The organism is Antribacter gilvus (assembly GCF_003946865.1).
Taxonomy (GTDB): domain Bacteria; phylum Actinomycetota; class Actinomycetes; order Actinomycetales; family Cellulomonadaceae; genus Antribacter; species Antribacter gilvus.
This window is the reverse complement of sequence record NZ_QXTH01000014.1, coordinates 1-57,671: the sequence shown is the minus strand read 5'-3', so window position 1 is coordinate 57,671 and position 57,671 is coordinate 1. Positions and strand designations below refer to the sequence as shown.

Genomic DNA, 57,671 nt, shown 5'->3' with positions numbered 1-57,671 from the left:
GGTGGGCAGCGGCGTCACGGCGGCCGCCTCGACTGCCGCCTCGACCGCCGCGACCACGAGCACTGTCGCGGGTGTCGCGGCGGGTGCCACGGGCGCGCTCACGTCGACCGGCATGGCAGCCGGCGCCATCACCGCTGCGACCGTCGGTGTCGCCGCGGTGCTTCAGGTCCTCGCCCCCATGGCACAGGCCGAACGGTTCAACCTGGGGCTGTCGGCGGGCAGCGTCCTGGTGGCCGACGCGCCGGCCTCCGACGCGCTCGACGAGGTCCCGGACGTCCTGGACCCCACGTCGGCCACGAACTTGCTGGTCCCCATGCCGGCACCCGAACCGGCGAAGCTCGGTGTGGCGCTCTCCGACCCCACCACGGTGCTCCAGCCGCGTGTCGGGCAGGACATCGTCCTCACCCTGTCCAACTCGGGTGGCAGGGATGCGGCTGAGACAGTCGTCCGCCTGACCCTTCCCGACGGCCTGACGGCCCGGTTCGCCCAGGCGCCGTTCGGCGCGGGCGTCGGCTCGTCCGCCGGGTCGAGCACCGACGCCGCGGCGCCCACCACAGAGCCGGCGACCACCACCGAGGCGGCTGCCACCACCGGGACCGCTGCCACCACCACCGCTGCCACCACCGACGTCCGCGAGGAGGGCACGACGGAAGCCGCGTCGGGAGTCGGCGCCGGCGACACGGCGGGCGACATCGCGGGCGACGCTGCCGTCATGGGTCCGCCGATCACGGCGAACAGGTTCGCCTGCGGGCCGGCCGACGGCGGCTCCTCGAACACGGTCCTCTGCGAGCTCGGTACCGTCGCGGCCGGCACGACCCAGCGGGTCGTCGTGGGAGTGCAGGCGCAGTCGGGCGGCGTCTACCCGATCTCCGCGGAGGTGTGGGCCGCCGGTGTGAAGAGCGCGGGCGTGGAGCTCGCGGCAGCCGAGGTGGCCCCCTACGGCGCCGAGCTCTCCGCGCACGTGGACGGCACCGACATCGCGAACCCGGGATCCACCGTGGTGGGGGTCGAGGTCGCCAACACCGGTGACCTGACGGCGCCCGCCGGCTGGTCCGTGGACGTCACCCTGCCTGCGGGCGTGACGCCGGCCGCGTCCCAGTCCGCCCTCTCGTGCGCGAGCCATGGGTCGGCGTCCAACGCCTGGCACTGCTCGCCGCTGCCGCCCGGGGACGGGACGGCCGGAGATCTGATGCAGGGCGAGCGTCGCCGGCTGCCGCTGGCGGTCGTCGCCGACGGGACGGCACCCGGGACGACGTCGGGCGCCGTGGCGGTCACGCCTGTGCTGCCCGGTTCGGCCAAGGTGCTCCAGGCCTCCGGACCGGTGAGCGTTGCGCAGTCCTGGGCCGGGGCGGTCCAGGGAGCGGGGTCCCTCGACGCGCAGTGCCTGGCGACAGGCGGGACCGCCGTCGCGCAGTCCGCGGTGACGGGCACGTACACGAACCGCACCGCCCAGACGGTGTCCGTGACGCTCGAGGCCGCCGGCACCGCCGTGGCCTCGGCGCACGCCGTGAGGCCCGGTGAGCAGGTGCTCCTCCAGGTTCCGGACGGTCTGCGGGTGCCCGCCGGACCGGGTGCCTACGTCCTCTCAGCGGTCGTGGACGGACGCACCTACACCACGCGCGTGCCCGCCGGGACGCACCCCGCCCGTGACTGCTACGCGCCTTCCTGGGACGTTGCCGTCGCGGCACGAACCGTGAACGTGAACGGTGCGGTCGGCGTCCGGGGCGACGTCACCAACCACACGGACGAGCCGGTCCAGGTCGTGATGGTCGTCCCGGCGGGCGGTACGACGCTCGAGTCGGGCCAGGTGACGATCGAGCCGGGCGCCACGGTGCCGCTCCAGGTGGCCACCGGCACCATGGACCTGGCGGCGGCTCAGGCGGCCTTCCGGCTCTCCCGCTGGACCACGGACTCCGACGGTGACCTGCCGACGCACCTGCTGACGGCGCCCGAGCCGCCCGTGGCCGACTACCCCGCGGCGGTGCTCGCGCCCGCTGCGGGAGCAGCTCAGCGCGTCGGGGAGTGCACGTACGACCCGGAGCGCGACTACTCCACCAGGACCTTCGCGGCGCCCGTCGACAACACGGGCTCCACCCTCCCTGTGGTGTTCTCAGCGGCGGGCGCCACGCTGTTCGTCCCGGCGGGCGAGAAGGCCACGCTCACGTTCACGGTGCCGTGGGGCACCGGCCAGGTCGACCTCACGGCGGACGGCAGGACGCTGGCCACGGAGGACGTGACGTTCCGGTCGTGCGCACGGATCGTGTGGCCCGAGTCGTCGGTGACGGTCACGCCGCTGGTGGAGTGCACGGACGGGACGGGTCGCATCGTGGCCGACGTCCACAACGCTGGGGCCCGCGCGTGGAACGGCCGGATGTACCGCACGTCCCGCTGGACGACCGGCACCACCGTCGAGATCCCCCCGGGCGGCACCGCGCGCCTCACCCTCGGTGACGACGTCGTCCCCGGCGGCAGGGTGACCGTGCGGCTGAACCGCGAGCTGGAGGGCCGGATCCACGCCGTGGAGCGCCGCCTCACCGTCGACGCAGTGGTGTGCCCGCCGCCCGCGCCGCCGACCCCGTCGCCGGAGCCCAGCCCCACGCACGCGCAGGTTCAGCCGCCGACGCAGGCTCCGCCGTCGACCCCGGGTACGAGCCAGGGCGGCCCGGCCCAGCCTGCGGCGACGACTGCTACGACCAACCAGGGCGACGCCGGCAGCCGCGACGCGGCACAGGCGGACCGGTCCGGGCGGGCGTCCGCCGAGTGCGCTGCGGTGACGGCGCCGTGGGCAGCCGTGGGCCGGTCAGGCCTGCGGACCGCCGGGCAGGACCTGTGGGCCTGGGCCGTAGCGGCCTGCGGGCCCAAGCAGTAGCCGACGCTAGACCAGGCCGTAGAGGCGGTCGCCCGCGTCGCCCAGGCCGGGAACGATGTACTTCTTCTCGTTGAGCCGCTCGTCGACGGCCGCGACGACGACCTCCACGTCGACCCGGTCACCGACGGCCTGCTCCAGGAGCTCGAGGCCCTCGGGCGCGGCGAGCAGGCATACGGCGGTGACCTCGCGGGCGCCCCGCTCGAAGACGTAGTCGATGGCCGCCACCAGGGTGCCGCCCGTCGCGAGCATGGGGTCGAGGAGGAACACGTGCCGGCCCGTGAGGTCGTCGGGCAGCCGGTTCGCGTACGTGACGGCCTGGAAGGTCTCCTCGTCGCGCTGCAGCCCGAGGAAGCCCACCTCGGCGGTGGGGAGCAGGCGGGTCATGCCGTCGAGCATGCCGAGGCCGGCCCGCAGGATCGGCACCACGAGCGGCGGCGGCGACGAGAGCCGGACCCCCGTCGTGGTGGTGACCGGAGTCCGCACCTCGTGCGGCTCGACGGCGATCTCACGCGTGGCCTCGTAGGCGAGCAGGGTGACCAGCTCGTCGACGAGGAGGCGGAACGTCGGTGAGGGGGTGGTCTCGTCGCGGAGGACGGTGAGCTTGTGAGCCACCAGTGGGTGGTCGACGACGTTCAGGCGCATGGCCTCCACGCTACCGGCTCCCGCACGCGGAGGGCCGTCCCGGGGCCGCGTCGCTATGGTGATCTGCGTGACCGCACCCTCCAGCAGCGCCGCCCGTTTTCCCGGGGACACCGTCGCGGAGCGCGCCGCGACGTGGGCCGGGGCGATGGGCCTGGCCCTCGACGAGGCCCGGCGCGCGGTCGGCACCGGCGACGTCCCGGTGGGTGCGGTGGTGCTCGACCGTGCGGGCCGCGTCGTCGGGGTCGGGCGGAACGAGCGGGAGGCCACGGGCGACCCCACGGCGCACGCCGAGGTGCTGGCGCTGCGGGCGGCGGCGCGTCACACGGGGGAGTGGCGGCTCGAGGGCTGCACCCTGGTGGTCACGCTGGAACCCTGTGCCATGTGCGCCGGCGCGCTGCTCCTGTCCCGGGTGACCCGCCTGGTGCTCGGCGCGTGGGACCCCAAGGCGGGGGCCACGGGCTCCGTGTGGGACCTGGTGCGCGACCGCCGCGCGCTCCACGAGGTCGAGGTGGTGGGCGGGGTCCGGGAGGCGGAGTGCGGGGCCCTGCTCCGGGAGTTCTTCGAAGCGCGCCGGGCGTGACCCGAATCTGGTGTGCAGCTGAACCGTTTTTTGCTAGCGTCTCGTCACCGCCCCGGAAAGGACGACGACGTGCCTGCACCCACTCTTGCCGACTACGCCAGCCACAGCCCCTACTCCGACCCCGGCCGGCATGCGGATCTCGTCGCGGAGCTGGGTGCCGATCCGGCGTCGCTGCGGACCGCGGCGTGCGACGCCGTCGTCCACTACCGCTCCGGGGCCACCTTCACCGCCGACCAGGTCGCGGACATCGACCGGCGGTGGCTCGCGTCGATCCTCGACGCGGCCGTGGAGCGGACCGGCGCCCTCGCGGGCTCGCGCACCGCGGAGCAGGTCGTCGCCGGGTGCTGCCGTGACCACACGCTGCTCACCGTCGGCACGCTCCGGGAGCACAAGGTGCCCGCCCGCTCGCGCGTGGGCTTCGCGGGCTACTTCGACCCGGGCTTCCATGCCGACCACGTGATCGTGGAGTACTGGGACGGTGAGCGCTGGCGCCGCTTCGACCCGGAGCTCGGCCCGGACGACCCGTGGGGCTTCGACCCCGCGGACATCCCCGCCGGTCACGGCTCGCCGTTCGTGACGGCCGCCGAGGCGTGGCTGGCGGTCCGGTCCGGCGCGGCTGACCCGGCGACGTTCGGCGTGACGAAGGACGTGCCGGAGCTCTGCGGGCGGGACGTGGTCCGCGACTACGTGCTGCGCGAGGTGGCGCACCGGCACCGCGACGAGCTGCTGCTCTGGGACATGTGGGGCCCGATGCTGGGCCTGGCCGGCGTGCCGGCCACCCTGAGCGGCGCGGTCCTGGAGGAGGCTGAGCGGTCCGGGGCCGACCTGAGCAGCTTCCCCGGCGTGGAGATCACCTCGGCGGAGTACGACGCGATCGCCGACGAGCTCGCGCACCTCCTCGTCGCGGCGGACGCAGGCGACGACGTGGCGGCCCAGGAGCTGGGCGAGCTCTACTTCGCCGACGCTCGCCTCCGCCCGGGGGACCGCGTCCTGACGCTGTCGCCGTCCGGCCGCTCCGGTCTCACCGACCTGGCGACGCGGACGACGGACTGGCGGAGCAGCCCGTCGGTCTTCGGCTAGGACGCCCGCCGGGTGCTGCCTCACAGCCGCTCGGCGAGCTCGGCCAGGACGTCGCTGGTGCCGGCGTCGACCTTGACCGTCGCGTGGACGTCGCCGCGGGTGAGCCCGCGGTTGACGATCACCACGGGCTTGCCGTCGGCGGCTGCCCGGCGCACGAACCGCAGGCCGCTCATCACCGTGAGCGACGACCCGGCCACGAGCAGGGCGTCGGCGCCGTCCACCAGGGCGAACGCCCGCTCCACGCGCTCGCGGGGCACGTTCTCGCCGAAGTACACGATCTCAGGCTTGAGCACGCCGCCGCAGAACTCGCAGGGGGCGGGCCGGAAGTGCGAGGTGGCCTCGATGACGGCGTCGGCGTCGGGTGCGATCTCGATGTCGGCGACGTCGCCGACCGACTCGAGGAAGCCCGGGTTCAGGGCGTCGAGGCGGGTCGCCAGGTGGGTGCGGGAGACCACCCGCCCGCACTGCAGGCAGACGACGCGGTCGTAGCGCCCGTGCAGGTCGATGACGTTGCGCGACCCGGCGTCCTCGTGCAGCAGGTCCACGTTCTGGGTGATGATCCCGGTGAGGAGGCCGCGCTCCTCGAGCCGGACGAGGGCACGGTGGCCCGCGTTGGGCTCGGTGCGGTGCATGTGCTGCCAGCCCACGTGGTTGCGCGCCCAGTAGTGGCGGCGGAAGGCCTCGTCCTGGACGAACTGCTGGTACGTCATGGGGTTGCGGGGAGGCGAGCCGGGCCCCCGGTAGTCCGGGATGCCGGAGTCGGTGGAGATCCCCGCGCCGGTCAGCGCCGTGATCCGGCACCCCGCCAGCACCCGTAGGGCGTCGTCCACGGTGGTGAGGGCGACATCGACCGGCTCGGGTCGCCAGGTGGACGGACGCGAGATCGGTTGCACGCGTCGAGCGTACGACGAACCCCTTGACGAGCCGATGTACAACGATGGAAACTAGTCCACGGCGTTCGTGTGAGCGCTAACAATGCCTCAACGAGGAGGTTCCATGAAGGCAACCCGTGCATTCCCCTGGCGTCGCGGAGCCCAGGCAGCGCTGACGCTGCTGGTCGCCGCAGCCGTCACGTTCGCCCAGCTCGCCGTGCCTGTGGCAACGCCACAGGCCTCGGCGGCGACCATCGACACCAACGCCTGGTACGTGCTGGTCAACCGGAACAGCGGCAAGGCCCTGGAGGTCGCCGACCTGTCCACGGCCAACAACGCGGGCATCCAGCAGTGGGCCCGCAACGACCACGCCGTCCAGCAGTGGCAGTTCGTCAGCTCGGGCAGCGGCTACTACCGGCTGAAGTCGCGGCACAGCGGCAAGGTCATCGACGTCGCGAGCAGGTCCACCGCCGACGGCGCCAACGTGGTCCAGTACACGGACAACAACGCCACGAACCAGCAGTTCAGCGTGCAGGACCCGGCGTCCGGCTACATCCAGCTCATCAACCGCAACAGCGGGAAGTCGCTGGAGGTGTGGGAGTGGTCCACCGCCGACGGCGGCCGCGTCTCCCAGTACACCGACACCAACGCGAACAACCAGCAGTGGCAGATGGTCAGGGTGGGCGACGTCAGCACGCCCACCACGTACCCCAACCCTGGGCCGGTCACGGGCGACACCATCGTGCACGACCCCGAGGTGGTGAAGCGGCCGGACGGCTCCTACCTGCTGGCCAACACAGGCGAGGGCGTCAACCTCCGGACGTCGACGGACCGCACCGCGTGGAGGGCTGCCGGCATGGCGTTCCCCAACGGCATGCCCTGGGTGCACACCTACACCAACAACAGCAACCACGTCTGGGCCCCGGACGTCCACTACGTCAACGGGCGCTATTACATGTACTACTCGGCCTCGGTCTTCGAGTCGAACCGGTCGGCGATCTTCCTCGCGACCAGCACCACCGGTGCTGCCGGAAGCTGGACCAACCAGGGCCTGGTCATCTCGTCGAGCGCGTCGAACGACTGGAACGCCATCGATCCCAACCTGGTGATCGACCAGCAGGGACGCTGGTTCCTGAGCTTCGGCTCCTTCTGGTCGGGCATCAAGATGATCGCCCTCAGCTCGTCGACGGGCCTGCGCTCCGGCACGGCGTTCTACAGCCTCGCCAGTCGCGGCGGCGACGCCGTCGAGGCGCCGACGATCCACTACCGCAACGGCTACTACTACCTCTACGTCTCGTTCGACGCCTGCTGCAGGGGCGCCGCGAGCACGTACCGCATCATGGTGGGCCGCTCCACCTCCGTGACTGGTCCCTACGTGGACCGCAACGGCACCGCCATGATGTCGGGCGGCGGCACGCAGATCCTCGCCGGCCACGGCTCGATCCACGGCCCGGGTCACCAGGCGGTCATCACCGACACCGACTCCGACGTGCTCTTCTACCACTACTACGACAACGCGGGTGACCCCCGCCTCGGCGTCAACCTGCTCGGCTACGACTCGTCGGGCTGGCCGTACGTGTACTAGCAGGTCACGCACCAGATCTGCGTCCGACGACGGGGCCGGACCTTCCGTAGGGAAGGTTCGGCCCCGTCGTGTGCCCCGCTGGGTGAATTCCGCCCTAGCGGTTGGCTGTCTGTCGTGGTCAGGCAAACACTCCAAAGAAGTGAGTGACCTTCATCACAACAACGGCGTCTCGAACAGGCCACTCCTGCCTCACTCCCAGTACGAGGTCATCCCCAGCACGACACAGGAGTCGTCATGTCTCGAAGGATCGGATCGCTCGTCGGAGCGGCCACGGCAGCGTCACTCGTCGCGACAGCCTTCGTCGCCACCCCCGCGGTGGCCGACGAGGACGACGTCTTCGCCGAGCAGGTGGCGGCCTGGGCCGTCGGGATCGGGGCGTCGGAGGTGCTGACGCAGCCCCTGCCCGTGGTGGGCGTCGCCCCTGGCGCCCTGCTGGCCGGAGCCGACCCCACCCTGGGCGGCGACCTGACGCGGGACGGCAACCGGTTCACGCTCGCCGTGACCGAGGCCGTGCCGACGTACCTGACGCTCGCGCCCGGTTTCCCGCTGTCGTCCCAGCCGGGGTCGATCACGACCGACGTGACGGTGAGCGTCGCGTTCACGGTCGCTACCGCCGACGTCGACGGCAGCCCGTACCGCCATGTCGTCGCCTCCGGGCCCGACGCGCCCGCGATCACCGCGAGCGTGGCGCTCGACGGGCTCCCCGGGCCGCTCGCGGCGTCCGTCGGCCTCCTGGGGGTGGACCTCACCGAGGCCGCGCCCGTGACCCTGACCGCCCAGTACGCGGGCAGCCTCGGCGACCCCGACGGCGACGGGCGCCTCGCGTTCGACGACCCCGGCGGCCTGCCCACCGACGGCGAGCTGTCGGCCGCCGGGTCGGCGACCGGCCTCGCCTCCGTCGGGCTCGCCTCGGCGGCCGCGGGTGGCACCCTGGCCGTGACGTCGTCGGGCAGCGTGCTCGCGGAGCCCGTCTCCGCCCAGGTCGCGTTCTCCTGGACCGACCTCACGGACCCGGCGACGCTGACCGTGACCCCCACGGGGTTCGGCGCCGTCCAGGACTTCCTCACCATGTCCGTGCGCGACACGGCGGAGGGCCTGGTGCTGGTGAAGTCGGCGCTCGCGGCCTTCCAGCGGGCGCAGCTCCCGGGCAGCGGGAACCTCGACCTGCCGTTCATGCGCGGCACCCTCGCCGACGCCCTCGCGCTCAACGAGCGGATCGTGGCGTTCCTCGAGGACAACCTCGACCCTGTCGAGGCCGGCGTGGTCGACCCCAACGACGGTCAGCCGGAGTGGACGAGCGTGCAGGAGCTGTTCACCCTGCTCGAGGCCGCCGAGGGCATCGACGTCCAGGTCGGCGCGTACGACGCCGGGACCAAGCGCCTCCCGTACACCGTGTCGCTGGCCCGGTCTGCCACGGGGGAGGACCTGGCCGATGCGCCCGCGCCGGCCCCCGACACGGGCCTCGAGAACGACGCGAAGCCGGGTCTGGTCGAGCTGGGCGACGTGCTGACGGACGGCACCGGCCGGTCCGTCGGCGACGTGGTGGGCGCCCAGGCGACGGCCACGGTCAGCCCCGACTACTCCGCACAGATCGAGCTCGCCCTGGACCTCTCCGCCCCGGTGGAGCACGACCCGCCGCTCGCGGTGGAAGGGCCTGACGGGACGGTCACGCACTACGACATCACCCCGATCGGCGTGGACCGCACCCTGGTGCGGGGCGTCACGGCGACGGCGGACTTCCCGGTCTCGACGGCGGTCGCCGCCGCCGGCTCGGTGGGCTTCGTCGGCGTGGACGTGGGCGGCCAGATCGAGGTGGGGCGGCAGGACGACGCCCAGCCGATGCTGTCCCTGACGGCCGGGAGCGCCACGTACCGGTCCGTCAGCGACGTGTTCGAGGAGCTCCGGGCCGACGCCGACGCGCTGCTCGACGTCGACCTGAACATCGCGGCCTCCGTGGCGAACGGCACCATCGCCGTCACCGGCATGCCGGGCTTCCTCCCGAGCGAGGCGACCTGGTCGGTGCCGCCCTGCGCCATCGAGGTCGTCCCGGCGGGCTGTTCTCCGCAGCTCGGCGGGCTGGCCGACCTTCTCGCGCTCGACGTCGACGTGAACGAGCCGCGGGCCCTGCTGGGCCGGCTCGCCGACGTGCTGGCGCTGCTCGACGCCGGCCTCCGGTCGCCGTCGATCATGGGCGATGCGGCTCACGCGAGCCTCCCGCTCACGGGGACGAGCGTGGCCGAGATCCTCGCGGGCGACGGCGGCGGTCTGGCCACGTCCACGAAGCTCACCCAGGCGGTGGACGCGCTGGTGACCAACCCGCCCACCACGCTCCAGGAGACGGTGGACGCGCTGGAGGCGGCGCTCGAGACGGACCTCCCGGTCCGGCTCACCGAGATCGAGGGCGAGCCGTCGGTCGTCCTCGACGTCGACTTCGAGCGTGCCTACGACCGGAGCAAGACCCTCGCGTTCGACCTGGACGGCATCCCGCTCGTGGGCGCCTCCTCGAACGGGCAGGTGAACGTGCACGCCGCTGTCGACGTGGAGACCGGCGTCGCGGTGCCGCTCGGCTCGGCAGCCTGGACCACCGGCGCCGACGCGATCCGGCTCGTCGACCCGGACATCACGGCCTCGGCGCAGGCGACCCTGGAGGGCTCGCTCGCCGTCTCGCTCGCCGGCCTGACCGCGCAGCTCGGCACCGGGACGGACCCGGTCACCGGCGCCGTCGGGCTCACGGCAGCGTTCTCGCAGACCGGCGCCGTCGCCCTGGGCGACCTGCTCGGCGGCGACCTCGCCGTCGCGGGCACCGACGCGTGCACGGGAGGCGCGGTGCTCTGCGCCGACCTGCCGGTGTACGTGCTGGGTCAGCCGCTGTCGAACACCAGCAACTCGCTCGTGCTGAGCCTCCCCTCCCCGGGGACGCTCACCGGCGACTGGTCCGGGCTGGACGTGACGCTCCCCGACACGGACGCGCTCGCCCAGCTGCTCTACTCGACACCGTTCGACATGAACAACCTGCCCTCCGGCATCCTCACCTACCTGACGATGGTCGAGCAGGGGCTGCAGGCCGCGAGCCTCGGCGGCAAGGTGCCGTTGCTCGGCGACCAGCTCGTCGAGGCGGCGAACGTCGTCGCCGAGGCGAAGGCAGCGCTCCAGGGTCTCGGTGACCTGTCCGGCCAGGCCTACGCCGACGCGAAGGCGGCGATCGAGGGGGCGCTCGGCGCCACCCTGAGCGAGCAGTGCGGCGTGCTCCAGGCGACGACGGGGGTGACCGCGCAGGCGGTGGTCGACGCGCCGTCGGGCGACCCGCTGGTGAACTACCGGTACGTGGTCGTGGCCCGCGCGGGCACGACGCCGACGCAGTACTCCGCCGAGAGCAACGCCGTGGACAACGAGGCCACGCTCAGCGCCGACAACCGCAACGAGGTCACCTGGGTCGCGGACGGCCGCGCGAGCGGCTACCTCGTGCTCCGGTCGGTCGACGGTGGGGCGTGGGAGCAGGTGGCCGACGTCGCCGCCGGTACCACCACCTTCTCCGACGACGGCACGGCCACCCCCGTGGCAGCGCCCGCAGACCCGGGCGCCCCGGTGCAGGTCACCGGCTGTGGCGCGACGAACCCGCTCGCCATCGAGGCGATCGTCGTGGACTGGGACTTCGACCCGAACGGTCCGGGCGGCGAGCCCGAGCTGTGCCAGGTCGTGCCGCTCGACCTGGGGATCCCGGGCCTCGCGCTCCGGGCCTCCACGGTGCAGGGCGCGCAGGACCCGGCCGCGTGCGCCGACTCCCCGGGCGGCGGCCTGCGGGCCTCGCTGGACTACGGGTTCGGTATCGAGATCGCCCTCGACAAGACGGCGGGCGTCGTGGTCCTGACGGGCAACGAGGGCGCCACCGAGGACGACCCCGGCCGCCCGGAGGCCTTCGTCGGGGCAGCGGTCTCGCTCGACCCCGTGGCCGGCGGCGACGACCTCACGGCCGAGCTGGCCATCCTCCAGGTCGGCGTCGAGAAGAACGACCCGGCCAAGGAGGAGCTCTCCGGCTCCTTCTCGGTGGACCTCGTGGGCGAGCAGATCGACGTCGCCGGCGCACCCGTCGAGGGTGTCCGGCTCGACAAGCTCGTCTCCGCTCCCGGCGACGTCGTCCACGTCGGCGCCGAGTTCGAGGTGGACATCGACTGGAACCTCGTCGCGGCGCCGCTGGTGAACGGGCAGACCCTGCCGGGCATCGCCACGGACTTCGAGCTGACCTGGTCCGCGGACGCCGGGGCCGGGGCGTCGCCGACGTTCGGCGACCCCAACCCCGACGTCTCCACGTCCCCGTCCATCGCGTTCCGCAACATCAGCCTGGACCTCGGTAGCTTCCTCGAGGAGCAGATCAAGCCTGCGGTCGACGAGGTGAACCGGGTCCTCGACCCGCTGCGTCCCATCATCGAGACGCTGTCGGCGCCGATCCCCGTGCTCACCGACCTGTCGACCATGGCGGGCGGTGACCCGGTGACGCTGCTGAGCATCGCCAAGGCGTACAACACGCTCACGGGCGGCACCGACACGCAGATGATCGACACGGTGGTGGGCGTGGTCCAGACCGTGGCGAAGGTGGACCAGGCGATCCAGGCCGTGGCCTCCGGGGACGGGATACCCCTGCCCATCGGCGACCTGGAGGTGGACGGCGCGGTGGCGAAGACCACGGCGGCCACCCCCGACCAGGTCGAGACCCTCAAGAGCGGCTTCACCGCGGCGGCGGTCCCTGGTGGGTCCACGGCCGCGACCGTCCAAGGCCTGCTCGGCCCCGACAGCGTCAGCGAGACCACGCCGAAGGGCCGGTTCGGCTTCACGTTCACGCTCCTCGAGCAGCCGGAGCAGCTGGCCAACCTGCTGCTCAACGGAGACGTGGAGATCGTCCGGTTCGACACCGGCACGCTCGAGCTCGGCTTCTCGTTCGAGCAGTCGTTCGGCCCGGTGTACGCGCCGCCGCCGATCTTCATCACCCTCTCCGGCGCGGCCGGGGTCAAGGCCCGCCTCATCCTCGGGTTCGACACCTTCGGGTTCCGGCAGGCCATCGAGGCCGCACGCGCGGGCGGCGGCGCGAGCTCCGCGCTGCACATCTTCGAGGGCCTCTACCTCGCCACCACCGACCTCGAGGGCAGGTCCATCCCGGTCCTCGAGTTCTACGGGGAGATAGCGGCAGGCCTGTCGCTCAACATCGTCATCATCCGGGTCGACGTCAGAGGCGGCTTCGGGCTCACCGTCGCCTTCTACTGGAACGACCCGAACGACGACGGCAAGTTCCGCTTCAGCGAGTTCGGCGACCAGGCCAAGATCAGCCCGATCTGCCTCTTCCGGACCGAGGGCAAGCTCTACCTGTTCCTCGAGCTGGGCGTCACCATCGGCATCAGCATCTTCTCCGTGTCGTTCGACGTGACGATCGCCAAGGTCACCATCCTCGACTTCAGCGCGGAGCCGGACTGCGAGCCCGAGCCGCCGAAGCTCGGCGAGGTCACGGGCGACGTCCTCGTCGTCTACCTCGGCAAGGCGGGCGGGCTGCGCGGCGGGTCCTGGGCGCCGTCGGGCGACAAGCCCGAGGTGTTCAAGGTCTACGAGCGGCACGACCACCACGCCGGCACCGAGGGCGACCGCCCCGTCACCGGCTACGCCGTCGAGGGCCTCGGCATCGTCCGGGAGTTCGAGGGCCCCGTCTCCACCGTGGTGGTCGACGGCGGCGACACGGGCACGCCCTTCCACCTCACCTTCTTCGGTGACTCCGACCGCGACGACCCCGACCTGCGGGCCGGCTTCCGGACCCCCGTGGTCGTCGTCGGCTCCTCCGGGCCCGACGAGATCAAGACGGACGAAGGCCCCGCCTACGTCGACGCCCGCGAGGGCGACGACGTCGTGACGACCTCCAACGCTCCCGGCAACCCGGCCCGCGTGGCCGGCGGCCCCGGCAAGGACCGCGTCACCACCGGCCAGGGCGACTCCGTCGCGGCCGGCGACTCGACCCTGCCGGTCGAGAGCACCACCCCCGTGGGTGGGCAGAACGTCGCCACCGCGCTCGGCTCCCCGTCCGCGGGGACCACGACCGGTGACGACGAGGACGCCGTCGCCGTCGGCACCGGCACCAACACCGCGTTCGGCAACGGCGGCAGGGACCGCCTCGGCGTCGTCGGCGAGCAGGGCAACCAGCGCACGCCGCGGCCGAACATCCTGGTCGGCGGCGACGGGCCCGACCTTCTCACCGGCGGCCCCGGCCACGACGTGCTCTACCCGGGCACGGCCCCGGGCGGCGGGCTCCTCGAGCTCGGCGGAGCGACCTACACGCCCGGCGGCGGCCTCACGGAGCCGCAGCGCGCGGCGCTCGCGGACGCCTCGGGCACGCCCGACGACGTGGGCGTCGACGGCTTCAACACCGTCGACACCGGTTCCGGGTCGGACGTGGTGATCGGCTCCGACAAGGTCGACCTGGTGCAGTCGTCGTCGCTCGGTTCCCAGGAGACGTCGTCGTACCTGTTCGGCGGCTCCGGCGAGGACGTCCTCGCGGGCGGCTTCGGCGGCGACGAGGTGTTCGGCGGACCTGACGACGACTACGTGCTCGCCGAGCCCACGGACGTGGGCGCGCCGAGCAACCCCGGCGACGGCTACGGTCCGGTGCGCAGCCTCGCCCGGCACACCCTGCCGGCGGGCGAGTCCGCGGCGCACGACCTGCTGGTCGGCGGCGCGGGCAACGACCACCTGCTCGGCGGCGACGGGGGAGCGGACGCCTGGGGCGACGCCTACCGGCCCGCGGAGCTGTGCGTCGCGGGCGACCCGGTCGCCAGCGACGGCGACACCCCCGGCGCCGACGCCGTCCCGATCGCCCCGGACACGGGTGCGGACGACGGCCAGGACACCATCACCGGTGGCCGGGGCGTGGACGTGGTCCGGGCGGGTGGCGGCAACGACCGCGCCACCCTCGCGGAGGCGGACGACCGCGGCTGCGGCCAGGGCGGGAACGACGTGGTGGGCGGCGGCGACGGCGCGGACGACCTCTGGGGCGGCAGCGACGTCGACACGCTCTACGGCGACGCGGGCACCGACGAGGTCTACGGCAACGCGGGGGCGGACGTCGTCTACGCGGGCGACCACGTCGACGTGGCCGAGGGCAACGACGGCGCGGACTCGCTGTTCGGCGGGGCCGAGGCGGACCTGCTCGTCGGCGGCACGCGTGCGGAGGGCCGGCCCGACACGGGCGACGCCCTCTACGGCGACGCCGGCACCGACACCCTGATCGGCGACAACGGCGCGGCCGACGCCGGGGCCCCGCTCGGGTACCGGCCGTTCGACCTGGCCGGACCTGCCACGGCGGGCGGCGACGACCAGCTCTACGGCGCCGCGGGCGCCGACCTCGGGTTCGGCGGCATCGGTTCGGACCTCCTCGTGGGGGCCGACGGTGCCGACCACCTCGAGGGCGGGCCCAACCCGCTCGGCACGCCCGACGTGGTGCTGGGCCAGAACGGCGACGACGAGCTGGTGGGCGGGTCCTTCCTCTCCGCCCCCGACGCGGACGACGTGGTCGAGGGTGGCGAGGGCGCCGACGTCCAGCTGGGCGACAACGGTTCCGTGGTCCCGACGGCCGTCGACCCGGCCGGGACGCCGGTCCTGGTGGGCCGCGAGACCGCGGCGCACACCGTGGTCGAGCTGGACACCGAGGCGGAGCCTCCGGCCGGGACCTCCGGCCCGGACGTGCTCCGCGGCGGCCCGGCTGACGACGCCCTGCTCGCGCAGGGCGGCGACGACCCCGAGGTCGCGGGCGGTGACGGCGACGACCTCGCCGTCGGCGGCCGGGGCTCCGACACCGTGACCGGCGACGCCGGGCGCGACGACCTGGTCGGCGGCTCCGTGACCCCGCTCGGGACCACGGTCCCCGGCGGGCCGGGCACCGACGGGCAGCCCGACCAGGGCGACGTCGTGCGCGGCGGCACCGAGGGCGACATCGCGCTCGGCGACAACGCGGTGGTCACGGTGGCGGCGGGCACTCCGCCGTCGGTCACCCCGCTGCTGGCCGGGCGCGAGCGCGCGAGCCAGGCGCCGCGGGTGCTGCGCCTCCTCGACCTCGGCGGCGACGCCGGACCGGTCGAGGGACCGGGGGCCGACGCCGGTGGCGACCTCCTCCAGGGCGAGGCGGACGAGGACGTGCTCCTCGGCCAGGCGGGCGCCGACCGCGTCCAGGGCGGCGACGCCGACGACGCGGCCGAGGGCGGGCCGGGCACCGACTGGATCGAGGGTGGCCCGGGCGACGACGACCTCGTCGGCGGCTCGACCACCCCGGCCGCGGCCCCGGCGTCGAGCGAGCCCGGCACGGGCAGCACGGCGTCGACCGGTCAGCCGGACGCGGGCGACTACGTCTTCGGCGGCACGGGCGACGACGCGTCGCTCGGCGACGACGGCGTGATCCTCCGCGGTCAGGGCGCCGGCACCTCGGTGCTGGAGCGCAGCTCGACGGACGGCACGCTCGTGCGGCAGCGCGACGTGGTCCTGTACGACCTCGGCGCACCGCTCGGCGGCGGCGACTACCTCCTGGGCGGCGACGGCGTCGACGTCCAGTGGGGCCAGGACGGGCGGGACGCGATCACCGGCGGGCCGCACGACGACTACGCGGAGGGCGACGGCGCCGGCGACGTGATCTACGGCGACCTTCCGGTGCTCACGCTCACCGAGGCGGGGGAGCCGGCGTCGGGCGTGGTGGAGGTGCCGCTGCCGGTCGCGACCTGGCCGGGCGCCGCAGCGCTCGAGCCGGAGACCGGCCCGCACGGGCAGGACGACCTGATCGGCGGCGCGTCGCTGGCCGGGTTCCGCGACGCGGGCGACCGCATCGCGGGCGACGGCGAGTCCGACGTGGCGCTCGGCGACGACGGCACGCTCCTCCGCGACCCGGTCGAGGCGGGCGGGCTCTGGTCCGACCGCGTCGAGCCGGACCGCTACCCGGTGGACGTGGCCGACCCGGCGTACCCGGCCCGGCTGTTCGCGGTCCGGCTGCACGACCCGGCGAAGGTCCCGGCCGGGCAGGACGGCACCACCCGGTTCTGCGCCGAGGTGCCCGACCGCACGACCTGCGAGCCCGCGGGCGCGTGGGGCGGTGACACGGTCGACGGCGGCGACGGCGACGACCGGCTCTGGGGTCAGGACGGCAACGACACCATGGCCGGCGGAGCCGGCAACGACGACCTGACCGGCGAGCTCGGCGACGACACCCTGTCGGGCGAGGGCGGCCAGGACACCATCCTGGGCGACCGCGGCGGCGTCGTCGGCCAGTGGATCGACACCGCGGCGGAGGGCACGTTCACCACCTCGGTGAGCGGCACCCCGCAGGAGTCGTACACGGGCCTGCGGCCCGGGACGCTGGACCGGCGGGTGGACCTGCTGTCCGACGTCGAGGACCGGGCCTGGGTCGACACCGACGCCCAGCCCATGCCGTACCCGGGCCTCCGGGTGGGCGGGAACGACCGCATCCGCGGCGGCGACGACCACGACGTGGTCTTCGGCGGCGCGGGGGCCGACCTCGCCAACGGTGACAGCGGCGGCGACTTCCTGTTCGGCGGCAACGGCTCCGACGTGGTCTGGGGCGGGCGCGGCCTGGCCGACGGGTCGCCGGCCCGCGGGGCGCAGGACGAGCACCTCGACCTGGTGTTCGGCGGCTCGTCGGTGGCCGGGACGGGCACGGACTCCGTGCTCGGCGCCGACATCCTCGACTGGAACCCGCGGGGCTCGGCCGACACGCCGGGAACCACCTGCGCGGTCTCGGGGGCACCCGCCGAGGTGCCAGGGACGGTCGTGGACCCGTGCGTCTGGTTCGCCATGACGGACACGGACGACGCCGACCCGGGCAACGACCAGCACCACCACGGCACCGACTGGATCTACGGCGGCTGGGACCGTGACGTGATGCAGGGCAACGAGACGGCCAACGGTCCGAGCGACCAGGACGACCGCCTCATCGACTGGAACGGCGCCTTCAACCTCTACTCGCACTGCAACGCGGCGTACGGAGGCTGGAACGACATCCGGCAGCACAGCCCGTCGATGAAGTCCTTCCTGCGGGCGGTCGCCTACGCGGCCGGCGCGGGCCGGGACGCGGACGACGTCACCACCCCGGGCAGCTCGGCGTTCGTCGAGGTGGCTGTGGTGGAGCCGTCGGACAACAACGGGCACGGGACCGGTAAGGCGTTCCCGACCACGCCGGGCCACTTCGACGACCCGGCGGCGTGCGCGGTGCCGTAGCTCGTCACCTGTTGTCGTAGTGCCAGAGTCCTTCCGGAGGAAATTCGGAAGGACTCTGGCGTTATTGGTGCGACCCCGCTACGGTCGTCCCAACTCGGACAAAGACGTCCGGTCGACATCGAGGTCCGGCACAGGCCGTTCGCAAGGAGCCCCCTATGCGCCATCAGCGTCCCAGCACCACGAGACCCGCTCCCGGAAGGCTGCGGGTCGCGGCCGCCGCCGGCGTCGCGGCGGCACTGACCCTCGGCCCGGCCGCGCTCAGCGCGGCCGCCGCCTCGCCGCAGAAGGCACCCGAGCCGCCGTCGGGCACCGTCACCCAGGGTGCCGACGGCGTGAACGGCTTCAAGGCCGTGGGGTACTTCCCCGGCTGGGCGCCCCAGTCGAACGGCTACCAGATGGCCGACCTGGTCCGCACCGGCGCGGTCGAGGACCTGACGCACCTCAACTACGCGTTCGGCAACGTCACGACCGACCTCGTCTGCGACATCTCCGACGCCGTCGGGCCCGAGGGCATCGAGGGCGACCCCGAGGCCGACTACCTCCACCTGGTCTCGGCCGAGGACTCCGTGGACGGCGTCGCCGACACGGCCGGGCAGGCGCTCGCGGGCAACTTCAACCAGCTGCGCAAGCTGAAGGAGGTCGCGCCCGACCTGCAGGTGCTCATCTCCCTCGGCGGCTGGACCTGGTCGGACAACTTCTCCGACGCCGTGTCGACGCCGGAGAACCGCGCCCGCCTCGTCGAGTCCTGCGTGGACCTGTACATCCGCGGCAACCTGCCCGTGTACGGCGCGCAGGGCGGCGAGGGCGCTGCCGCCGGGATCTTCGACGGCATCGACATCGACTGGGAGTGGCCGGGCGCCGACGGCGAGCACCCCTCGCCGCGGCCCGCCGAGGACAAGGAGAACTTCCTCGCGTTCATGGAGCTGCTGCGCGCCGAGCTCGACGCGGCCGAGGCCGAGACCGGCGAGGACTACCTGATCACGGGCTTCGCGCCCGCAGGCTGGTCGCCCCGCACCAACGGCGGCTGGGTGGACCCCCGCCTGTCCGCGGTGGTCGACTTCCTCAACGTGCAGGGCTACGACTACCACGGCACCTGGGTGTCGAACCGGACGGGCCACCAGGGCAACCTGCACAAGTACGAGTGGCCGGACACGCCCGGCACCTGGGCCAACTGGGGCCTCGCCGCCGACGACCTGCTCGGTGCGTACCGCGCCGCCGGCTACCGCGGCGAGCAGATCAACCTCGGCATCGCCGCGTACGGCCAGGGCTGGAGCGGCGTGACCGACCCGACGCCGGGTGCGGCCGCGGGCGCCGCCATCGGGACGCGCAACTACAACCTGCTGCGCTCTGTGGGGGAGGAGTTCTACGACGAGGCCGCCATGGCCGGCTACCGCTACGACGGCAACGAGTGGTGGAGCCTCGACACGCCTCGCTCCGTGACGGACAAGGCCGAGTTCGTGGCCGTCAACGGCTTCGGTGGTGCGTTCTTCTGGGACCTGTCGGGTGACTACGAGAACGAGCTCGGGAACGCGCTGACCGACACGTTCCGGGCCGCGACGCCGGGGCCGCTCGTTGCCGACGGCGGGGCGAACCCCTGGTACGCGACCGGGGTCTACACCCGGGGTGACGTCGTGGCGTTCGACGGCGTGGAGTACAAGGCCAAGTGGTGGACGCGGAACCAGCAGCCGGGTGCTGCTGGCGGGCCGTGGGCTCCGACCGGGACCGTGACGCCCGCGCCCGCGGCTGGGGAGTGCGGGCCGGCGTGGTCCGCGTCGACGGTGTACCGGAAGGGCGCCGTGGTCTCGCGGGCCGGGGTCAGCTACACGGCCATGTGGTACTCGGTCGGGTCGCGGCCCGGCGACGACGTGAAGGGCGCGTGGGACGCGGGAGCGCCCTGCGTGTGAGGTACGTGTGACGCTGCCCGACGCCGGCTTCGGCGTCGGGCAGCGTCGTCTTGCGGTACCGGTGCTGTCTTGTGGTACCGGTGCTACGGGCGGAGCTGGACCGTGAGCCCGGCCGGCTCGCTCGTCTCGCGGCCGTGGGCGTTCGTAGCGGTCGCGCGGACCAGGAGGCCGTCGTCGGTCGGGTTGACGTGGCCGAGGCTCAGGGTCGACGTGGCGCCGTCGACGGCGACCTTGCCGGTGGCGGACTGCCAGGTGGCGCCGCCGTCGGCGGAGGTCTCCCAGAGCACGAGCGGACGCGGCGTGCCCTCGGCCGTGGCCGAGAACGTGGCGACCCGGCCCGGGCGGACGGTGAGGTCCTGCGGGCCGGCGGAGATCGCGGCAGCGCCGACCGTCTGGTCGACGACGGGCCAGCCGTCCTCCCAGCCGAGGCGGTGGAGGCCGAGCGTCGGGAAGAAGGGGATCTCCTCGTTGAGGGCGTCGTAGTAGTGGAAGGCGAGGACGTCGTCGTGCACGGACTGGCCGCCCGGGCCGACCATCGCGCCGTGAGCCTCGAGGATCACGGTGCCGCCGCCGCCGAACATGTCGCGGCCGTCCATGTCGAGGAACGGGCCGGTGACGCTGCGCGAGCGGCCGACGGCCACCTGGTAGGTGCTGTCAGCGCCGCGGCAGCAGAAGTTGAACGAGACGAACATGTAGTACCAGCCGTCGCGCTCGTAGACGTACGGCGCCTCGACGGGGTTGCCCCACATGAAGCGGTCCACGACGTGCTTGGCGTTCTCAAGGGCGTTCGGGGCGAGCTTGCCGCTGGGCCACTCGAGCTCGACCATGAAGATGCCGTACCAGAACGAGCCGATCGCCATGTAGGGCGTGCCGTCGGCGTCCTCGACGATGCCCGCGTCGATCGCGTTGAACGTCTTGTTGTTCTCGATCGAGTTGGGCGACGTGATGACCGGGCCCTGGTCGACCCACTCGTAGTCGGGGTCCTCGGGGTCGAGCGTCGTGTTGGTGGCGAGGGCCGTCACCGAGTTGTTGGTGCCGAAGCGGCTCGCCGAGTAGTAGAGGTAGTACGTGCCGTCGTTCTCGAAGATCTCCGGCGCCCACAGGCTGCCGGGGAGCTCACCGTCGGCGAAGTGCTCGTCGATCCAGGCGGGGATCTGGTCCCAGACCGTGCCCTCGTACTCCCAGGTGGTGCCTTCGTCCTCGGACGCCCAGATCTGGACCGTGCCGCCGTTCTCGCGGTTGACGAGGCCTGTGGAGTAGACGTACCAGGTGCCGTCCTCGTCGTCGACGATGAGGGCCGGGTCGTGGACCGGCGAGGTCTCGCCGGTGATGCTGATGCCGCCGGGGGCGGGGGTGTTGGTGGCGCTCGGCGCCGTCGTGGCGCCGGATGCCGTGGCGCCGGTGGCTGCCGTCGCGCTGACCGCGGGCACCGCCGCGGCGACCAGCAGGACGCCGGTCAGCGCGGCTGCCGCGATCCGGGCGGGGGGACGGGAACGGCTCATGGGTGTTTCCTCTCGATCCACGGCGCGTGGCGCCGGTGTCGTCGTCGACCTGTGTCCCGATCTGTACAACGTTGTAAACCGTGGACGTGCTGACATTAGCCAGCCGGATCCCGGGCGGTCAAGGGGACGATTCGGCGTTGGGGGCCAGGACCAGGTATCCTTCTACGGCCCGGTCAAGCCGGGCGAGGTAGCGTGTCCGAGTGGCCTAAGGAGCACGCCTCGAAAGCGTGTGTGGGTGAAAGTCCACCGTGAGTTCGAATCTCACCGCTACCGCCTGTGCTAGGCGAGCAAGAGCCCTGACCAGCGGAAACGCTGGGCGGGGCTCTTCTCTTGCCCCGAGGTTCGCGTTCACGCCGGTGTCGTCGTCGTCCTGCCGAGCAGCAGGTCGAGCACGGTCCGCAGGTCGGGGCGAGGCTGATCCGGTTGACGTAGTGGCGCCACTGCGGTGCCCTCGTCGGTGTAGCCGAGTAGATCCTTGGCGTCTGCCGCCAAGGTCTCGGCGAAACGAGCGAGGCGACCGTGCGTCGCAGGTCGTGGGCTGCGAGGACATGGCCCGTTCTGTCCCTGGCACGCCGAGCTGTTCCCGCCGACGGCTGGGCGTCCGCTGATCGACAGGAACGCCAGCCGATCCGGACCGCCGTCGAGCCCGAGCTCCGATGCTTCAAAGCGCGGCTACATCACCTCGTATACGCGGACATCTCGGCGCGGATGCCTACCCTGGAGGAGGTTGCCCGGCTGAAGATGGCCCGGCGCGTGCCGGTGATCGAACGCGGCTACGCCGTCCCCGCGAAATGGCGAGCAGTACTGCGAAGTCGATGGACGGCCAGGCCGGCAGGTCGTCCTGTCGTGGGCTGGGCACGCAGATGACGCTGCCCGCATCTGGCATGAGTACCCCGCCCGGCTTGCGATGCCGGTCCAGCTCTTTGTGGATCCCCGGTTCGGTGGTGTCGCGACAGGTCGCGCACTAAATGACCGCCGCAGTCGACTATGCCCGACCCCTTGGCTGTGATCTCCTCTTGATGTCACGGAGACGGACCGAACTGCGATTCTCCTTCACGAACCGATGGACGCGAGAACGATTGCCACCGTTGCCCACCATTACAGCGGCGACCGCCTAGAGTCTGCTTGCGTCTATGCAATCATGGCTGCCTCGGGAGGTGTCTGAGTGATCAAGAGGTTAAGCGATCGTAGAACGCCGCAGGGGCCAGGGCTCAGGTAGTTTGTTGTCATCAAATCCCTAGGAGAATGACAACTCGCTCGGATGTACAGATTGCGGATCGACTCCTCGCTCCAACGCCTTCCTCTCGACACAATCCCTAATTTCGGAACGTGAACGGGGGAGTACGGGAAGCTCGGCCACACGATCATACTCAAGGCGCGAGTGAGCGACTGGTTCGATGACTCCGTCTCCGATGGGCACGAGTATCAATCCCTCAGCAAACCTGTAGTGAGCATCCAGCTCATCGCGAACCACGCGGATCCACTGGTTCAGTTCGCATGTTAGCGCGTCGGCTAGCCACCACGATGTAACCATATTCAGCTGCGTCTGGTGAAATAGTTCGTTGTAGACTATTGAGTCCCAGCGGTTGAGTCGCTTTTCTGATCGAATCAACTTGAGTTGGCCTGAGGGCTCTTGGGGCTCGAAGGCGCTTACGATGTGCTCCGCGAGAATTGCTATCACTCGACGTAGGCGATCGGCAGCAATGGCCATTGCCGGGTAGGCGGATGGCCAATCCTTTGCGAGTAGGAAGCGGCCTACCTGTGTGATCGCGTCATAACGCGCTTGATGTAGGAATGGGATTGGATAGCTGAGTTGCCAGTAGGCCGTAGGCCAATCCGCGAATAGCAGTCTATCGATGCGTTGCACGTCTGCGGCCAGAAGAATCTGCGTCTCGAGTCGATTTGCGTCGTCCAGGGTCAGTGACTCTCGCACCCACTTCTCGTGATCAGCCTTGAGCCTTTCGATTCTTTCAACGGGCCAGTTCTCAGGATCACTCTTGTCGATCACCGTGTGGTGTGTCGGACAAAGGAGGATGAGGTTGAGGTAGGTGTGAACACCATCGTAGTTGGTGTCGTGACGGGGGCCGGTTCGACTTTGGGCTCGGATGTGTGCTTCTTCGCCGACGATCAACCCGGAGCCGATCAGTTCCTGTCGCGTCAGCTCGTCGTTGGTTTGAATTAGTTCCCGCCGGCACGTGGGGAAGGCGCAGCGACTCGCGGAGCGCCCCCATAGTGCTTTCCGATCTACGACTCCGATACTCACGACGTTCCCTCCGATACGTTTGGGACTTAAAACCTAGCGTACATTGACCGGCGGGTGGAACTTCGCGAGCGCCTCCCGCCGAAGGTTTCATCCAGTTTTCGTGACCCCAGATCGACGGCAGCCCTCGGGAAACCTCCGCAGGTGCTGTTGGTGCATCAGTCGCGGTCTCCTCTGCGCTCCGCGTGCCGAACGCGGCGCATCACCCGCTCATCCCGATGGTCGAGACGGCGTGTTCAAGAAGTTCGCACTCCGGCTATCTCACCTAGGCAGGAGGTGTATATGAACCTCCATCTAGGGGTGACAATGCTGAACGTCGCCCGGTAGGTCCGATAGCCGAACGGCTACACATCTACGTACCACCGACACCACGGTTCAGCCGCGGGACACAATCCCCGTGGCGCGCGTCGTGTCGACGATCTGAGTCAGGAGCGTGGTGTTCCGCTTGCCCAACGAGGCCGGCTCACGGTCCCTCAGATCAGGTCCGTGATGTGGCCCGGTGGCAGAGCGTCCCGAGCGCACGGTCTACTCGAAGGGCCAGGGCGGCCACCTGGTCGGCCATTGCCGTCGCGCCGAGTGCTCGGTAAGCCTCCAGCGCCTTGCCCAGTTCCTCGTCCGCGCGCATGAGGCAGCGCTCGACGTCCGCCAGCGCATCGGCCCGGTAGGCCCACGGCGGGTCCTCGAGACGCCGGGCCTCGTGCGCGATCTGCACCGCGTTGGATGCGAGCTGCTCAAGGTTGACGGCCGCAGCCGGCTTGATGCCTTCGAGGTGGTGCACCGCCGCGTTCACGTCGTCGGCGGCGTTCGCCAGCCACCGTGCGGCGTCGGCTCCCTCATCGGGGAATGCCGCACGCCCGTTCTGCCCCAGTCCACGTTCCATCAGTGCCCCCTGTGGTTGTTGCCGATCCAGCGGCCGTCCTCGTCGTACGCATCGGGGTTCTGCTCCCGGTGTGCCGCGTCGGCCTCCTTGCGGACGAGCAGGTAGAGCTCGTTCGCGTTCTGCTGCAGCGCGCGAGCCTGGGCCGCGTGGACCGTGAGCCCATGGAGATCGAGGGTGCGGACCGTGCTGCGCAGGTCGAGCGACGCCCGCGAAAGCAGGTCCCAGGCGAGCGACAAGGCTTCGGCGCGGCCCATCTCAGGTCGCCTGCCCGTGCGGGTGCTTCATCGTCCATCCGTCCTCTCGGCAACTGGCTTGAGCCAGTGGATCCAGGAGACCAGGCTCCGGCTCTTTGGTCAAGAGGTGGCTTGCGCCAGTTCGGTAGAGTCGACGCATGCCCGCGAAGGCCCCCACCCCGAAGGCCGCTGACAAACCGAGCCGTGAGATCGCACGCCTGCTGCGCGACGCGATCAACGGTGGCGAACTGAGTCCAGGCGCCAAGCTCCCCTCGGAGCGCGAGCTCGCCGAGTCCCACGGGGTGGCCCGCAACACCGCGCGGGAAGCCATCCGCCTGCTCACTCAGGAAGGACTCGTCCAGCCTGAGCACGGGCGGGGCGTCTTCGTTCGCGTCAGGCCCAAGCTCATGCGGTTCGGTCGGCGTCGCTACTCCCGAGCGATGCGCCAGTCCGGGCTCTCGCCGTTCCGTGCCGAGGTCATCGCCCAGGGTCGCACCCCCGATACGGAGTGCCGGAGCGTCACCCGCATCTCCGCGCCCGGGGAGGTTGCGGAGCGCCTAGAGATTCCTGCGGGTACGGACGTCGTCCGCCGCGAGAACTGGTACTACGCGGACGGTGAGCCCATGCAGGTCGGCACCACCTACAGCCCGTGGGCGATCGTGGAGGGAAGCCCGATCGCCGACACGAAGAAGATGGGCCACGGCAGCATCTACGGCCGCTTCGAAGAACTGGGCTACCCCATCGCGTACGTCCGCGAGGAGATCAGCGCCCGGATGCCGACCCACGAGGAAGCCGCAGGCCTCAGCCTGCCGGACGGCGTTCCCGTGATCGACCTGTGGCACACAGGCATGGACGACCGGCGTCGGCCCTTCGAGGTCACGCGCTTCGTGATGCGCGCCGACTTCACCGCTCTTGACTACGACATGCCCGTCGAGGACTGACCGGTGCCCCTCGCCATCCGTCACCGCACCGAGGCAGACCTCCCCGTCCTCGCGGAAATCCTCGTCCGTGTCCACGCGCTCGACGGATACCCGGTCGAGGGGGTCGGCGACCCGGAGGCGTGGCTGCGCCACCCTCGCGAGCTGCGAAGCTGGACGGCGGAGGTCGATGGCCGGCTGGTCGGCCAGGTCACGCTCACGAGCGCCACGCCTGACGACGACGCCGCGCGGGTCTGGCGCGAGCGCACCGGCGGGAGCACCAATGAGCTGGCGATCCCGGTCCGGTTGTTCGCCGATCCCCGCCATCGCGGCTCCGGGGCCGGCCGCGCGCTCATGACTGCCGCTGTCGACCACGCCCGAAGACTCGGGCTGGCAGTCGCCTTCGACGTCATGCTGAAGGACCGTGCCGCGGTCGCCCTGTACGAGCGCATGGGCGCGGTTCTGCTCGGCGAGGTTGAGCATGTGCACAGTGGCGGCCTGACGGAGGCGGCAGCGGTCTACAGACTCTAGGAGTTGGTCCGGTGACCAGCAGAAACGCCGGGCCGGTGCTTCCGCCGCCTGTTGCATGTATGCAACGGTGTCGCTGTGCGCGTGTTCGACGACGAGGGTGCAGAGGTCGACTCGACCTTCATGATCGAGGTGCACGGTGACGACCTGTCGCTCGTGGTGGAGAGCCGGGGTGGCACCGTGGGCACTGCCAGCGCGCGGAACACCGAGTACACCCGCGGGTTCACGATCCTGCTCCGCCGGCTGAGCGACCTCGGGGCGACGGTGACCGACGCGGCAGTGGACTCGCGCGGGACGAAGAACGTCGCCTGGAGCGACCGCCGGCTCAGCCCCGTCCCTGCGCGGCTCGGCGAGATCGCGGACATCGACGAGTTGGCCAAGGCTCTGATGCGATCGCAGGGACGGGTCGGTCAGGAGCCCGGAGCCAAGGGCGGCAACACCACGAGGCGGATGCGCCTCCTGCTGGACGTGCCGGGATACACGCCGGACGACGCCACGCGGCTCGAGCGGGACCTCGCCCACGCGCCCGCCCCGGAGCAGCGCAGGCCCGGGCGAGGCCCGGTTCTGGCGAAGCCGAAGGCCGACGACGACCTTCCGGCCACGTACGACGGCCCCACCGATCTCGCCGTCCGGCTGATGCGTCGCGGCGAGCAGCCGATCCTGCGGCGAGGTCTTCTCCAGGGTCGGACCGAGGCGCCCTGTGCCCTCTGCGGTGAGGTGCTGCCGGTGAACGCGCTGTGGGCGGCCCACATCAAGCGTCGGTCGGCCTGCACGGAGGACGAGCGCCGCGACCTGGCCAACGTCGCCATGCTCGCGTGCCTCTTCGGGTGTGACTGGCTGTTCGAGCTGGGGTACATCACGGGTGCAGACGGTCACTACGTGGCGACGGACGAGGCTGTCGCGCCGGCAATCTCCGCGCGCCTTGACTCCCTCGACGGTCGGGCGATCCCAGGATGGGACGGTCGCGCGTCGTACTTCGCCTGGCACCGCGAGCACGTCTTCCGCGGCCGGGGCGCTACAGCGAAGCCAGCCTGATCACCGGAACGCCCACCCCGTCCACCTCGTCACGGCGATGCGGACGACCGGGCCGCGCGGCGGATCGTCGTCGTACTGCGGGTAGCGGCGCACCAGCTGGTCGATCGCCGCCTGCCGGACCGGGCCGTCCTCCTCGACGGTGGCGATCCCGTCCGCGCGAACCCACCAGAGCTGCGACCAGTCGTCGGCGTAGTGGTCGCACAGCGCGGCGACGCGCGGGTTCTCGGCAAGGTTGCGCAGCCGACGGAGGTTCGTCGTGGTCTTGGGCTTCTGGTCGACGGCGATCGAGATGACGTCGTCGGCCAGCGCGAAGACCACGGGCACGACGTGCGGCGCGAGGTCCGCGCCCACCGTCGCGAGATACGCCGAGCGGGCGGCGCCCAGGCGCTCGCGGCACTCGTCAGGATCGAGGCGCACCGGCCCTCCTACCGCGGCGCGTACATGATGACGCCCACCCCGGCCAGGCAGATCAGGGCGCCGACGACGTCCCACCGGTCGGGCCGGAAACCGTCCACGATCATGCCCCACGCCAAGGAGCCCGCCACGAACACGCCGCCGTACGCCGCGAGGATGCGGCCGAAGTTCGCGTCGGGCTGCAGGGTGGCGAAGACCCCGTAGATCCCGAGCGCGATCACTCCGGCGCCGACCCAGAGCCAGCCCTTGTGCTCCCGCAGTCCTTGCCACACCAGCCACGCGCCGCCGATCTCGAACAGCGCGGCGACGACGAACAGGATGATCGAGCGCGTGACCGTCATGGGACAAGGGTGTCAGGAGGTCCGGGCAGGCAGCAGGTCGGCGAGCAGCGGGCCGGCGTCGGGCGGCGCGGTGATGGTGAGGTCGAAGACCGGGCCGCGCAGGTCGAGGCGGAAGGAGTAGAAGGCGCAGCACTCCTGCTCCTGGGCGGCGAGCGCGGTCGTGCGCTCGAGGTCGGCCACGGGGAGGGTTGCGCGGACGCCGCCGGCCACCTCCTCGCGGACCGCGCCCGCGAGGAGGTCCCGCCAGGCGGCGGTCCGTGCGGCGTAGTCGCCGGCGCCGAGGGTGCAGGCGACGGGCGCGTCGGCGACAGGTGCCGAGGCGCCAACCGCGGAGGCGACGGGCGCTCGGTCCGGGCCCGAGGCCGCCGTCGGCCCGTCGCTGTCCAGGTGGACGCACGTGTCGTCGCAGGGCGCGTCCCGCTCGGGGAGGTCGTCGAGCCGGGTGATCGCCTGCGCGAGCGTCTCCTGGAGGGCGACCAGCGCGACGACGCGTTCCCCGACCTGCACGGAACGTTCGACGAGCAGAGACCGGTAGGCGTCCCGCACGCTGTGGCACGGCTCCGACTCCCACGCGGTCACGAGCTCGCGCACCGCGGCCAGCGGAAGGTCGAGGTGGCGCGCCTGGGCGATGAACGCCAGGCGGTCGACGGCGTCGGGGCCGTACGCGCGGTAGCCGTTCCCGGCGCGCGGGGCCGGCAGGAGCCCTTCCTTCTCGTAGTAGCGGAGCGTCGTCGCGGGTATCCCGCTGCGCTGCGCCAGCTCGGAGATCCTCATGGTCTGACGCTAGACCTTGGACCCGGCTCGAAGGTCAAGAGTGGTCGTCCTCGTCCTCGACGAGCTCGCCTTCCCACGCTTCCCGGCCCTCGTGGATCGCGAACGCGGCGATGACGAACCCCGCCACAGGATCCAGCCAGGCGGCGCCTGTCCAGGCGAACAGCAGGAGGCCCGCCAGGGTGGACACGGAAAGGAGGACGCAGATGCGGGTCTCCGCGGCGTCGGCCAGGATCAGCCGGTCGCCGCCGAGCGCGCGTCCCACCCGTTCCTTCGCGGCCGCGAGCAGCGGCATCACGATCAGCGACGCGACGAGGAGGCCGATCGCGAGCGGCGACGTCTCCGGCGTCTCCTGGGTGAGCAGGGCGCGGACGCCCTCCACGGTCACGAAGCCCGCGAGGAGGAAGAACGTGATCGCGACGAGGCGCAGGGTGAGCTTTTCCTTGCGCTCGTCGGGTTCGGCGTCCGGGCCCTGGCGCAGGCGCGCCGCCAGGCGCAGCCCGACCAGCACGGCCGAGATGGACTCGATCGCTGAGTCGATGCCGAACCCGACCACGGAGACGAGTCCTGCCATGACACCGGCGGTGATGGCGACGGCGCCCTCGACGACGTTGTAGCCGACCGTCACCTGAGCCAGGCGCAACCCGCGCCGGGTCAGCCGATCGGTCTCGACCGACGTGGGGTTGCTCATGACGCCGCGCTCCCGTCCACCCCGTACACCGGGCAGAGGACGACGGCGTCGCCGGTGAGGCCGAGCAGCCGCTCCGCCGCGGCGAGGAGCTCGAGCGTGGCCTCCGGGTGCGACAGCGAGTACACCGACGCGCGTCCCTGCGGCCGTGAGTCGACGAGTCCGCAGTCGCGGAGACAGGCCAGGTGCTGCGAGACGGTCGACTGGGCCAGCCCGAGGTGCTGGGTCAGGTCGACGACGCGGTGCTCACCCAGGGCGAGGTGGCGCAGGATCCCGAGCCGGGCGGGTTCGGAGAAGCCGTGGAAGAGGCAGGCGGCGGCCTCCATGGCTCTGGCATCGGCAGGGGACTCTGTCATCGTCACAGAGCGATGCTAGCCCAGGGTCAGAGCCGCCGTGAACTCAGTGCCGCCGTGAACACCAGGACGCGCGAATCGTCGGTGACTGGGTCGTCGTGCCATCCGCCGGCGACGTGCGTCTCGGCGAAGCCCGCTGCCGCCAACGCCGCGCGGAGCGTGATCTCGTCGCGGAAGTGCAGCACGGTCGTATAGACGCGGTCCTCGCCGCTCGGGAGCTCGTTGTGCGCGTCGAACACCACTCGGCTGTCGGTTGCTGAGGCCACCTCGATCCACTCGCGGAGGAGGCCGAGGCTCGTCATCCGCTCGCCGTAGGTTGCGTCGCGGGTCCACCGCTCCCACTCCCGATAGGCGGGGTTCCGTGTCTCGAACGCGAGGACGCCGCCCGGGCGGAGGCTCCGGGCGACGGCGTCCAGCGCCCGGGGCAGGTCGTCCGGGCCGATGTGCATGATCGCGTTCCCGGTGCAGACCACCAGGTCGGCACTGTTGTGGGGCGCGGCGGCGTTGCCAGGGGCGGCGGCGTGGCCGGGGCCGGCCGCGTCGGGGAGGGCGGAGGCGTCGCCGAGGATCCAGGTGACCTTGTCTGCGCCCGGCTGTGCCCGGGCGTGGTCCAGCATGGTGTGGCTCGGGTCGACGCCGACCACCCGCCGTCCCTCGGTGGCGAGAGCCCGGGTGAGCAGGCCGGTGCCGCAGCCGAGGTCGAGGATCGTCCGGGCGCCCAGGGTGTCCGCGAGGGCCCGGTAGAAGGCGTGGTCAGGTCCGGCCGGGTTGTCGAGGTCGTAGAGCGTGACGAGGTCGGGGTCGCCGTAGGGGTCGTGATCAGGCATGAACGCGAGGCTACGGGGGGATGAGGTTGGCGGCTCGGTCATTTGGGGCGTCGGCCTCGCGGCGCATCCGGTGCACGACGGCGGCGCTCGCCTTCCACGGTCGTCCCGCCTCTGGCAGGTGGCTCGCGAGGCGGGGCGTTCGTGTGGGTGGCTCGTTCTACCGTGGGGTTCGGGTCGGGCGGGCAATGTCGGTCGCGGGCTGCCCGAGGTTTCTTGAGTGGCTGTGACCTGGCCCTCCAAGGGTTATCCACAGACTCGTGGTTCGGGTCGCGGTTCTGGGCCCGCTCGATAGAATAGAACTCATGTTCGAGTCGTCGGGTGGTGCGCGTGCAGGGCAGGCCGGAGCCGGTCTGCCGCATGGTTGCGCCCTCGGCGTGATGCCGGACGTGTCCTGGGTTCCGGGTCCGGGTGTGGCGAGCGGTGTGACCGTCACGGCGACGCTGCACGCGCCCGCGGCGGGTGCAGACGGCCGGTCGACTGTGTCCACACCCCTGTCGACGCTGCCTTCCTCGAACGTGCCCGCAGTGTCGGCGGCAGACGCCGCGCCGACAGACGCCGCGCCGACAGACGCCGCGCCGACAGTCGCGGCGGTTGCCGGGTGGGACGCCGCGGGGCTGGAGGGGCTGCTCGCGGGGGTGGTGCCGGGTCCGGGGTTGGCGGGCTTGCTCGCCGGGGTAGATCTGGCCGACGCGGGTGACAGTGTGCTGGTCGAGGTCGTCGCTGCGGGGGCGCGGCTGGCGGCGTGGGTCGCGTCGGTTCAGGCGCAGGCGGCCGGTGAGCTCGCGGCGCGGCGGGCGTGGTCCGCAGAGCGTGAGCACCTGGGTGAGGAGCTGGGCCTGGTCGTGGGTCATGCCGGGCACGTGGGCCGCACCCTGGTCGCTCGCGGCCAAGCCCTGGGCGACCTGCCCGAGACGCGTGACGCCCTGCGCGCTGGGGTGGTCGACGTGGCCAAGGTCGACGTGCTGGCGTTCGCCGGGGTGTTCGCCCACCCCCAGGCCCGCCGCGCGGCCACCGTACGGGTCCTGCCCGACGCACCCAGGCTGGGGCTACGGGCCCTCCGCCGGCGGATGCTGGCCGAAGCCGTCACCGCCTGCCCCCAGGGAGTCGAGACCAACCGGAAGGCCGCCGTGGAGCAGCGGTACGTGCGTCTGGAACCGGTGGAGAACTCCATGGCCTACCTGACCGCCTATCTGCCCGCCGAGGAGGCCGTGGCGGTCTGGGCCGTCGTGGACGACGCCGCCCACCAGATCTCCCGTACCCCGGGCGAAGCCAGGACCCTGGCCCAGGCCCGCGCCGACGTCCTGGTCGCCCTGAGCACCGGCAACGTCCTCCCCGCCACCACCAGCGACACCGACAACGACACCGACACCGCGACCCGCCCCACCGCGACAGCACCGACCCCGACAGCAACGACCCCGACAGCACCGACCCCGACAGCACCGACCCCGACAGCACCGACCCCGACAGCACCGACCCCGACAGCAACGACCCCGACAGCACCGGACGGCACCCCGTTGTCGTCGTCGGCGGTGCTGGCGGGCTCAGCCGCCCCCGGCGGGGCCGGCGCGGGTGGTGCGGGGGCGGGCGGGTCGTGCACGTCGTGCGGGGCGCCGGTCGGTGGGGCGGGGTTCGTGCTACGCGTCGTGCCCACCCGACCCCTGGTCCGCCTCACCTTCGCCGCGAGCACCCTGCTCGGCCTGGACGACGGACCCGGACAGCTGACCGGGTATGGGCCCGTCCCGGCCGACCTGGCCCGGACCCTGGCCCAGGACGCAACCTGGCAGCGGCTGCTGACCGACCCCGCCACCGGGATCCTGACCGACTACTCCACCACGACCTACACCCCCGGCCCTGCCCTCCGCCGAGCCGTCCAGACCCGCGACCAGATCTGCACCTTCCCCGGCTGCGACCAGCCCGCCGAACACTGCGACCTCGACCACATCAACCCCTACAACCACCAACCCACCAGCAGACGACCAGACGGCAGCAGGCCAGCAGGCGGGAGCGGACGAGCAGACGCGGACGACACGACCGAGCCCGGGCAGACCCGCGCGACCAACCTGCACGCCCTGTGCCGGCGACACCACCGCGCCAAGACCCACGGCGGCTGGCGCGTCACCCGCGACCCGGACACCGGCCGGACGACCTGGACCTCACCCACAGGCCGCACCTACACCATCCCGCTCACCCCGACCGACCCCACCCACCACCACCAGAACGCCCAACCCGGACCACCCGACCGCCCTGGCCAGTCTCAGCAGTCCGGCGACCCCGTTCAGTCCACCGAGCCCGGCGAACCCGAGCAGCCCGGCGAACCGGCCGCATCCGACACGCACCCACCGGACAACGACCCCAGCGGACCCCTCGACCACAGCGGCCCCCTCGACCCCGGCGCCCCACCCTTCTGAGCTAACCGGCCTTCCCGCGCAGCGCAGCCAGCACAATGTCCACCGCCTCCTGCGGGGTGTCGGCGGTGGGTGGGGCGTCGGGCAGGGGCTGGCCGTCCGCGCCGCGCAGGTGCCAACCGCCGACGGTCACCACCGGGATCCCGCGGCGCATCGCAAGCCCCACCTCGCTCAGCGTTCCCCAGGACCCGCCCACGACGATCATCGCCTGCCCCGACGCCACGACGATGGCGTTCCGTCCCTCGCCCATACCCGTCGGAACCACCACGTCGACGTACGGGTTCGCCTCGGTCGGCGTCGCCGCGGCGAGGATCCCGAGCGTCGTCCCACCAGCGTCGCGCGCCCCCGCGCACGCGGCCTCCATCACCCCGGGCCCGCCGCCGGTCACCACCACTGCCCCTGCCAGGGCGAGGAGCCGGCCCACGGCGTAGGCATTGTCGTGGTCCTGCTGGGGCCCGTTGCGCGGTCCGGAGACGGTGATCTGCACAGTCATGCCACGATCCTCACCGGCCGCCAGCCCGCTCGCGCGGCCGGAAGCGCCCCCCGCCGCCCAGACGACCGACGCCGGCCGGTCACCTCCGTAAGGAGGCAACCGACCGGCGTCGGACAGAGCGGGCAGAGCAGGCGAGCAGGCAGAGCGGGGGGCAACCCGTCAGCCACGCCCCCGGACCAGGTCCACCTGGAACAGCGTCGTGGTGCCGGACACCTCGTTGGCCACGGCGAGGAGCGGCTTGTGCGTCGGCGAGTCGGACGCCGGGATGAACGCGAGGCCCTCGGGGCCGAGGTCGCCGGCGGCGGACAGCGCGGCGGACGTGTCGTCCGCGTCCTCGACCGACACGGAGTAGTCGCGGTTCGACACGTAGGTCACGAGCTCGGACTGCGCGGGCGAGCTGATGTCGTAGACGACGACACCGGAAGCGCGCTCCAGGCCGATGAACGCGTACGTCCGTCCGCCGACGGACCCGATCGCGAGGTTCTCCGGCTCGGGACCCTTGTCGTCGGACCGGCCCTCGAAGTTGGTCTCGGTGTGGTTCGTGTTGAACGCGTCGCCGAGCGCGGCGGAGGTGATCTCCTCGAGCTCGGTGCCGGAGTCGAAGACGAGCTCGCCGTCGGTGGTCCAGATGGAGAACGACCGGCTGCCGAAGGAGTACAGCTCCTCGTAGCAGGTGCCGTCGTCGGACAGGCCGGACGCCGTGGTGACGTTCAGACGGCCGAGGTCGGCGTCGCCGAGCAGGCCGGCGGCCGGCGAGCCGGCGCAGACGGGCGGGACGCCCTTCTTGCCGAGGCTCTTCACACGCACAGGCTCTGCGTAGTCGCCCCACTCGCGGGCGTCGCCCTCGTTGGCGGACACGAGGTAGGTCTCTCCGCGCACGCTGTAGGCGGTGAGGCCGTCCGGCATGTAGAGGCCCTGGACGGGCACCTCGCGGATCGCGGCGACGCCGTCCTTGTCGGACGGGTCGATGCCCTGCCCCACCACGGAGTGGTCCTTCGCGCCGAGCGACCGGATCGCGGTCACCGTGGCGGACGCGAGGTCCACCTCGGCCACCGCGTTCGCCTCCTGCAGCGCCACGTAGGCGGTGCCGGAGTGCTTGTCGACGGCGACGTACTCCGGCTCGAGGTTCCGCGAGACGCGGTACGTGAGCGAGCCGTCGGGCGCGGCCACGTCCGGCCCGAACACGCGCACACCCTCGGGCAGCGCGTCGCCCTCGAAGGCGTGGAAGTCGGCGGTCCGCACGGCGGACTGGGCAGGCGCGGCGACGCGGTGCGCCAGCGCCACGACGGACACGGTGCCCTCAGGGTCCACGGTGAAGTCGTCGTCAGGCTCGCCCTCGTTCGCGACGACGGCGGTGCGGCCGTCGGGCGTGACCGTCACCATGTCGGGCAGCGCGCCCACGCGGACGGCGCCCAGCGCCGCGCCGTCCCCGGCCGCGTCGAAGAAGACGAGCCAGCCCTGCGAGACCTTGTCGGGGGACTCGACGGCCACGATGGTGAGCCCGTCCGAGCGGACGGCGACGGAGTTGGCGACGGCGCCGTCGGGCACCACCGAGCCGTCGGCGGCGGGCACGCCGGTGGTCTGCAGCGCGAACAGACGGGCGGGGGCCGTCACGTCGGACACGTCGAGGACGGTCACCTCACCCGCCTGCGCGTTCACGGAGAAGAGGCGCTCGCTCCGGGCGTGGTAGGCGACGACCTCGGCGGACGACTCGTCGAACACGCCGGTGGAGTAGGAGCCGAGGGGGCGCAGCGCCAGACCGGCCCGGTCGGCGGAGTAGGTGACGGGGTCGGCGACGACGCCGGCGCCGGGGATGAACGCGCCGCCCGCGGCGGGGGCGGCGGGCAGGGCAGTCGCCGCGGGCAGGGCGAAGGCGCCCAGCACGAGGCCGCCGGCGCACGCGCTCACGGCGAGGAGGTTCAGAGAGCGGGACATGTCCCGGACGCTAGGGCTCGGGGGTGTCGCACTTCGGACGCGGTGATGGCCCACGGGTGTACCGCCGGTGAACGAGGAGGTTCACGAGCTCCCGCTCCGCGCGCAGGTCCGCGACGACGGCCCGCACCAGGCCCGGCAGGAAGTCCCCGCCCCGCCGAACGCACCACGGCACCCCGGCGGTGACGAGCCAGGCGACCCGCTCGGGCAGCGTGGGAGGCGGCGGCGCGGCGGGGAGCCGGTCGGCAAGCCCGGGCCCGACGTCGGCCGGCTCGCCCAGGGCGGCGGCGGCCGTGAGAGCGAGCTGCCGGTGTCCCGCGGGCGACGGGTGCACCCGGTCGATGTGCCAGGCGCCGCGCCCGGCCGGGGCGACGGCGGCGACGCTGTCGACGACGAGGAGCCTGCCGGGCAGGTCGCGCCCCGGGCGCGGCGGGTCGACCGTCGACACAGCCGCGTTGACCGCGGCGACCCGCCGTCGCACGACCGCGCGGACCACTGAGGGCGCCAGCTCGAACAGGCCGATCCGGGGCAGGGTCGCGAGCACCACGTCGGTCCCCGCTGTGCGCAGGGCGGTGACCGTCGCCCGCAGGTCCCGCTCCACCTCCCGGGCGTCGAAGTCGCTGCGCAGCACGTCGTTCCCGCCCGCGAAGACCGTGGCGAGCGTCGGCCTCAGCGCGAGCGCGCGCGGGAGCTGGTCGCGGCGGACGTCCCGCACCCGGGCGCCGTTGGTCGCGAGGTTGGTGAACGCCTCGGTCCGCAGGAGGGCGGCGAGGTGCGCCGCCCAGCCGGGCCCGTGGACGGCGTCGGACCCCACCGAGTCGCCGACGCCCACGGTGATCGAGTCGCCGAGGGCCACCATCACGCCGGGCTCCCCATCACGCCGGGCTCCCCATCACGCCGGACTCACAGCGAGCTCGGGAACGCTCAGGTGCGTCTCGAACGCGGCGCGGCTGTGCAGCGCGACCATCGCCGCGCCGGTGGCGTCCCACGGGAAGAGCTCGGCCCGGGCGCGGGCCGTCACCCGGCGGGCGACGGGGTCGCGGTCGAGGACGTCGTGCAGGGCGAGAGCCAGCGCCCCGGGTTCGGGCGCGCCGGCCGCACCGGCCTCGCCCACGACCTCCGGGAGCGCGCTCGTGGACGAGCACACCACCGGCGTGCCGGACGCCAGCGCCTCGAGCGCCGCGAGGCCGAAGGTCTCGATGGGTCCGGCGGCGACGACGGCGTCGGCGCAGGCCAGCAGCGTGGCGAGCCGCTCCCGGTCGGGGACGAACGAGAGGAACCGGTTGGGCAGTCCCGCCTGCTCGGCGCGGAGGCGGAGCGCGGGGAGCAGCGGTCCCGCGCCGGCCACGACGAGCCGGACCGGGCGGCCGTCGCGCAGCACCTGGGCGGCGGCGTCGACGGCCAGGTCGACCCGCTTCTCCTTCGAGAGCCTGCTGGCGACGACGACGAGCGCCGTCCCACGGGGCGCGAGCTCGTCCCGCGCGGCGGTGGACCGCCGGTCGGGGCGGAACAGGCCGAGGTCCACCCCCAGCGGCACGCGGTGCAGCGGCGGGAGGCGCAGCCCGGACCGCTGCCAGCCGGGGCGGGCGCGGAGCCGCTCCACCTCGGCTGCGGCATACCCGGTGGTGGCGACCAGCCGGTCGTACAGGGGGAGCGTCCGCGCGTTGTACCGGTCGGCGAGCCGAGGCATGGTGCGGGCACCGACCTCGCGGATGCGCCCGTCGGGCCCGCCGCCGGGCAGGAAGGCGCGGAGGACGCCGTCGACCCGCTCGTGCAGCAGGAGGACCGACGGCACGCCGGCCTCGTGCGCCCACGCCCCGGTGCCCACCAGGGTGGTGCGGTCGCTCACCTCGAGCCGGTCGGGCTGGAGCGTCTCGAGCAGGCGGTGGACCTGGGCCGGGCGGGTCACGGCGCGGTAGCCGCCGCTGAACGGGACGCGCGGCGCCGCGACGGTCACCACCCGGACGCCGTCCAGGACCGCGACCCCGGCCCGCTCGCCGGGCACCACGAGCACGGGCTCGTGCCCCCGCCGCAGGTACTGCGCGGCGAGGGCGTGCATGGCGGTGCGGATGCCTCCGGAACGCGGCCCGTAGAAGTTGGCGACGTGGACTATCCGCACGTCATACCTCCGCCGACCCGGCCCGTTCATGCACGCGGATGGCGTGCTCGTAGTGACCTACGAGGTCCTCGCACACGTCGTGCCAGGACCGGGTGGCGGCATGCTCGCGGGCGGCCTCGCCGAACGCCTGGCGCTTGCGCTCGTCGCCGACGAGGTCGAGCACGTGACCACGCAGGGCCTGGTGGTCGCCGGGCGGGTAGAGCCAGCCGTCGTGGGAGTGGCGCACGATGTCGAGCGGGCCCCCCGCTGCCGGGGCCACGACGGGGACGCCGCTGGCGTGCGCCTCCTGGAGGGTCTGGCCGAACGTCTCGAGCTCGCCCGGGTGGACGAACACGTCGAGGCTCGCCATCGCGCGCGACAGCTCGGCACCGCGGAGCAGGCCCGTGAAGTGGGCGTCCGGGAGGATCTCCTCCAGGTCGGCGCGCTCCGGGCCGTCGCCGACGACGACGAGGCGCACGCCCGGCAGGTCGGCCAGCACCGCGAGGGCCTCGACCTGCTTCTCGGCGGCGAGGCGGCCCACGTAGCCGACGAGCACGTCGCGGCCGGCGCCGACCCGGGCACGCCACGCCGGGTCGCGGAACCGGGGGTGGAAGGTGGTGGTGTCCACCCCGCGGCCCCAGAGCCGCAGGTGGGGGATGCCACGCCGGGCCAGGTGCGCCATCGTCGCGGTGGACGGAGCGAGGTTGAGCGTGGCCCGCTCGTGGATGTTCTTGACGCGTCGCCAGAGCAGCGACTCCAGGTGCGGCAGGCCGTACCGGGCCGCGTACCCGGGAACCTCGGTCTGGTAGACGGCGACCGTGGGCAGCCGCAGCTGCTCGGCGGCGAGAACGCCCTGCCAGCCCAGGACGAAGGGCGACGCGAGGTGCACCACGTCCGGCGCGAACGCCGCGAGGGTGCGCTCGGTGCGCCACTTCTTGCCGACGACGAGCCGCACGTCCGGGTAGCCGGGCAGCCCGATGGAGCCGAGCTCTACCACCGGCGCGCCGCTCACGAAGGGGGGCACCGTGCCGGAGTCGGCGTCCGGTGCGAGCACCAGGGCCTCGTCACCCCGCCGCTCCAGGTGCTCCAGCACACGCAGGACGGAGTTGGTGACGCCATTGACCTGCGGGAGGAAGCTCTCTGCCACGATAGCTACGCGCACAAGAAAAACTTGACCAGTCGACGGTGACGACTGGGGGAGTTCTGGGCGGCGAACCGGAGAACTGCTGGCGACAGAATGGTGACGGGCGCGGGCCAAGGCCCGGCCGCCGCCGCCCGTCACGGCGTGGCGTCGGTGGGCTCCTCGGCACGAGAAGGCTCCTCGACCGCAGGCTCCTCGACCACTCGCGCGAACGGCGTGGCCGCCAGCGCGAGCTGGACGAGCCGGACGACGGCGCCCAGGAACAGCACCACGATGAGACCGTTCCGGATCCCGCCGATCCACACCATGTGGGGCCAGCCGCCGAGGAACTCGCCGTACTGGGCGGGGAAGATCTCGAAGGTCAGGCGGCCGATCACCAGCGCGACCAGCAGGGGCGGCGCCCACGTGCGGAGGAACGCGAGCCCTCGCAGCTGGGAGAGGGCGATCCCCGCCACGAGCGGCGGCCCGATCCAGGCGATGAACTGCGGCGAACCCACCTTGTTGAACACGATGAGCGCGAGCAGCTGGGCCGCGGCGCTGAGGAGCAGCACCTCCTGCAGGCGGTCGGGTCGACGGCGGCCCGCCCACCAGGTGAGCGCGGCGACGAGCACCACGGCGACGGCCAGCGCGACGTCGAGCGCGGCGGCGACCCGGGCGGCGGCGTCGGTCAGCACCTCGTAGGTGAAGATCTGCTCGTTGTACTCGATGAGGATCGTCGGGTCCCAGCGGTGGGCGACGACGAACGGCGTCGCCGCGACGGACTCGACCTGGAGGCCGCGCTCACCCTGCTCGCCGAACACGTCGAGGACCCGCGTGCCGGAACCGCCGATCAGTGCCCAGCCCACGGCCACCACCGTGACGGCCGCGCCGGGCAGGACGACGTCCCGCAGCGGGCGACGGCTGACGGCCAGGAGCGCGACGGCGACCGCCCCCGGGGCGATCTTGATCCACGCGCCCACGGTGGCGAGCGCCATGGCGACGGCCGGGTGGCGCATCGCGATCAGGAGGGAGACCAGGATGAGCGGCGCGATGACGCCGTCGAGCCGCCCGAGGAAGATCGGGCCGAGCGCCACGAGGAAGGCCAGCCAGGACCACGCGGCCACCCGGCCCCGGGGGGCGGTGGACCCGAGGGCGAGGAACGCGACGGCGTCCAGCATGCAGATCATCGAGGTCCACACGACCTTGTAGCCCGCGGCGTCCGGAGTCCACAGGGCCGGGAGCGTGATCGGCAGGAGCGCGCCGACCGGGTAGACGAACTCCCCGTCGAAGACGGGCCACCAGCCGGCGTCGAGGCCGTTGCGCGCCCACCACTCGTAGAGCGCGACGTCGCCGTAGATCTGCGGCTCCCACTGCCAGGCCTGCTGGATCAGGAGCACGTGGACCAGGGCGAAGCCGATCCAGAGCGCCGGCCAGGAGCCGAGCGCGCGCGCGATCTTGCTCGTCAGTCCGGTCTTGCTCGTCGGGGCGGCCACGCGGACATCCTGCCACCGGAGCGCCTCGCGGAGAACAAACTGGTGCGATCAGGCCTACCGCGAGTTAGAGTTCGGGTCACCGAACTTTATGGAGGATCAGTGCACCAGGTCTCGACAGCGACCCGCGGTCTCCGCGGGGCCCGCCTTGTCATGCTCCTCGGACCCGCGTTCGTCGCGGCGATCGCGTACGTGGACCCCGGCAACGTGGCGGCGAACCTCACGGCGGGCGCCCGCTTCGGGTACCTCCTCGTGTGGGTCCTGGTCGCAGCCAACGCGATGGCCGTGCTGGTCCAGTACCTGTCCGCCAAGCTCGGCGTCGTCACGGGTCGGTCCCTGCCGCAGGTCCTCGGGGAGCGGCTGCCGCGCCGGGCACGGCTCGCGTACTGGGTGCAGGCGGAGGTGGTGGCCGCCGCCACGGACCTCGCCGAGGTGATCGGCGGCGCGATCGCCCTGCACCTGCTGTTCGGCGTGCCCCTGGTGCTGGGCGGGGTGATCACCGGGCTGGTCTCCCTCCTGCTCCTGACGATCCAGCAGCGCCGCGGCCAGCGCGCGTTCGAGGCCGTCATCACCTCGATGCTGGTGATCCTCACCGTCGGCTTCTGCGCCGGGCTGTTCTTCGCGCCGCCGGACCCGGCCGGGATGCTCGGCGGGCTGGTGCCCCGGCTCGCGGGGACCGACTCCGTCCTGCTCGCCGCCTCCATGCTGGGCGCCACCGTCATGCCGCACGCCATCTACCTGCACTCCTCACTGGCCCGCGACCGGCACCACCCCGAGGAAGGGCCGGAGCCCGGGAAGCCGCGGGTGCGGCAGCTCCTCCGGGCGACCCGGTACGACGTCGTGCTCGCGCTCCTGCTCGCCGGCGGCGTGAACATCGGGATGCTGCTGCTCGCCGCGGCGAACCTGGGCGGGACGGCGGGCACCGACTCGATCGAGGGGGCGTACGCGGCTATCGCGGGCTCCCTCGGACCCGTGATCGCGGTGCTCTTCGCCGTGGGGCTCCTCGCGTCGGGCCTCGCCTCCACCTCCGTCGGCGCCTACGCAGGCGCCGAGATCATGGCGGGCCTGCTGAAGGTCCGCGTCCCGCTCCTCACCCGCCGCCTGGTCACCCTGATCCCGGCGATCGTGCTGCTGACGACCGGCCTGTCGCCCACCTGGCTCCTCGTCGTCAGCCAGGTCGTGCTCAGCTTCGGCATCCCGTTCGCGATGATCCCGCTCGTGGTGCTGACCCGGGACCGCGCCCTGCTGGGCGAGCACCGGAACGCCGCGACCACCCAGGCGGTGGCCTGGGTGGTCGCGGCGGTGATCGTCGCGCTCAACGTGACGCTGCTGTGGCTCACGCTCACGGGTTCCTGAGTCAGTCCCCGGCGAGGTAGGACACGTCCCCGTTGCTGCTCATGACCCGCACGGTCCGGGAGGCGTCCGGGTCCGTGGGGCCCTCGATGACCTGGTGACCGTTGGAGGTGCTGATCGTCAGCGCCACCGGCTCGTCGGGGCCGTACACGGTCACGTCCCCGTTGCTGCTCTCGGCGCGGATGTCGCCGGTCACGCCGTCGACCTCGATCCGCCCGTTGTCCGTGAGGGCCTCGACGTCGCCGTCCGCGTCACGGACCGCGACGTCGCCGTTGTTCGACCGGGCCACCACGACCCCGCCCGCGTCCACGACCTCGATGTCCCCGTTGCTCGACGTGGCCTCGACCTCGCCGCCCGCGACCCGGACGGTCACGTCGCCGTTGCTCGACCGGGCGACGACGTCGCCGTCGATCCCGGTGGCCTCGACCCGGCCGTTGCTCGACGCCACGTCGAGGTCCCGTGCCAGGCCTGTCGCCTCGATGCGCCCGTTCGTGGTGCGGACCACCACCTCGGTGTCCGCGGGCACCGTGACCTCGAACGAGCCGGAGCACTGCCACGACAGCCACCAGCGGCACTCGTGCGTCAGGACGAGCCGGTCGCTCCGCTCGTCGGCCCGGAACTCGGGGCTCACGAGGCTCCGCCGGGCGACCCGGTCGACCTCGATGTCCCCCTCCGCGGCGACCACGGTGACGTGCCCGTCGGCGATCAGCTCGACGGTGCCGACGGAGGAGTAGGTCTCGTGGGTGGTCTCCGTGCGCGTCATCGTCAGATCGACGACGAAGAGCGCGCCCCACAGGGCGGCCAGGGCCGCCAACCCGAGGCCGACCCAGAGGAGGACGCGGCCGGCGGGGCCGGTGTCCCGGCTCGCGGCCGGGGCAGGGGCGGGGGCCGGGGCGGCGGTGCTCTCGTCGATGGTCATCAGTGGACTCCTTCGGTTGGGCGGTGCTCGAGCCAGCGCAGGACCGCCAGCACACGGCGGTGGTCGTCGGAGTCGGGCGGGAGCCCGAGCTTCCCGAGGATCGAGGTGACGTGCTTCTCGACGGCGGGCAGGCCCACCACGAGGCGTTCGGCGATCGCACCGTTGGACCGCCCCTCGGCCATGAGCGCGAGCACCTCGCGCTCGCGTGGCGTCAGGGTCTCCAGGCCGGTGCGCCGGGTGCGAGTGAGGATCTGGGTCACGACCTCCGGGTCGACGACGGTGCCGCCGGCGGACACGCGGCCGAGGGCGTCGAGGAACTCGTCGACGTCGGCCACCCGGTCCTTGAGCACGTAGCCCAGGCCGCGGGTGCCACGGGCGAAGAGCTCGGAGGCGTAACGCTGCTCCACGTACTGCGAGAGCACGAGGACCGGCAGGTCCGGGTGCAGGCTGCGGAGGTGCGCCGCCGCCCGGAGTCCCTCGTCGGTGTGCGACGGCGGCATCCGGACGTCCGTGATCAGCACGTCGGGCAGGACGGCGTCCGGGGCCGACAGGGCGTGCACCAGCTCGTCGGCAGTCCGGAAGCCCGCGACGTCGTGCCCCTCGGTGGTGAGCAGACGGGTGAGCCCGTCCAGGAGGAGGACGGAGTCCTCGGCGATCAGGATGCGCACGGCACCTCCACGGTGAGACGGGTGCCCGCACCCGTAGGGCTGTCGAGGTGGAACGTGCCGTCGAGGGCCGCCACGCGGCCGCGCAGGCCGACCAGCCCGCTCCCGGCGGCGAGGTCGGCGCCGCCACGGCCGTCGTCGGACACGACGACCCGCAGGTGGCACGGGTCTCCCGGCACGATCTCCGCGCGGACCCCCGCGGTGCGGGCGTCCGCATGCTTGGCCACGTTGGTGAGCGCCTCGGCGACGACGAAGTACGCGGCGGCCTGCGCCGTCGGCCCGGCCTGCGTCAGGGAGGCCGGGTCGGGGACGTCGACGCGGACGGGCACGGGGCTCCGGGCCGCGAGGGAGGAGAGCGCGGCGTCGAGCCCGCGGTCGGCGAGGACGGCGGGGTGGATGCCGCGGACGAGGTCGCGCAGCTCGGCGAGCGTCTCCTTGATCTCCCGGTGCGCGTGCTCCAGCGCGGCGGACGCGGCCTCCGGGTCGGCGGTGGCCCGCCGTCGGGCGCTGCCGAGCTCGACGCCGAGGGCGACGAGGCGCTGCTGGGCGCCGTCGTGCAGGTCGCGCTCGATGCGCCGCCGCTCCGTGTCGGCGGCGTCGACGGCGAGGGTGCGCGTGGTCTGCAGCACCACGGCGCGCCGCTCGGCGACCTGGGCCGCCGCGCGGGCCACCTGTGACCCCGAGGGGCCCAGGAGGTGCGCGGCCAGCCGGACCAGCAGGAGGGTGCCGCCCTGGGCGACGAGCGCCGCCACCCAGGTCAGGACCAGCCCGGCGCCCACCGCGCCCGCTGCCTCGACGACGAACGGCTGGTCGTCCAGGCCGAGCTCGAGGTCGGCCTGACCCCAGCCCGGGAAGAGGAGGAAGGCGACGGCGCCCCCGGCCGCCGCCATGGAGACGGCGGCCGTGACGGACGTGAGCAGCACGCCGACGAACGCGTAGAGGACGTGGGCCCAGCTCCGGTCGTCGGTGAGGACGGCCCAGACGGTGGACCAGGCACCGGGCCGGCGCGGCGCCCGGTACACCGGGCGCCCGATGTCCACGCCCGCCTGCAGCAGGAGGCGGGCACGTTCCGCCGTGGCGAACCCTCGGGCGACGTACAGGGCGAGCACCAGCAGCGGCAGGCCGAGGCCGAGGGCGGGCAGGGTCCCGGCGCCGACGGCGGCGAGGATGGTCACCACGAGCCCGGCCGACATCAGCCAGGCCCAGCTCACCCAGACCTGGGCCACGGCCCGCCAGGTGGCCGGCGAGAACGGCGCGGCGAAGAAGCCGTCGCGGGACGCCCAGCCGGGCGCGATCAGCGCCAGGTCCGGCGCGGGCGCCTCGTCGGACGCACGGGGGATCTCCATGCGACCGACAGTAGGCCGTGGCCTCCGGCCGGCGGCACCCGGTGGTCCCACAGGTCGGGGGTAGGGCTAACCCCCGGGCGTGTCACACGAAGGCTGAGCCTTTGCGTCACGCGAAAGCGGAGATCCCGGTGATCTCCCGGCCCAGGATCAGCGCCTGGACGCTCTCGGTCCCCTCGTACGTGTGGAGGGCCTCGATGTCGGCGAAGTGCCGCGCCACGCGGTTCTGCAGCAGGATGCCGTTCCCGCCGAGCATGTCGCGCGCCGACGCGGCGATCTCGCGGGCGCCGCGCGTGGTCGTGTACTTGGCGAGCGACGCCTGCGGGCCGGTGAGCTTCCCCGCCTCGTCGAGCCGCGTCAGCTGCGCCACGAGCAGCTGCATCTGGGTCAGGGTGGCGAGCATCTTCGTCAGGCGCTCCTGCACCATCTGGCTGGCGGCCAGCGGGCGGCCGAACTGGATGCGCTGCTTCGAGTAGGCCACCGCGGCCTCGTAGCAGGCCACGGCCTGTCCGACGGCGGACCAGGCGACCCCGAGGCGCGTCGCGAAGAGGACGCGGCTGGTGTCCTTGAACGACCGGGCGCCGACGAGGGCGTTCTCCGCGGGGACGAACACGTCCTCCAGCAGGATGTGGGCCTGCCAGATGGCGCGGAGCGCCACCTTGCCCTCGATCGTGGTGCCCGTGTAGCCCGGGGCGTCCTGCGGCACGACGAAGCCGTGCACCTGGTTGTCGCCGCCCTCGCCGACGAGGCGCGCCCACACGACGGTGATGTCGCCGCAGGAGCCGAAGCCGATCCACTTCTTCTCGCCGTTGAGCACGTAGCCCTCGACGCCGTCGCGGACGGTCTTCACGGCCGACGTCTCGAGCGACACCGAGTCGGAGCCGTGCGTGGGCTCGGTCAGGGCGAAGGCGCCGAGGATCTCGCCGCGCGCCATGGGCTCGGCCCAGCGCTCGACCTGCTCGGGCGAGCCCAGCATGACGATCGAGCGCAGCGCGAGGCCGCCCTGCACGCCGCAGATCGTGGAGACGGACGCATCTCCGCGCGACATCTCCATCGCGGCGAGGCCCTCGGCCATGAGGCTCACCCGGGGGCGGCCGGGCACGTCGACGCCGTCGCGCAGGAAGTCCAGCTCGGCCAGGCGCTTGACGAGGCCGACGGGAACCTCCGCGCGCTCCCAGTAGCCGTCGATGACGGGGAGCACCTCGTCCTGCACGAACTGGCGGACGGCGAGCTGGTGGGCCCGCTCCTCCTCGGTGATCCCGGCGAACGCACCGGCGAAGTCGATGTCGAGCGGCTGAGCCACGTCGTAGGCGGGCGCCGTCACCCCAGGAGTCTGCGTCGTCATGAAGCCATCGTGCGCCGGTACGTGGTATCAGGTCAAGCGAGACTAAGTCTCAGTCGCGGGTGTCAGGCGTGTCTTCGGCAGCCACGCCGTGCGGCCCACGGCTGGGCCGTGGTCCGCACCGGGAGCCCGGTCTCCGCCGCCCGGCGCACCTCCAGCTGGAGGTACTGGTCCTGCGCAGCCTCCGCCACCTCGTAGGGCGCCGCGGCGCCGGCCAGCACGTGCCGGCCCATGCGGTCGAAGAGGCGGGCGATCGACAGCTCGTCGTCCGCGAGCCGGGCCGGGAGCAGGTCGTTGCGGTCCGCCCATCTGCCCTCGAACAGGTACCCGCGCAGGAAGAGGCCCTCGTGGCTGCCTGCCCCGCCCGCCGCGACGCGCTCCAGGCGCGACCGGACGGGGGTGCCCTCCGCCGTGACGTACCGGACCGTCTCGTCCCGGACCTCGCCCAGCTCGCCACGCACCACGAGCGTGGGGGAGCGCACCCAGGAGCGGTACTGCTGGTCGTCGAACTCGTAGACGCCGAGACGGTCGCCGAAGTCGAGCCAGGCGGTGCTGTGCACGGTGCCGACCAGCGAGAGGCCCTCGGGGTCGCCCTCCCGGCCCGGGCTCGCCGCGAGGCGCCGCTCGTCGCGCCGGGCGGTGATCACGGCGTCGTCGGCGGTGACGCCGAGCACCCGGCGGAGCACGGACAGGCCGTGGTAGTCGTGGGCCACGCTCACGTGCGCGTCGGTCACCCGGCCGAGCAGGCCGGAGGCCGCGACCCCGAGCTGGGCGGCGACCAGCGGCTCCAGGTGGTACTGCTCGGCGACCTGGACGCACGCGCCGCCGTCGACCAGCTCCTGCAGCGCCGCCAGCTCCCGGACAGTCCCGGCCGCAGGCGTCTCCTGGAGCACGGGCACGCCCGCGGCGGCAAGGGTGCGGACCACCGCCTGCGCCGCGCCCGCCGGCAGGGTCAGTGCCACGAAGTCCGGGGCGCCCTTCGCCACGAGGTCCTCCGGCGAGGCGAACGCCGGGGCGGGCGACCCGGGGAGCCCGGCCGCCGGGAGGCCCGTCGTGGCGAGGGCCTCCCGGTCGGCGGTGCTGCGGGTGGCGACGCCCGTCACCTCGAACCGGCCCGGCAGGGCCTGGAGCACGCGGAGCATCGTCCTGGCCCGGAAGCCCGAGCCGACGATGCCGACGCGGACCGGGCGGTCGAGGGGCACCGGGCGGCCGCTCACGCCGCGACCGGCTCCTCGTCGGCTGCGGCCGCGAGACGCTCGACGCGGTTCACCCGCCACCAGACGAAGAAGCCCACGATCGTGAACCCGCCGTAGAACAGGTACATCGCCGCGGTGGCGTAGTACCCGCCGGCGAGCAGGAGGGGCACCCCGACGGCGTCGACCGCCACCCAGATCAGCCAGAACTCCACCCAGCCCCGCGCCATGCCGTAGGTGGCGAGGAGGGAACCCATGAAGATCCAGGCGTCGGGCAGCGGGGCCCACGAGCCGAGCTTCCCGAAGAGCCAGGCGAACCCGAACGTGCCGGCGGCCATCGCGACGACGATCCCCGCGCGCTCGGCCCAGGACGCCCACCGCGGGTGCACGGCCACGGAACCCGCGCCGCCGTCGGCCTGCTGGGCCTGGCGCCAGCGCACCCAGCCGTAGACCGAGACGGCGATGAACATGACCTGGCGCCCGGCCTGGCCGAGCATGTCCGGCAGCGGCGAGCCGCCGAACCAGGAGCCGAGGAACACGGTGAAGAGGAGCACGTTCCCCACGATGCCGACGGGCCAGGCCCACACCTTGCGGCGCAGGCCGCCGAGCGCCGACGCGAGCCCGAACGCGTTCCCGATGACCTCGCGCCACAGGATGTGCTCCGCGCCGACGGTGAACGTGGCGTCGAACAGCCAACGGATGATGTCCATGGTTCCTCCCGGTCTGCCGCAACGGGACACCGGGGAACGGCACGTCCCCAGGGCAGGGACGCGCCGACGTGCTTCCTCCCATCCGGACTTTCACCGTCGGTCCTGGAGTTCCACCAGGTCAACCGCACCAAGGTGCGGGTCGCGGACTGTCACCGCCGGCTCGGAATTACACCGACCCCGGAGCACGTGCGTGCGTGATGCACAACGACTACTGGAACACAGGATGCCACGGCGGCATTCCGCGGGAGAAAGCCGTTCAGCCGAGCGCGTCCCGCACGGCCCGCGCGACCTCGTCGGCGCCCGCGGCGGCGTCCACGACGGCGACGACGACGCGGCGGCCCGACGGCGGGTGGCCGCCCGCCGGAGCGGTCCCGCCCGAGCCGAGGATCGCCGCGCGGCGTAGGTCCGCGAACGCCTCCTCGAGGTCGGGGCGCAGGTCCAGGCCGGGGTTGCGGAGCCAGCGCCGGAGGATCGCGTTGTGGACGGCCACCACCGAGGCGGCGAACGCGATCGACGCCGTCGACGTGGACCGGTCCGGGGACAGGGTGTCGCGCAGGTAGTGCGTGAAGGCCCGCTCGTACCGGTGCGTCGTCACGAGCTCGCGGTCACGCAGCTGCGACACCTGCTGGAGCAGGGCGTAGCGGGCGAGGGACGTCTCGCGCTGGCCCACGTGGTGGTCGAACACCATCCGGGCCGCCCGGCAGACCTCGAGGTAGGGATCCACGTCGGGGTCCCACGCGCGGCCGGCGTCGGACATCGACTCCTCGCTCTGGCGGGCCTCGGGGCGGGTCGCGGCGAGCATCACCACCACCTCCTCGAGGAGCAGCTCGTGGTCGGCGAAGACCACGTCCTCCTTCGAGCGGAACCGGCGGAAGAACGTCGCCCGGCTCACGCGCGCCGCGTCGGCGATCTCCTCGACGGTGGTTCTCTCGTACCCCTGCCGGGTGAAGAGGTCGATCGCGGCGTCGACGGCCTGCGCATGCGTGTGCGTACGGACGGCAGTCATGCCAGGCAGGCTACCGCGCCACGAGGCGGGTTAGGGTGCGGATCGTGACCGAGTCAACCGTTCCCGTCGTCGACGTGTACGTCGACCCCCTGTGCCCCTTCGCCTGGATCACGTCCCGCTGGGCGCTCGAAGTCGCTGCACAGCGCGAGGTCGAGCTCACGTTCAAGCTCATGAGCCTCTACCTGCTCAACAAGGATCGCGACATCCCCGCGGACTACCGCGCGAAGATCGAGGCGTCCCGCGGCATCGGGCGCGTCGCGGCCGCCGTCCAGGCCGACCACGGCCCGGAGGCCTTCTCCGCCTTCTACACCGCGGCCGGGACCCGGATCCACAACGAGGGCGACACGGACTATCTGGCGGTCGCCACAGCGGCGCTCGCCGAGGCGGGGCTGCCCGCCGCGCTCGTGGAGGCGGCCGGCACCGACGCCTACGACGAGTCCCTCGCCCTCAGCCACGAGGCCGGGATGGCCCCCGTCGGGGAGGACGTCGGCACGCCGACCCTGCACGTCGACGGCGTCGCCTTCTTCGGCCCGGTGCTGACCCGCATCCCCCGCGGCGAGGACGCGCTGCGGATCTTCGACGGCGCCAGGGCGCTCGCCGCGTACCCCCACTTCTTCGAGCTCAAGCGCAGCCGCACGGAAAGGCCCGAATTCGCATGACCCTCGACCTGCGTATCTTCACCGAGCCCCAGCAGGGCGCCTCCTACGACGACCAGCTCGCCGTCGCGAAGGCGACCGAGACGCTCGGGTTCAGCGCGTTCTTCCGCTCCGACCACTACCTCGCGATGGGTGGCGACGGCCTGCCCGGGCCCACCGACGCGTGGACCACGCTCGCCGGGCTCGCCCGCGAGACGTCGACCGTGCGCCTCGGCACGCTCGTGTCGTCGGCGACGTTCCGGCATCCGGGCGTCCTGGCGATCCAGGTGGCCCAGGTGGACCAGATGTCCGGCGGCCGCGTGGAGCTCGGCCTCGGGGCCGGCTGGTTCGAGACCGAGCACACGGCCTACGGCATCCCCTTCCCGGCCAAGCGCTTCGGCCTGCTCGAGGAGCAGCTCGAGGTCCTCACCGGGCTGTGGGGCACGCCTGTCGGGTCGACGTACTCGTTCCAGGGCGAGCACTACACGCTGACGGACTCGCCCGCGCTGCCCAAGCCCGCGCAGGCCAAGATCCCCGTGATCGTCGGCGGCGGCGGCCCGAAGCGCACCCCGGCGCTGGCCGCCCGGTTCGCCGACGAGTTCAACCTCGCGTTCCCCGAGATCGACTCGATCCCGGCGCGGCTCGACGTGATCCGCGCGGCCTGCAAGGACGTCGGGCGCGACCCGGAGACGCTGACCTTCTCGGCGGCGCTCGTCCTCGCCGTCGGCTCGGACGAGGCGGAGTTCGCCCGCCGCGCGGCGGCGATCGGCCGGGAGCCCGCGGAGCTGCGCGAGCACGGCGTGGCGGGCACCGTCGCCGAAGCGGCGGACCGGCTCGCCGCCCTGCGCGACGCCGGGATCTCGCGCGTGTACCTGCAGGTCCTGGACCTGCAGGACCTGGACCACCTGGACCTGGTCGCGCGCGAGGTGCGCCCGCAGCTCGGTGAGGCGTCCGCATGAGGCTCGGCTGGACGACCCACGGCGACGGCGCGCACGTCGCCCCGGGCGAGGTCGTCGCCCCCGGTGAGCGGCTCACCTGGCCCCGCACGATCGGGATCGGCCTGCAGCACATCGTCGCGATGTTCGGCGCCACGTTCCTCGTGCCGATCCTGACCGGCTTCCCGCCGTCCACCACGCTGTTCTTCTCGGCGATCGGCACGGCGGCGTTCCTGCTGATCACCGGGAACCGCCTGCCGAGCTACCTGGGCTCGAGCTTCGCGTTCCTCGCCCCGATCGGGGCGGCGACGGCCGCCGGCGGGCAGTCGGTCGCCGTCGGCGGCATCCTCATCACGGGCGTGGCGCTCATGGCGGTGGGCGTCGTGGTGCACCTCGCCGGCGCCCGCTGGATCGACGCGGTGATGCCGCCGGTCGTCACGGGCGTCATCGTGGCGCTCATCGGCCTCAACCTCGCGCCGGCCGCCTGGAACAACTTCCAGGTCTCGCCGGTCACCGCCGTGGTGACGCTCGCGGCGGTGATCCTGATCTCCGTGCTGTTCAAGGGCATCCTGGGCCGGCTCTCCATCCTGCTCGGCGTGCTGGTGGGCTACGCGTTCGCCGTCGTGCGGGGCGAGGTGGACTTCACGGCGGTCCGCGAGGCCGCCTGGTTCGGCTTGCCGCAGTTCACTGCGCCGTCGTTCGACCTCTCGGTGCTCGGGCTGTTCCTCCCGGTGGTGCTCGTGCTGGTCGCCGAGAACGTGGGGCACGTGAAGTCCGTGGCCGCGATGACCGGCCAGGACTTCGACGACGTGACCGGCCGCGCCCTCTTCGCCGACGGCGTCGCCACCACCCTCGCGGGTGTGGGCGGCGGCTCCGGCACCACCACGTACGCGGAGAACATCGGCGTCATGGCGGCCACCCGGGTGTACTCCACGGCCGCCTACTGGGTGGCCGCCGCGGGCGCGCTCGTGCTGAGCCTCTCGCCCAAGTTCGGCGAGCTCATCAACACGGTGCCCGCCGGCGTCCTCGGCGGCGTGACGACCATGCTCTACGGGATGATCGGCGTCCTCGGCGCCCGCATCTGGGTGCAGAACCGGGTCGACTTCTCCGACCCGGTCAACCTGACCACCGCCGCCGTCCCGCTGGTCATCGGCATCGCCGACTACACCTGGATGGCGGGCGGCCTGTCCTTCGGGGGCATCGCGCTGGGCACCGCCGCGGCGCTCGCGATCTACCACGTGATGCGGGGCGTCTCCCGCTGGCGCGGGACGGCGGTCACGACACGCTGACCACGACGCGCTGACGGGGCCTTCCTCTGCGGCTGAACGCATGGATAGCATGTTGAACATGCGTTCAGCCGCAGACCGCAGCGACCTCACCGCACGCGCCCGGATCCGGGACGCGGCGGTGGCGCGCTTCGCGGTCGAGGGCTTCGCGGTCCCCGTGCGGGCCATCGCAGCCGACGCCGGGGTGAGCCCCGGGCTGGTGCTCCACCACTTCGGGTCCAAGGAAGGGCTCCGCGCGGAGTGCGACGAGCACGTGCTCGAGCTGATCCGCACCTCCAAGCGGGACGTTCTCGCGGCGGAGTCCGGGCCGACGAGCTTCCTGGCGGAGATCGCCACGGTCGCCGACCGCGCGCCCCTGGTGGGCTACGTCCTGCGCAGCCTGCAGGCCGGCGGGCCCGTCGGGCGGGCGTTCGTGGAGCACATGATCCAGGACGCCGTCGAGTACCTCCGGGAGGGCGTGGCGGCGGGGCTGATCCAGCCGAGCCGCGACGAGGAGGCCCGGGCCCGCTACCTCACCATGAGCTCGCTCGGCGCGCTCCTGGCGGAGCTCGCCCTCACGCCCACGGCGACCCTCGACGAGCTCACCACCGTCGTCACCACCTACTTCGGGCGCATCGCCCTGCCGGCGCTGGAGCTGTACACGGAGGGTTTCCTCACCACCCGCCGCATGCTCGACGACTACCTGATGTACGTCCCCGACCCGCCCGGCACGCCCGTGGCGGATTCCGGAAGAGACGACAACAGAGAGTGACGACCCCATGCCCAGCACGCCCAGCTCCAGCACGCCCGCGGTCGAGATCCGCGGGCTGTCCAAGTCCTTCGGCCCGGTCAGGGCCCTCGACGGCCTCGACCTGACGGTCCGCCCCGGCGAGGTGGCCGGGTTCCTCGGCCCCAACGGGGCCGGCAAGTCGACCACGATCCGCATCCTCCTCGGCCTTCTCCGGGCCGACGCCGGCACCGCCCGCCTCTTCGGCGGCGACGTCTGGCGCGACGCGGTCGCCCTCCACCGTCGGCTCGCCTACGTGCCCGGCGACGTCAGCCTGTGGCCCAACCTGACCGGCGGGGAGGCGATCGACCTCCTCACCCGGCTCCGGGGCGGCGCCGACAAGGCGCGAACGGCGGAGCTGCTCGAGCGCTTCGAGCTCGACCCCACCAAGAAGGCCCGGACCTACTCGAAGGGCAACCGGCAGAAGGTCGCCCTCGTGGCAGCCCTCGCGTCCCGTGCGGACCTCCTCGTCCTGGACGAGCCCACGTCCGGCCTCGACCCGCTGATGGAGGCGGTGTTCACGGAGTACGTGCGGCAGGCCAAGGCGGAGGGCGTGTCGGTGCTGCTCTCCAGCCACATCCTCAGCGAGGTGGAGAAGGTCTGCGACACCGTCACCATCATCCGCAACGGCGTGGCCGTCGAGTCCGGCACGCTGGACTCCCTGCGTCACCTGACCCGGTCCAGCGTCACGGCCGTCGTCACCGGTGACCCGACCGCAGTGGCCTCGGCCGAGGGCGTCCACGACCTCGTCGCCACCCCGGCCGACGGCGGCACGCGCCTCACCTTCGACGTCGACGACGCGCGGATCGGCGCTGTGCTGCGCCTGCTCGGCGAGCTGGAGGTGCACAGCCTCAGCGCAGCCCCGCCGTCGCTCGAAGACCTCTTCATGCGCCACTACGGCGACGTGGTCGAGGCGGACGCGCGATGACCGCCGACACGCTCGCCGGCACCGGCCGGCTCGTGCGTTTCATGCTGCGGCGGGACCGCGTGCGCCTGAGCGTCTGGATCGGGTCGCTCCTGCTTCTGTACGTCTACTTCATCGTGGCTCTCGGGTCGCTCTACCGGACCCAGGAGGAGCGCCAGACCCGGGCAGCGCTCATGGAGACACCGGCCAGCGTCATCATGGCCGGACCCGGCTACGGGCTCGACAACTACACGACCGGCGCCATCCTCGCGAACGAGATGGTGCTGTGGATGATCGCGGGCCTCGCGATCATGAGCATGTCCGAGGTGGTGCGCAACACCCGGGCCGAGGAGGAGAGCGGCCGCGCCGAGCTGGTGCGGGCCGGGGCGGTGGGCAGGCACGCCCCCGCCGTGGCTGCGCTGCTCACCGTGGTCATCGCGAACGTGGTCTTCGCGCTCCTCAGTGCGCTGCTCCTGATCCTGGCAGGCGACCTCGCCGTCGCGGACTCGTTCGCCGTGGCGGCGGGCACGTCGCTCAGCGCCCTCGTGTTCGCGGCGGTCGCGGTGGTGGCCTGCCAGGTCACCGAGCACAGCCGCGGCGCCTCCGGGCTGGGGCTCGCCGCCCTCGGCCTCGCGGTCCTGGTGCGGGGCATCGGCGACCTGCAGGAGCGGCACGGCAGCACCCTGTCCTGGTTCTCGCCCATCGCCTGGACGCAGCAGATGCGGTCGTACGTGGACCTGCGGACCTGGCCCATGGCGCTCAGCGTCGGCGCCGTCGTGCTGCTGCTCGTGCTCGGTGCGTCCCTCGCCTCGCGGCGCGACTTCGGTGCGGGCCTGACCGGCGTGGCGCCTGGGCGGGCCGAGGCGAGCCCTCTGCTCCGGAGCCCGCTCGCGCTCGCCTGGCGGCAGCAGCGGACCGGTCTCTTCTGGTGGTTCGGCGGCTTCTCCGCCATGTTCGTGGCGAGCGGCACCTACCTCGGGGACGGGATCGAGCAGACGCTGGAGACGATGGCCGAGCAGAACCCGGCGGTGTTCGAGATGTTCGGCACCGGGGACCTCGCAGACTCCTTCACCGCGATCCTGCTCGTCTTCGGCGGGGTGTTCGCGGCCGGGTACGGCGTCTCCGCCGCCCTCCGGGCCAAGACCGAGGAGGCCGAGGGCCGGACCGAGGTCATGCTCGCCCTGCCCGTCTCCCGGACGCGCTGGCTCGCGGCCCAGCTCACGGTGGCTGTCCTCGGTGCGACCTTCCTGATGATGGTCGGAGTGGCCTTTGCTCTCTGGCGGGGTGCGGTGACCGCCGGGGCCGAGGCGGACCTCGGTCACTTCCTCGGCGCGGGCGCCGCCTACGTGCCCGGCCTGCTCGTGGTGCTGGGCCTGGCCGCCGCCCTCTACGCCTGGGCGCCGCGGGCCACCCCGGTGCTGTGGGCGCTGATCGCGTTCATGGGGGTATCAGGCATGTTCGGCAGCCTCCTCGACCTGCCCGACGCGGTGCTGGGGATCTCACCGTTCTGGTGGTCCGGCATGGTGCCGCTGGAGAAGGTGGAGGCTGCTCCGCTGGTCGTGCTCTCGGCGCTCGCGGTCGCGCTGTTCGCCGCCGCGTTCGCCGGCTTCCGCCGCCGGGACGTGCCGCGGTAGGGCTCACCTCTAGGATGGACCCATGATCTTCAAGGCCGTAGGAGACGGCCGTCCGTATCCTGACCACGGGCGGACGCGGACCCGGGACTGGGTGGACGTGCCTCCCCGCCAGGTCCGGCTCGACGAGCTGGTGACCACCAAGCGGACCCTCGATCTGGACAACCTGCTGTCCGAGGACTCCACGTTCTACGGCGACCTGTTCGCCCACGTCGTGGAGTTCGAGGGCGTGCTGTACCTGGAGGACGGCCTGCACCGGGCGGTGCGGGCGGCCCTGCACCAGCGCCCGGTGCTGCACGCCCGGGTGCTGGTGCTCCGGTGAGGCGCTCCAGGGGCGGTCCCGACGCGGTCCGTCAGGTCGTTCTCCGGTAAGTTCGTCGCGTGACTGTCCCGACCTACGACCAGGCGCGCACCGACCGCCGACGCCGCGAGCACGAGCGTCAGGCCGTGATCTTCGGGGTGCTGATCGCGATCCTCGCCCTGTGTGGCATCTTCTCCCTGGCCGTGTACTCCGGAGCGATGAGCTCGCCGTTCGACAAGCCGCTCAAGTCGCCCGACACGGGCGCCGCGGCGCTCCCCGCGCCGTGCCTCCCGGCCGTCGAGGGCCAGCCCGACGGCGCCCTTCCCGTCGCCTACCCGGACGTCCAGGTGCGGGTGCTCAACGCGTCGGGCGAGGCCGGCGTGGCGAAGGCGTACCACGACGTCCTGGTCGAGCGGCAGTTCACGATGCTCGCCGATCCGGGCAACTCGGACCGGAAGCTCACCATCACCGAGCTGAGGTTCGGCGTCCCGGGCATCACCGCCGCGTACACGCTGTGGGCCCACGTCCCGGACGCCCGCCTCGTGCTGGACTCGCGCCAGGACGCGACGGTCGACCTGCTGCCGGGCGCGGAGTTCGAGGCCCCGGTCGCCGAGGAGGACGTCCAGATCTCGGCGGACCGGCCGCTCGAGAACGCCCCCGGCTGCCTGCCTCCGGAGGAGATCACGCCTCAGCCCGCGCCCGCCGCGGCAGGCTGAGAAGTCCCGCACCCCTTGACGTGAGGCGCGTCACTTGCAAGGCTGTTGCTCAGCCTACGGGTGGGAGCGCTTCCATACCTCCCACCCGCGGGCACTCAAAGACATCGCTGTCTTCGCTCTGCGCAGGTCGAAGGAGATCTCATGCACCACCACAGGAGCACCCCTGTGTATCGTCCCGCGGCAGTCCTGGCCGGCGCCGCCGTCCTGGCTGCCGGTGCGTTCCTCGGCGCCCCCGCGACGGCCGCCCCCGCGGCCACCGCCCCGGCCCCCGCCACCGCCGAGCCGGCGCCCGGCCTGTACGTCGACCCGTTCAGCTCGACATACTCGGCGGCCTCCGGGCTGACCGGGCAGGCCAAGGCCGACGCCCAGCTGCTGGGCAGCTTCCCCACCGCCACCTGGCTCACCTCGGGCTCGCCCGAGGCGGTCGCCGCCCAGGCAGCCGACGTCGTCTCTCGCGCCGAGGCCGAGGGCGCGCTGCCCACGCTGGTGGCGTACAACGTCCCGTTCCGCGACTGTGCCCAGTACTCGTCCGGCGGGGCGACGACGCCCGCGGAGTACGAGGCGTGGATCGACGGCGTCGCGGAGGGCATCGGCGACGGCGAGGCCCTCGTGATCCTGGAGCCGGACGGCCTCGGGATCATCCCGCACTACACCACCATCGAGGGCACGCAGGAGTGGTGCCAGCCGGCGGAGGTGGACCCGGCCACCGCGGCCCAGGAGCGGTTCGACATGCTCAACTACGCCGTCGACGCGTTCTCCGCGCTGCCCGGCGTGAAGGTCTACCTCGACGCCGGCCACAGCGGCTGGCTCAACGTGGGCGACAACGCCTCGCGCCTCGTCCGGGCGGGCGTCGAGCGTGCGGACGGCTTCTTCCTCAACGCGTCGAACTACCAGTTCACGGCGAACCTCACGGCCTACGGCACGTGGGTCTCGCAGTGCGTCGCCTACGTGACAGAGGTCAGCCCCGGCGACTACGGCAGCTGCGGTAACCAGTACTGGAACGGCGGCCCGGCGACGAACTGGTCCGGTGTGGCCATGAACAACAACGCCGAGTGGTCCGCGGGCAACCCCGACCCGGCGCTGAACACCTCGGGCGTCGACTCGCGCTACGAGTCGATCCTCGGCGGCGTCGAGCCCACCGCGCACTTCGTCATCGACACGTCGCGCAACGGCGTCGGCCCGTGGGAGGCGCCCGCGGGGGTCTACAGCGACCCCGAGGTCTGGTGCAACCCGCCTGCCCGCGGCCTCGGTGCGCTGCCCACGCTGGACACCGGCAACGAGCTCGTCGACGCGCACCTGTGGATCAAGGTCCCCGGCGAGTCGGACGGCCAGTGCTTCCGGGGCACCGGTGGCCCGCTCGACCCGGAGCGCGGCATGCAGGACCCGCGCGCCGGCGGCTGGTTCGTCGAGCAGGCCCGCGAGCTGATCGAGCTGGCGGCCCCGCCCGTCGAGGCGCAGGAGTGCGCCGTCGAGTACACGGTGCACGGGTCGTGGCGGACGGGCTTCACCACGCAGGTGCGCCTCACCAACACCGGTGACGAGCCCGTCTCCGACTGGACGCTCCGCTTCGACCTGCCCGCCGGATCCGAGATCACGCGCTCGTGGAGCGCCTCCTGGGACCAGGAGGGCACGATCGTGACCGCCGGGCACCCCCGTTGGGTCCGCACGCTCGACCCGGGCGAGCGGACCTCGATGGGCTTCAACGCGAGCGGCGCGGCCTTCGTGCCGGGCTACGCCACGCTGAACGGCGAGCCCTGCACGGTGAACGTCGGCTGACCTCGAACGACGAAGCGCCCGTCCCCTTGGGGCTATCTAGCGGTCCTCGCAACACCCAGAGTTTTTGGGGGTTGCGAGGACCGTGTCGTCTTCATCGGACGCAGATCAGCTGCGGGTGCGGTT

At 72.6% G+C, this 57,671-nt stretch carries 45 protein-coding genes, 1 tRNA gene and 1 riboswitch (1 of these 47 running past the window's edge); of the genes, 20 read left to right on the top strand and 26 right to left on the bottom strand.

Annotated features, from left to right (window positions below):
* Positions 1-2,869: the 3' portion of a sigma-70 family RNA polymerase sigma factor gene (locus D1350_RS20415; RefSeq protein ID WP_125777889.1), read on the top strand. 1,211 nt of this gene lie to the left of the window's left edge; the window shows 2,869 of its 4,080 coding nt (coding positions 1,212-4,080); its start codon lies beyond the left edge, outside the window; it ends in the stop codon at positions 2,867-2,869.
* A 6-nt stretch (positions 2,870-2,875) separates the two neighbouring features.
* Here D1350_RS20415 and upp read toward each other — a convergent pair whose 3' ends face one another.
* On the bottom strand, positions 2,876-3,511 hold the full coding sequence (upp, locus tag D1350_RS20410; RefSeq protein WP_125777888.1) for a uracil phosphoribosyltransferase: 636 nt from the start codon (positions 3,509-3,511) through the stop codon (positions 2,876-2,878).
* 145 nt (positions 3,512-3,656) lie between these two features.
* On the opposite strand from upp, the gene D1350_RS20405 reads away from it, so the two are divergent.
* Both D1350_RS20405 and D1350_RS20400 read left to right on the top strand, forming a co-directional pair.
* The gene (locus D1350_RS20405) at positions 3,657-4,091 is read left to right on the top strand and encodes a nucleoside deaminase (RefSeq protein WP_125777940.1); all 435 of its coding nucleotides are present in this window, start codon (positions 3,657-3,659) and stop codon (positions 4,089-4,091) included.
* 69 nt (positions 4,092-4,160) lie between these two features.
* A complete protein-coding gene (locus D1350_RS20400; RefSeq protein ID WP_164545253.1) occupies positions 4,161-5,171 on the top strand; it encodes a transglutaminase domain-containing protein in 1,011 nt (336 codons plus the stop codon).
* A gap of 20 nt (positions 5,172-5,191) precedes the next feature.
* Here D1350_RS20400 and D1350_RS20395 read toward each other — a convergent pair whose 3' ends face one another.
* Positions 5,192-6,001, bottom strand: a complete 810-nt coding sequence (locus D1350_RS20395; RefSeq protein WP_125777939.1) for a Sir2 family NAD-dependent protein deacetylase — start codon at positions 5,999-6,001, stop codon at positions 5,192-5,194.
* A 166-nt stretch (positions 6,002-6,167) separates the two neighbouring features.
* On the opposite strand from D1350_RS20395, the gene D1350_RS20390 reads away from it, so the two are divergent.
* The 3 genes from D1350_RS20390 (at position 6,168) to D1350_RS20385 (ending at position 19,780) form a co-directional block, all read left to right on the top strand.
* Positions 6,168-7,628: a family 43 glycosylhydrolase gene (locus D1350_RS20390; protein ID WP_125777886.1), complete on the top strand. Its 1,461-nt coding sequence runs from the start codon at positions 6,168-6,170 to the stop codon at positions 7,626-7,628.
* 234 nt (positions 7,629-7,862) lie between these two features.
* Positions 7,863-17,876, top strand: coding sequence for a hypothetical protein (locus D1350_RS23870; RefSeq protein ID WP_164545252.1), 10,014 nt, complete (start codon positions 7,863-7,865; stop codon positions 17,874-17,876).
* A 155-nt stretch (positions 17,877-18,031) separates the two neighbouring features.
* Positions 18,032-19,780, top strand: a complete 1,749-nt coding sequence (locus tag D1350_RS20385) for a glycosyl hydrolase family 18 protein (protein ID WP_125777885.1) — start codon at positions 18,032-18,034, stop codon at positions 19,778-19,780.
* A gap of 83 nt (positions 19,781-19,863) precedes the next feature.
* Here D1350_RS20385 and D1350_RS20380 read toward each other — a convergent pair whose 3' ends face one another.
* Positions 19,864-21,282 (bottom strand): glycoside hydrolase family 43 protein, encoded by a 1,419-nt coding sequence (locus D1350_RS20380; RefSeq protein ID WP_125777884.1) that lies wholly within the window; start codon positions 21,280-21,282, stop codon positions 19,864-19,866.
* A gap of 186 nt (positions 21,283-21,468) precedes the next feature.
* Here D1350_RS20380 and D1350_RS20375 point away from each other — a divergent pair.
* Positions 21,469-21,555, top strand: a tRNA-Ser gene (locus tag D1350_RS20375).
* Between the two features lie 964 nt (positions 21,556-22,519).
* Here the strand turns inward: D1350_RS20375 and D1350_RS20370 are convergent.
* The 3 genes from D1350_RS20370 to D1350_RS20360 all read right to left on the bottom strand — a co-directional run bounded on the left by D1350_RS20370 (position 22,520) and on the right by D1350_RS20360 (position 24,676).
* Positions 22,520-23,545 carry an HNH endonuclease gene (locus tag D1350_RS20370; protein WP_125777883.1) on the bottom strand — a complete coding sequence of 342 codons (1,026 nt, stop codon included), beginning with the start codon at positions 23,543-23,545 and terminating at the stop codon, positions 22,520-22,522.
* Between the two features lie 475 nt (positions 23,546-24,020).
* The gene (locus D1350_RS20365) at positions 24,021-24,422 is read right to left on the bottom strand and encodes a hypothetical protein (protein WP_125777882.1); all 402 of its coding nucleotides are present in this window, start codon (positions 24,420-24,422) and stop codon (positions 24,021-24,023) included.
* On the bottom strand, positions 24,422-24,676 hold the full coding sequence (locus D1350_RS20360) for a hypothetical protein (protein WP_125777881.1): 255 nt from the start codon (positions 24,674-24,676) through the stop codon (positions 24,422-24,424). Before D1350_RS20360 ends, D1350_RS20365 begins: the two co-directional genes overlap by 1 nt.
* A gap of 137 nt (positions 24,677-24,813) precedes the next feature.
* On the opposite strand from D1350_RS20360, the gene D1350_RS20355 reads away from it, so the two are divergent.
* The 3 genes from D1350_RS20355 to D1350_RS20345 all read left to right on the top strand — a co-directional run bounded on the left by D1350_RS20355 (position 24,814) and on the right by D1350_RS20345 (position 27,135).
* Positions 24,814-25,596: a GntR family transcriptional regulator gene (locus D1350_RS20355; protein WP_125777880.1), complete on the top strand. Its 783-nt coding sequence runs from the start codon at positions 24,814-24,816 to the stop codon at positions 25,594-25,596.
* A 3-nt stretch (positions 25,597-25,599) separates the two neighbouring features.
* On the top strand, positions 25,600-26,103 hold the full coding sequence (locus D1350_RS20350) for a GNAT family N-acetyltransferase (RefSeq protein ID WP_125777879.1): 504 nt from the start codon (positions 25,600-25,602) through the stop codon (positions 26,101-26,103).
* A gap of 75 nt (positions 26,104-26,178) precedes the next feature.
* Entirely contained in the window at positions 26,179-27,135 is a 957-nt protein-coding gene (locus D1350_RS20345) for a hypothetical protein (protein ID WP_125777878.1), read from the top strand.
* On the opposite strand, the gene D1350_RS20340 is transcribed toward D1350_RS20345, so the two are convergent.
* The 13 genes from D1350_RS20340 to D1350_RS20275 all read right to left on the bottom strand — a co-directional run bounded on the left by D1350_RS20340 (position 27,136) and on the right by D1350_RS20275 (position 40,070).
* Positions 27,136-27,552: a TIGR03668 family PPOX class F420-dependent oxidoreductase gene (locus tag D1350_RS20340; RefSeq protein WP_125777877.1), complete on the bottom strand. Its 417-nt coding sequence runs from the start codon at positions 27,550-27,552 to the stop codon at positions 27,136-27,138. It abuts the gene before it with no gap.
* An 8-nt stretch (positions 27,553-27,560) separates the two neighbouring features.
* Positions 27,561-27,890: a YnfA family protein gene (locus D1350_RS20335; RefSeq protein WP_125777876.1), complete on the bottom strand. Its 330-nt coding sequence runs from the start codon at positions 27,888-27,890 to the stop codon at positions 27,561-27,563.
* Between the two features lie 12 nt (positions 27,891-27,902).
* The gene (locus D1350_RS20330; protein ID WP_125777875.1) at positions 27,903-28,664 is read right to left on the bottom strand and encodes a MerR family transcriptional regulator; all 762 of its coding nucleotides are present in this window, start codon (positions 28,662-28,664) and stop codon (positions 27,903-27,905) included.
* A 34-nt stretch (positions 28,665-28,698) separates the two neighbouring features.
* The gene (locus D1350_RS20325; RefSeq protein WP_125777874.1) at positions 28,699-29,352 is read right to left on the bottom strand and encodes a cation diffusion facilitator family transporter; all 654 of its coding nucleotides are present in this window, start codon (positions 29,350-29,352) and stop codon (positions 28,699-28,701) included.
* A complete protein-coding gene (locus D1350_RS20320; protein ID WP_125777938.1) occupies positions 29,349-29,705 on the bottom strand; it encodes an ArsR/SmtB family transcription factor in 357 nt (118 codons plus the stop codon). The genes D1350_RS20325 and D1350_RS20320 overlap by 4 nt, the downstream gene beginning before the upstream one ends.
* Before the next feature lie 26 nt (positions 29,706-29,731).
* Positions 29,732-30,529, bottom strand: a complete 798-nt coding sequence (locus D1350_RS20315) for a class I SAM-dependent methyltransferase (RefSeq protein ID WP_125777873.1) — start codon at positions 30,527-30,529, stop codon at positions 29,732-29,734.
* A gap of 1,083 nt (positions 30,530-31,612) precedes the next feature.
* Positions 31,613-31,984 (bottom strand): hypothetical protein, encoded by a 372-nt coding sequence (locus tag D1350_RS24955; protein WP_420807831.1) that lies wholly within the window; start codon positions 31,982-31,984, stop codon positions 31,613-31,615.
* A 954-nt stretch (positions 31,985-32,938) separates the two neighbouring features.
* On the bottom strand, positions 32,939-33,427 hold the full coding sequence (locus tag D1350_RS20300) for a TIGR00725 family protein (RefSeq protein ID WP_125777872.1): 489 nt from the start codon (positions 33,425-33,427) through the stop codon (positions 32,939-32,941).
* 159 nt (positions 33,428-33,586) lie between these two features.
* Positions 33,587-35,362, bottom strand: a complete 1,776-nt coding sequence (locus D1350_RS20295; RefSeq protein ID WP_125777871.1) for a choice-of-anchor I family protein — start codon at positions 35,360-35,362, stop codon at positions 33,587-33,589.
* 10 nt (positions 35,363-35,372) lie between these two features.
* The gene (locus D1350_RS20290; RefSeq protein WP_240644252.1) at positions 35,373-36,218 is read right to left on the bottom strand and encodes an SGNH/GDSL hydrolase family protein; all 846 of its coding nucleotides are present in this window, start codon (positions 36,216-36,218) and stop codon (positions 35,373-35,375) included.
* A 33-nt stretch (positions 36,219-36,251) separates the two neighbouring features.
* Positions 36,252-37,478, bottom strand: a complete 1,227-nt coding sequence (locus D1350_RS20285; RefSeq protein ID WP_206074616.1) for a glycosyltransferase — start codon at positions 37,476-37,478, stop codon at positions 36,252-36,254.
* A 1-nt stretch (position 37,479) separates the two neighbouring features.
* On the bottom strand, positions 37,480-38,604 hold the full coding sequence (locus tag D1350_RS20280) for a glycosyltransferase family 4 protein (protein WP_276313779.1): 1,125 nt from the start codon (positions 38,602-38,604) through the stop codon (positions 37,480-37,482).
* Positions 38,605-38,735: 131 nt separating this feature from the next.
* Entirely contained in the window at positions 38,736-40,070 is a 1,335-nt protein-coding gene (locus D1350_RS20275) for a glycosyltransferase 87 family protein (RefSeq protein ID WP_125777867.1), read from the bottom strand.
* A gap of 99 nt (positions 40,071-40,169) precedes the next feature.
* On the opposite strand from D1350_RS20275, the gene D1350_RS20270 reads away from it, so the two are divergent.
* Positions 40,170-41,423 carry an Nramp family divalent metal transporter gene (locus tag D1350_RS20270; protein WP_276313778.1) on the top strand — a complete coding sequence of 418 codons (1,254 nt, stop codon included), beginning with the start codon at positions 40,170-40,172 and terminating at the stop codon, positions 41,421-41,423.
* A 1-nt stretch (position 41,424) separates the two neighbouring features.
* Here the strand turns inward: D1350_RS20270 and D1350_RS20265 are convergent, their stop codons facing one another.
* The 7 genes from D1350_RS20265 to D1350_RS20235 form a co-directional block, all read right to left on the bottom strand.
* Positions 41,425-42,339 (bottom strand): DUF4097 family beta strand repeat-containing protein, encoded by a 915-nt coding sequence (locus D1350_RS20265; RefSeq protein ID WP_125777865.1) that lies wholly within the window; start codon positions 42,337-42,339, stop codon positions 41,425-41,427.
* Positions 42,339-43,007 (bottom strand): response regulator transcription factor, encoded by a 669-nt coding sequence (locus tag D1350_RS20260; protein ID WP_125777864.1) that lies wholly within the window; start codon positions 43,005-43,007, stop codon positions 42,339-42,341. Before D1350_RS20260 ends, D1350_RS20265 begins: the two co-directional genes overlap by 1 nt.
* Positions 42,995-44,350, bottom strand: a complete 1,356-nt coding sequence (locus D1350_RS24780) for a sensor histidine kinase (protein WP_125777863.1) — start codon at positions 44,348-44,350, stop codon at positions 42,995-42,997. The genes D1350_RS20260 and D1350_RS24780 overlap by 13 nt, the downstream gene beginning before the upstream one ends.
* Positions 44,351-44,456: 106 nt before the next feature.
* Positions 44,457-45,692 (bottom strand): acyl-CoA dehydrogenase family protein, encoded by a 1,236-nt coding sequence (locus tag D1350_RS20250; RefSeq protein WP_125777862.1) that lies wholly within the window; start codon positions 45,690-45,692, stop codon positions 44,457-44,459.
* Positions 45,693-45,754: 62 nt separating this feature from the next.
* Positions 45,755-46,906 carry a Gfo/Idh/MocA family protein gene (locus D1350_RS20245; protein ID WP_125777861.1) on the bottom strand — a complete coding sequence of 384 codons (1,152 nt, stop codon included), beginning with the start codon at positions 46,904-46,906 and terminating at the stop codon, positions 45,755-45,757.
* Complete coding sequence (gene pnuC, locus D1350_RS20240) at positions 46,903-47,592, bottom strand: nicotinamide riboside transporter PnuC (protein WP_125777860.1); 690 nt, start codon at positions 47,590-47,592, stop codon at positions 46,903-46,905. The genes D1350_RS20245 and pnuC overlap by 4 nt, the downstream gene beginning before the upstream one ends.
* A 64-nt stretch (positions 47,593-47,656) precedes the next feature.
* Positions 47,657-47,782: riboswitch (FMN riboswitch) on the bottom strand.
* Positions 47,783-47,848: 66 nt separating this feature from the next.
* Entirely contained in the window at positions 47,849-48,598 is a 750-nt protein-coding gene (locus D1350_RS20235; RefSeq protein WP_125777859.1) for a TetR family transcriptional regulator, read from the bottom strand.
* Between the two features lie 44 nt (positions 48,599-48,642).
* Between D1350_RS20235 and D1350_RS20230 the strand changes: the two genes are divergently transcribed.
* From D1350_RS20230 to D1350_RS20190, 9 genes are all read left to right on the top strand, one after another.
* Positions 48,643-49,257, top strand: a complete 615-nt coding sequence (locus D1350_RS20230; RefSeq protein ID WP_125777858.1) for a mycothiol-dependent nitroreductase Rv2466c family protein — start codon at positions 48,643-48,645, stop codon at positions 49,255-49,257.
* Complete coding sequence (locus D1350_RS20225) at positions 49,254-50,192, top strand: LLM class F420-dependent oxidoreductase (RefSeq protein ID WP_125777857.1); 939 nt, start codon at positions 49,254-49,256, stop codon at positions 50,190-50,192. The genes D1350_RS20230 and D1350_RS20225 overlap by 4 nt, the downstream gene beginning before the upstream one ends.
* A complete protein-coding gene (locus D1350_RS20220) occupies positions 50,189-51,457 on the top strand; it encodes a uracil-xanthine permease family protein (RefSeq protein ID WP_125777856.1) in 1,269 nt (422 codons plus the stop codon). The genes D1350_RS20225 and D1350_RS20220 overlap by 4 nt, the downstream gene beginning before the upstream one ends.
* A gap of 58 nt (positions 51,458-51,515) precedes the next feature.
* Positions 51,516-52,205: a TetR/AcrR family transcriptional regulator gene (locus D1350_RS20215; protein ID WP_125777855.1), complete on the top strand. Its 690-nt coding sequence runs from the start codon at positions 51,516-51,518 to the stop codon at positions 52,203-52,205.
* Positions 52,206-52,212: 7 nt separating this feature from the next.
* Positions 52,213-53,148: an ABC transporter ATP-binding protein gene (locus D1350_RS20210; RefSeq protein WP_125777854.1), complete on the top strand. Its 936-nt coding sequence runs from the start codon at positions 52,213-52,215 to the stop codon at positions 53,146-53,148.
* Entirely contained in the window at positions 53,145-54,758 is a 1,614-nt protein-coding gene (locus tag D1350_RS20205) for an ABC transporter permease (protein ID WP_125777853.1), read from the top strand. Before D1350_RS20210 ends, D1350_RS20205 begins: the two co-directional genes overlap by 4 nt.
* 22 nt (positions 54,759-54,780) lie before the next feature.
* Positions 54,781-55,077, top strand: a complete 297-nt coding sequence (locus D1350_RS20200) for a type II toxin-antitoxin system VapB family antitoxin (protein WP_125777852.1) — start codon at positions 54,781-54,783, stop codon at positions 55,075-55,077.
* Positions 55,078-55,136: 59 nt separating this feature from the next.
* Positions 55,137-55,772 carry a LytR C-terminal domain-containing protein gene (locus tag D1350_RS20195; RefSeq protein ID WP_164545251.1) on the top strand — a complete coding sequence of 212 codons (636 nt, stop codon included), beginning with the start codon at positions 55,137-55,139 and terminating at the stop codon, positions 55,770-55,772.
* A gap of 165 nt (positions 55,773-55,937) precedes the next feature.
* Positions 55,938-57,548: a glycoside hydrolase family 6 protein gene (locus tag D1350_RS20190; protein ID WP_240644244.1), complete on the top strand. Its 1,611-nt coding sequence runs from the start codon at positions 55,938-55,940 to the stop codon at positions 57,546-57,548.
* The last annotated feature ends 123 nt before the right edge of the window (positions 57,549-57,671 follow it).

Bases quoted from the DNA above. Each gene is read 5' to 3' on its own strand.
- upp (WP_125777888.1), bottom strand. From the start codon at position 3,511: ATGCGCCTGAACGTCGTCGACCACCCACTGGTGGCTCACAAGCTCACC.
- D1350_RS20405 (WP_125777940.1), top strand. From the start codon at position 3,657: ATGGGCCTGGCCCTCGACGAGGCCCGGCGCGCGGTCGGCACCGGCGAC.
- D1350_RS20390 (WP_125777886.1), top strand. From the start codon at position 6,168: ATGAAGGCAACCCGTGCATTCCCCTGGCGTCGCGGAGCCCAGGCAGCG.
- D1350_RS23870 (WP_164545252.1), top strand. From the start codon at position 7,863: ATGTCTCGAAGGATCGGATCGCTCGTCGGAGCGGCCACGGCAGCGTCA.
- D1350_RS20385 (WP_125777885.1), top strand. From the start codon at position 18,032: ATGCGCCATCAGCGTCCCAGCACCACGAGACCCGCTCCCGGAAGGCTG.
- D1350_RS20380 (WP_125777884.1), bottom strand. From the start codon at position 21,282: ATGAGCCGTTCCCGTCCCCCCGCCCGGATCGCGGCAGCCGCGCTGACC.
- D1350_RS20365 (WP_125777882.1), bottom strand. From the start codon at position 24,422: ATGGAACGTGGACTGGGGCAGAACGGGCGTGCGGCATTCCCCGATGAG.
- D1350_RS20360 (WP_125777881.1), bottom strand. From the start codon at position 24,676: ATGGGCCGCGCCGAAGCCTTGTCGCTCGCCTGGGACCTGCTTTCGCGG.
- D1350_RS20355 (WP_125777880.1), top strand. From the start codon at position 24,814: ATGCCCGCGAAGGCCCCCACCCCGAAGGCCGCTGACAAACCGAGCCGT.
- D1350_RS20335 (WP_125777876.1), bottom strand. From the start codon at position 27,890: ATGACGGTCACGCGCTCGATCATCCTGTTCGTCGTCGCCGCGCTGTTC.
- D1350_RS20330 (WP_125777875.1), bottom strand. From the start codon at position 28,664: ATGAGGATCTCCGAGCTGGCGCAGCGCAGCGGGATACCCGCGACGACG.
- D1350_RS20325 (WP_125777874.1), bottom strand. From the start codon at position 29,352: ATGAGCAACCCCACGTCGGTCGAGACCGATCGGCTGACCCGGCGCGGG.
- D1350_RS20320 (WP_125777938.1), bottom strand. From the start codon at position 29,705: ATGACAGAGTCCCCTGCCGATGCCAGAGCCATGGAGGCCGCCGCCTGC.
- D1350_RS20315 (WP_125777873.1), bottom strand. From the start codon at position 30,529: ATGCCTGATCACGACCCCTACGGCGACCCCGACCTCGTCACGCTCTAC.
- D1350_RS20300 (WP_125777872.1), bottom strand. From the start codon at position 33,427: ATGACTGTGCAGATCACCGTCTCCGGACCGCGCAACGGGCCCCAGCAG.
- D1350_RS20295 (WP_125777871.1), bottom strand. From the start codon at position 35,362: ATGTCCCGCTCTCTGAACCTCCTCGCCGTGAGCGCGTGCGCCGGCGGC.
- D1350_RS20290 (WP_240644252.1), bottom strand. From the start codon at position 36,218: ATGGTGGCCCTCGGCGACTCGATCACCGTGGGCGTCGGCGACTCGGTG.
- D1350_RS20265 (WP_125777865.1), bottom strand. From the start codon at position 42,339: ATGACCATCGACGAGAGCACCGCCGCCCCGGCCCCCGCCCCTGCCCCG.
- D1350_RS24780 (WP_125777863.1), bottom strand. From the start codon at position 44,350: ATGGAGATCCCCCGTGCGTCCGACGAGGCGCCCGCGCCGGACCTGGCG.
- D1350_RS20250 (WP_125777862.1), bottom strand. From the start codon at position 45,692: ATGACGACGCAGACTCCTGGGGTGACGGCGCCCGCCTACGACGTGGCT.
- pnuC (WP_125777860.1), bottom strand. From the start codon at position 47,592: ATGGACATCATCCGTTGGCTGTTCGACGCCACGTTCACCGTCGGCGCG.
- D1350_RS20235 (WP_125777859.1), bottom strand. From the start codon at position 48,598: ATGACTGCCGTCCGTACGCACACGCATGCGCAGGCCGTCGACGCCGCG.
- D1350_RS20225 (WP_125777857.1), top strand. From the start codon at position 49,254: ATGACCCTCGACCTGCGTATCTTCACCGAGCCCCAGCAGGGCGCCTCC.
- D1350_RS20220 (WP_125777856.1), top strand. From the start codon at position 50,189: ATGAGGCTCGGCTGGACGACCCACGGCGACGGCGCGCACGTCGCCCCG.
- D1350_RS20215 (WP_125777855.1), top strand. From the start codon at position 51,516: ATGCGTTCAGCCGCAGACCGCAGCGACCTCACCGCACGCGCCCGGATC.
- D1350_RS20210 (WP_125777854.1), top strand. From the start codon at position 52,213: ATGCCCAGCACGCCCAGCTCCAGCACGCCCGCGGTCGAGATCCGCGGG.
- D1350_RS20205 (WP_125777853.1), top strand. From the start codon at position 53,145: ATGACCGCCGACACGCTCGCCGGCACCGGCCGGCTCGTGCGTTTCATG.
- D1350_RS20200 (WP_125777852.1), top strand. From the start codon at position 54,781: ATGATCTTCAAGGCCGTAGGAGACGGCCGTCCGTATCCTGACCACGGG.